Annotated in this window: 56 protein-coding genes, 1 pseudogene and 1 CRISPR repeat array (1 of these 58 only partly in view); of the genes and pseudogenes, 27 read left to right on the top strand and 30 right to left on the bottom strand. The window is 67.6% G+C overall.

Annotated elements, in window-relative coordinates; all coding sequences use genetic code 11:
- The 8 genes from cas7e to R2N01_RS02185 form a co-directional block, all read left to right on the top strand.
- On the top strand, positions 1–358 hold the final stretch of the coding sequence (gene cas7e / locus R2N01_RS02220) for a type I-E CRISPR-associated protein Cas7/Cse4/CasC (protein WP_316668011.1). 773 nt of this gene lie to the left of the window's left edge; only the last 358 of its 1,131 coding nucleotides appear in the window; its start codon lies beyond the left edge, outside the window; its stop codon occupies positions 356–358.
- Positions 358–1,074: a type I-E CRISPR-associated protein Cas5/CasD gene (cas5e, locus tag R2N01_RS02215; protein ID WP_316668009.1), complete on the top strand. Its 717-nt coding sequence runs from the start codon at positions 358–360 to the stop codon at positions 1,072–1,074. Before cas7e ends, cas5e begins: the two co-directional genes overlap by 1 nt.
- The gene (gene cas6e, locus R2N01_RS02210; RefSeq protein WP_316668007.1) at positions 1,065–1,802 is read left to right on the top strand and encodes a type I-E CRISPR-associated protein Cas6/Cse3/CasE; all 738 of its coding nucleotides are present in this window, start codon (positions 1,065–1,067) and stop codon (positions 1,800–1,802) included. The genes cas5e and cas6e overlap by 10 nt, the downstream gene beginning before the upstream one ends.
- Position 1,803: 1 nt before the next feature.
- Positions 1,804–2,760 (top strand): type I-E CRISPR-associated endonuclease Cas1e, encoded by a 957-nt coding sequence (gene cas1e / locus R2N01_RS02205; RefSeq protein ID WP_316668005.1) that lies wholly within the window; start codon positions 1,804–1,806, stop codon positions 2,758–2,760.
- A complete protein-coding gene (gene cas2e, locus R2N01_RS02200; protein WP_316668003.1) occupies positions 2,754–3,149 on the top strand; it encodes a type I-E CRISPR-associated endoribonuclease Cas2e in 396 nt (131 codons plus the stop codon). The genes cas1e and cas2e overlap by 7 nt, the downstream gene beginning before the upstream one ends.
- A gap of 44 nt (positions 3,150–3,193) precedes the next feature.
- Positions 3,194–8,596: a CRISPR direct-repeat array (repeat unit 28 nt; unit sequence GTAAACCCCGCGCAAGCGGGGATGATCC).
- Positions 8,597–8,659: 63 nt separating this feature from the next.
- Entirely contained in the window at positions 8,660–9,028 is a 369-nt protein-coding gene (locus tag R2N01_RS02195) for a hypothetical protein (RefSeq protein WP_316668001.1), read from the top strand.
- A gap of 118 nt (positions 9,029–9,146) precedes the next feature.
- Positions 9,147–10,259: a hypothetical protein gene (locus R2N01_RS02190; RefSeq protein ID WP_316667999.1), complete on the top strand. Its 1,113-nt coding sequence runs from the start codon at positions 9,147–9,149 to the stop codon at positions 10,257–10,259.
- Between the two features lie 181 nt (positions 10,260–10,440).
- Entirely contained in the window at positions 10,441–10,995 is a 555-nt protein-coding gene (locus R2N01_RS02185; RefSeq protein ID WP_316667997.1) for a hypothetical protein, read from the top strand.
- Between the two features lie 157 nt (positions 10,996–11,152).
- On the opposite strand, the gene R2N01_RS02180 is transcribed toward R2N01_RS02185, so the two are convergent.
- The 12 genes and pseudogenes from R2N01_RS02180 to R2N01_RS02125 form a co-directional block, all read right to left on the bottom strand.
- Entirely contained in the window at positions 11,153–11,410 is a 258-nt protein-coding gene (locus R2N01_RS02180) for a hypothetical protein (RefSeq protein ID WP_316667995.1), read from the bottom strand.
- A 506-nt stretch (positions 11,411–11,916) separates the two neighbouring features.
- On the bottom strand, positions 11,917–13,293 hold the full coding sequence (gene brnQ / locus R2N01_RS02175) for a branched-chain amino acid transport system II carrier protein (protein WP_316667993.1): 1,377 nt from the start codon (positions 13,291–13,293) through the stop codon (positions 11,917–11,919).
- A gap of 118 nt (positions 13,294–13,411) precedes the next feature.
- Positions 13,412–13,978, bottom strand: coding sequence for an isochorismatase family protein (locus tag R2N01_RS02170; RefSeq protein ID WP_316667991.1), 567 nt, complete (start codon positions 13,976–13,978; stop codon positions 13,412–13,414).
- Positions 13,979–14,060: 82 nt separating this feature from the next.
- On the bottom strand, positions 14,061–14,708 hold the full coding sequence (locus R2N01_RS02165; RefSeq protein WP_316667989.1) for a class I SAM-dependent methyltransferase: 648 nt from the start codon (positions 14,706–14,708) through the stop codon (positions 14,061–14,063).
- A gap of 48 nt (positions 14,709–14,756) precedes the next feature.
- Positions 14,757–16,841: an acyltransferase family protein gene (locus R2N01_RS02160; protein ID WP_316667987.1), complete on the bottom strand. Its 2,085-nt coding sequence runs from the start codon at positions 16,839–16,841 to the stop codon at positions 14,757–14,759.
- A 190-nt stretch (positions 16,842–17,031) separates the two neighbouring features.
- The gene (locus tag R2N01_RS02155; protein WP_316667985.1) at positions 17,032–17,433 is read right to left on the bottom strand and encodes a hypothetical protein; all 402 of its coding nucleotides are present in this window, start codon (positions 17,431–17,433) and stop codon (positions 17,032–17,034) included.
- Between the two features lie 107 nt (positions 17,434–17,540).
- Positions 17,541–18,023, bottom strand: coding sequence for a DUF2726 domain-containing protein (locus R2N01_RS02150; RefSeq protein WP_399553217.1), 483 nt, complete (start codon positions 18,021–18,023; stop codon positions 17,541–17,543).
- Positions 18,024–18,107: 84 nt separating this feature from the next.
- Positions 18,108–18,824, bottom strand: a pseudogene (locus R2N01_RS02145) (DEAD/DEAH box helicase); the annotation flags it as partial.
- Complete coding sequence (locus R2N01_RS02140) at positions 18,821–20,458, bottom strand: AAA domain-containing protein (protein ID WP_316667979.1); 1,638 nt, start codon at positions 20,456–20,458, stop codon at positions 18,821–18,823. The pseudogene R2N01_RS02145 and the gene R2N01_RS02140, both read right to left, overlap by 4 nt.
- Positions 20,459–20,699: 241 nt before the next feature.
- The gene (locus R2N01_RS02135; RefSeq protein WP_316667977.1) at positions 20,700–20,936 is read right to left on the bottom strand and encodes a hypothetical protein; all 237 of its coding nucleotides are present in this window, start codon (positions 20,934–20,936) and stop codon (positions 20,700–20,702) included.
- A 52-nt stretch (positions 20,937–20,988) separates the two neighbouring features.
- Positions 20,989–21,423, bottom strand: coding sequence for a TetR/AcrR family transcriptional regulator (locus R2N01_RS02130; RefSeq protein WP_316667975.1), 435 nt, complete (start codon positions 21,421–21,423; stop codon positions 20,989–20,991).
- Positions 21,424–21,512: 89 nt separating this feature from the next.
- On the bottom strand, positions 21,513–22,931 hold the full coding sequence (locus R2N01_RS02125; RefSeq protein WP_316667973.1) for a DHA2 family efflux MFS transporter permease subunit: 1,419 nt from the start codon (positions 22,929–22,931) through the stop codon (positions 21,513–21,515).
- Between the two features lie 486 nt (positions 22,932–23,417).
- On the opposite strand from R2N01_RS02125, the gene R2N01_RS02120 reads away from it, so the two are divergent.
- On the top strand, positions 23,418–24,296 hold the full coding sequence (locus R2N01_RS02120) for a DUF2510 domain-containing protein (RefSeq protein WP_316667971.1): 879 nt from the start codon (positions 23,418–23,420) through the stop codon (positions 24,294–24,296).
- A 266-nt stretch (positions 24,297–24,562) separates the two neighbouring features.
- Here R2N01_RS02120 and R2N01_RS02115 read toward each other — a convergent pair whose 3' ends face one another.
- Entirely contained in the window at positions 24,563–26,182 is a 1,620-nt protein-coding gene (locus R2N01_RS02115; protein WP_316667969.1) for a hypothetical protein, read from the bottom strand.
- 470 nt (positions 26,183–26,652) lie between these two features.
- On the opposite strand from R2N01_RS02115, the gene R2N01_RS02110 reads away from it, so the two are divergent.
- Positions 26,653–27,279: an NAD(P)H-binding protein gene (locus tag R2N01_RS02110; protein ID WP_316667967.1), complete on the top strand. Its 627-nt coding sequence runs from the start codon at positions 26,653–26,655 to the stop codon at positions 27,277–27,279.
- Between the two features lie 180 nt (positions 27,280–27,459).
- On the opposite strand, the gene R2N01_RS02105 is transcribed toward R2N01_RS02110, so the two are convergent.
- The gene (locus R2N01_RS02105) at positions 27,460–29,238 is read right to left on the bottom strand and encodes a DUF726 domain-containing protein (protein WP_316667965.1); all 1,779 of its coding nucleotides are present in this window, start codon (positions 29,236–29,238) and stop codon (positions 27,460–27,462) included.
- Positions 29,239–29,983: 745 nt separating this feature from the next.
- On the opposite strand from R2N01_RS02105, the gene R2N01_RS02100 reads away from it, so the two are divergent.
- The gene (locus R2N01_RS02100; protein WP_316667963.1) at positions 29,984–30,607 is read left to right on the top strand and encodes a DUF4230 domain-containing protein; all 624 of its coding nucleotides are present in this window, start codon (positions 29,984–29,986) and stop codon (positions 30,605–30,607) included.
- Between the two features lie 466 nt (positions 30,608–31,073).
- On the opposite strand, the gene R2N01_RS02095 is transcribed toward R2N01_RS02100, so the two are convergent.
- Complete coding sequence (locus R2N01_RS02095) at positions 31,074–31,370, bottom strand: hypothetical protein (protein ID WP_316668030.1); 297 nt, start codon at positions 31,368–31,370, stop codon at positions 31,074–31,076.
- On the opposite strand from R2N01_RS02095, the gene R2N01_RS02090 reads away from it, so the two are divergent.
- The 3 genes from R2N01_RS02090 (at position 31,255) to R2N01_RS02080 (ending at position 32,493) form a co-directional block, all read left to right on the top strand.
- Positions 31,255–31,563 carry a lipoprotein LpqH gene (locus tag R2N01_RS02090; RefSeq protein WP_316668026.1) on the top strand — a complete coding sequence of 103 codons (309 nt, stop codon included), beginning with the start codon at positions 31,255–31,257 and terminating at the stop codon, positions 31,561–31,563. The genes R2N01_RS02095 and R2N01_RS02090 overlap by 116 nt on opposite strands.
- Positions 31,564–31,687: 124 nt before the next feature.
- Positions 31,688–32,131 (top strand): DUF6508 domain-containing protein, encoded by a 444-nt coding sequence (locus tag R2N01_RS02085; protein WP_316667961.1) that lies wholly within the window; start codon positions 31,688–31,690, stop codon positions 32,129–32,131.
- A 230-nt stretch (positions 32,132–32,361) separates the two neighbouring features.
- On the top strand, positions 32,362–32,493 hold the full coding sequence (locus tag R2N01_RS02080; protein ID WP_316667959.1) for a hypothetical protein: 132 nt from the start codon (positions 32,362–32,364) through the stop codon (positions 32,491–32,493).
- A 24-nt stretch (positions 32,494–32,517) separates the two neighbouring features.
- Here R2N01_RS02080 and R2N01_RS02075 read toward each other — a convergent pair whose 3' ends face one another.
- On the bottom strand, positions 32,518–32,820 hold the full coding sequence (locus R2N01_RS02075; protein ID WP_316667957.1) for a metalloregulator ArsR/SmtB family transcription factor: 303 nt from the start codon (positions 32,818–32,820) through the stop codon (positions 32,518–32,520).
- A 413-nt stretch (positions 32,821–33,233) separates the two neighbouring features.
- Between R2N01_RS02075 and R2N01_RS02070 the strand changes: the two genes are divergently transcribed.
- The 4 genes from R2N01_RS02070 to R2N01_RS02055 all read left to right on the top strand — a co-directional run bounded on the left by R2N01_RS02070 (position 33,234) and on the right by R2N01_RS02055 (position 34,679).
- Entirely contained in the window at positions 33,234–33,485 is a 252-nt protein-coding gene (locus R2N01_RS02070; protein ID WP_316667955.1) for a type II toxin-antitoxin system RelE/ParE family toxin, read from the top strand.
- 19 nt (positions 33,486–33,504) lie between these two features.
- Entirely contained in the window at positions 33,505–33,633 is a 129-nt protein-coding gene (locus R2N01_RS02065) for a hypothetical protein (protein WP_316667953.1), read from the top strand.
- An 11-nt stretch (positions 33,634–33,644) separates the two neighbouring features.
- A complete protein-coding gene (locus R2N01_RS02060) occupies positions 33,645–33,788 on the top strand; it encodes a hypothetical protein (protein WP_316667951.1) in 144 nt (47 codons plus the stop codon).
- Between the two features lie 705 nt (positions 33,789–34,493).
- Positions 34,494–34,679, top strand: coding sequence for a hypothetical protein (locus tag R2N01_RS02055; RefSeq protein ID WP_316667949.1), 186 nt, complete (start codon positions 34,494–34,496; stop codon positions 34,677–34,679).
- Between the two features lie 105 nt (positions 34,680–34,784).
- On the opposite strand, the gene R2N01_RS02050 is transcribed toward R2N01_RS02055, so the two are convergent.
- From R2N01_RS02050 to R2N01_RS02035, 4 genes are all read right to left on the bottom strand, one after another.
- Positions 34,785–35,396 carry a cation transporter gene (locus R2N01_RS02050; RefSeq protein WP_316667947.1) on the bottom strand — a complete coding sequence of 204 codons (612 nt, stop codon included), beginning with the start codon at positions 35,394–35,396 and terminating at the stop codon, positions 34,785–34,787.
- Positions 35,397–35,434: 38 nt separating this feature from the next.
- Entirely contained in the window at positions 35,435–36,157 is a 723-nt protein-coding gene (locus R2N01_RS02045; protein WP_316667945.1) for a hypothetical protein, read from the bottom strand.
- Positions 36,158–37,001: 844 nt separating this feature from the next.
- Entirely contained in the window at positions 37,002–38,093 is a 1,092-nt protein-coding gene (gene ychF / locus R2N01_RS02040; protein WP_316667943.1) for a redox-regulated ATPase YchF, read from the bottom strand.
- Between the two features lie 43 nt (positions 38,094–38,136).
- Complete coding sequence (locus R2N01_RS02035; protein WP_316667941.1) at positions 38,137–39,399, bottom strand: M18 family aminopeptidase; 1,263 nt, start codon at positions 39,397–39,399, stop codon at positions 38,137–38,139.
- Positions 39,400–39,553: 154 nt separating this feature from the next.
- Between R2N01_RS02035 and R2N01_RS02030 the strand changes: the two genes are divergently transcribed.
- The gene (locus tag R2N01_RS02030; protein ID WP_316667940.1) at positions 39,554–40,840 is read left to right on the top strand and encodes a DNA recombination protein RmuC; all 1,287 of its coding nucleotides are present in this window, start codon (positions 39,554–39,556) and stop codon (positions 40,838–40,840) included.
- Between the two features lies 1 nt (position 40,841).
- Here the strand turns inward: R2N01_RS02030 and R2N01_RS02025 are convergent, their stop codons facing one another.
- Positions 40,842–41,903 carry a 4-hydroxy-3-methylbut-2-enyl diphosphate reductase gene (locus R2N01_RS02025; protein ID WP_316667939.1) on the bottom strand — a complete coding sequence of 354 codons (1,062 nt, stop codon included), beginning with the start codon at positions 41,901–41,903 and terminating at the stop codon, positions 40,842–40,844.
- Between the two features lie 443 nt (positions 41,904–42,346).
- Between R2N01_RS02025 and xseA the strand changes: the two genes are divergently transcribed.
- Both xseA and R2N01_RS02015 read left to right on the top strand, forming a co-directional pair.
- A complete protein-coding gene (gene xseA / locus R2N01_RS02020) occupies positions 42,347–43,603 on the top strand; it encodes an exodeoxyribonuclease VII large subunit (protein ID WP_399553214.1) in 1,257 nt (418 codons plus the stop codon).
- A 94-nt stretch (positions 43,604–43,697) separates the two neighbouring features.
- Positions 43,698–43,934 carry an exodeoxyribonuclease VII small subunit gene (locus R2N01_RS02015; RefSeq protein ID WP_316667937.1) on the top strand — a complete coding sequence of 79 codons (237 nt, stop codon included), beginning with the start codon at positions 43,698–43,700 and terminating at the stop codon, positions 43,932–43,934.
- 29 nt (positions 43,935–43,963) lie between these two features.
- On the opposite strand, the gene R2N01_RS02010 is transcribed toward R2N01_RS02015, so the two are convergent.
- Complete coding sequence (locus tag R2N01_RS02010) at positions 43,964–44,305, bottom strand: hypothetical protein (protein ID WP_316667935.1); 342 nt, start codon at positions 44,303–44,305, stop codon at positions 43,964–43,966.
- A 126-nt stretch (positions 44,306–44,431) separates the two neighbouring features.
- The gene (locus tag R2N01_RS02005) at positions 44,432–45,139 is read right to left on the bottom strand and encodes a hemolysin III family protein (protein WP_316667933.1); all 708 of its coding nucleotides are present in this window, start codon (positions 45,137–45,139) and stop codon (positions 44,432–44,434) included.
- A 162-nt stretch (positions 45,140–45,301) separates the two neighbouring features.
- On the opposite strand from R2N01_RS02005, the gene uppS reads away from it, so the two are divergent.
- The gene (uppS, locus tag R2N01_RS02000; protein WP_316667931.1) at positions 45,302–46,111 is read left to right on the top strand and encodes a polyprenyl diphosphate synthase; all 810 of its coding nucleotides are present in this window, start codon (positions 45,302–45,304) and stop codon (positions 46,109–46,111) included.
- A gap of 138 nt (positions 46,112–46,249) precedes the next feature.
- Here uppS and mca read toward each other — a convergent pair whose 3' ends face one another.
- Entirely contained in the window at positions 46,250–47,176 is a 927-nt protein-coding gene (gene mca, locus R2N01_RS01995) for a mycothiol conjugate amidase Mca (RefSeq protein ID WP_316667929.1), read from the bottom strand.
- A gap of 81 nt (positions 47,177–47,257) precedes the next feature.
- Between mca and greA the strand changes: the two genes are divergently transcribed.
- Both greA and R2N01_RS01985 read left to right on the top strand, forming a co-directional pair.
- The gene (gene greA, locus R2N01_RS01990; RefSeq protein WP_316667927.1) at positions 47,258–47,758 is read left to right on the top strand and encodes a transcription elongation factor GreA; all 501 of its coding nucleotides are present in this window, start codon (positions 47,258–47,260) and stop codon (positions 47,756–47,758) included.
- A gap of 59 nt (positions 47,759–47,817) precedes the next feature.
- Positions 47,818–48,246 carry a DoxX family protein gene (locus R2N01_RS01985; RefSeq protein ID WP_316667925.1) on the top strand — a complete coding sequence of 143 codons (429 nt, stop codon included), beginning with the start codon at positions 47,818–47,820 and terminating at the stop codon, positions 48,244–48,246.
- Between the two features lie 183 nt (positions 48,247–48,429).
- On the opposite strand, the gene R2N01_RS01980 is transcribed toward R2N01_RS01985, so the two are convergent.
- Complete coding sequence (locus R2N01_RS01980) at positions 48,430–49,377, bottom strand: hypothetical protein (protein ID WP_316667923.1); 948 nt, start codon at positions 49,375–49,377, stop codon at positions 48,430–48,432.
- A 62-nt stretch (positions 49,378–49,439) separates the two neighbouring features.
- The gene (locus tag R2N01_RS01975) at positions 49,440–50,885 is read right to left on the bottom strand and encodes an AI-2E family transporter (protein ID WP_316667921.1); all 1,446 of its coding nucleotides are present in this window, start codon (positions 50,883–50,885) and stop codon (positions 49,440–49,442) included.
- 151 nt (positions 50,886–51,036) lie between these two features.
- Between R2N01_RS01975 and R2N01_RS01970 the strand changes: the two genes are divergently transcribed.
- Together R2N01_RS01970 and msrA are read left to right on the top strand one after the other, a co-directional pair.
- Positions 51,037–51,729, top strand: a complete 693-nt coding sequence (locus R2N01_RS01970) for a uracil-DNA glycosylase (RefSeq protein ID WP_316667919.1) — start codon at positions 51,037–51,039, stop codon at positions 51,727–51,729.
- A 54-nt stretch (positions 51,730–51,783) separates the two neighbouring features.
- Positions 51,784–52,431 carry a peptide-methionine (S)-S-oxide reductase MsrA gene (msrA, locus tag R2N01_RS01965; protein ID WP_316667917.1) on the top strand — a complete coding sequence of 216 codons (648 nt, stop codon included), beginning with the start codon at positions 51,784–51,786 and terminating at the stop codon, positions 52,429–52,431.
- A 24-nt stretch (positions 52,432–52,455) separates the two neighbouring features.
- Here msrA and R2N01_RS01960 read toward each other — a convergent pair whose 3' ends face one another.
- Positions 52,456–52,992 (bottom strand): NAD(P)H-dependent oxidoreductase, encoded by a 537-nt coding sequence (locus tag R2N01_RS01960; protein WP_316667915.1) that lies wholly within the window; start codon positions 52,990–52,992, stop codon positions 52,456–52,458.
- A 202-nt stretch (positions 52,993–53,194) separates the two neighbouring features.
- Between R2N01_RS01960 and R2N01_RS01955 the strand changes: the two genes are divergently transcribed.
- Complete coding sequence (locus R2N01_RS01955; protein WP_316667913.1) at positions 53,195–53,686, top strand: hypothetical protein; 492 nt, start codon at positions 53,195–53,197, stop codon at positions 53,684–53,686.
- Between the two features lie 219 nt (positions 53,687–53,905).
- Here the strand turns inward: R2N01_RS01955 and R2N01_RS01950 are convergent, their stop codons facing one another.
- From R2N01_RS01950 to R2N01_RS01940, 3 genes are all read right to left on the bottom strand, one after another.
- Positions 53,906–54,700, bottom strand: a complete 795-nt coding sequence (locus tag R2N01_RS01950; RefSeq protein WP_316667911.1) for an ABC transporter ATP-binding protein — start codon at positions 54,698–54,700, stop codon at positions 53,906–53,908.
- Positions 54,694–55,788, bottom strand: a complete 1,095-nt coding sequence (locus R2N01_RS01945; protein WP_316667909.1) for an ABC transporter permease subunit — start codon at positions 55,786–55,788, stop codon at positions 54,694–54,696. Before R2N01_RS01945 ends, R2N01_RS01950 begins: the two co-directional genes overlap by 7 nt.
- Positions 55,789–55,802: 14 nt before the next feature.
- A partial coding sequence (locus tag R2N01_RS01940) for an ABC transporter substrate-binding protein (protein ID WP_316667906.1) occupies positions 55,803–56,775 on the bottom strand: 973 nt, incomplete at its 5' end.

Genomic DNA, 56,775 nt, shown 5'->3' with positions numbered 1-56,775 from the left:
CGGATTCAGTCTGTCCATGCCCACCGGCAAGCAGAACACCTTCGCCAACCGCACCCTTCCGGACACTGTCGTCGTGTGCGTGCGCGAGGACCAGCCGGTCTCCCTCGTCGGGGCCTTCGAGAACCCGGTCGCCGCGGATGCCGCCCGCGGTTATGTGGCCCGTTCGGTGGAAGCTCTCGCGGCGTATGCGACCACCGTCGAGAAGAACTATGGGACTCGCCCCCTGAGGAGTCTCGCTGTGAGTCTGGAGGACTCTGCCGCCGTCGACTCCCTCGGTGAGCGGGTCTCTTTCAACGACCTCGCCGCACAGGTGCGCCAGATAGTTGCGCCGCGCATCTCCGGACAGGAGCAGGCCTGATGACCGCTCTGCTCCTACGGCTCGCGGGGCCGTTGCAGGCATGGGGGGTCAAGTCTCGATTCACCGTCAGAGCCACTGAGCTGGCGCCCACCAAGAGCGGGGTGATCGGCATGCTCGCAGCCGCGGTCGGACGACGCCGCACCGATCCGATCGAAGACCTCCTCACGCTGCGTTTCGGCGTGCGCAAGGATCAACCCGGCACGGTGATCCGCGACTTTCACACCGCGCGCACGCTGGACGGCAGGACTTCGATGCCGCTGTCGGAACGGTACTACCTCGCTGATGCCGTCTTCCTCGCTGGGATCGAAGGCGACCGAGCGCTTCTGGAAGGCATCAACGAGGCAGTCCGGAACCCAGCATTCCCGTTGTATCTGGGACGGCGCTCCTGCCCTCCGGGGCAGCCGATGTCATTGGGATTACGCAAGGCTCCGCTCCTTGATGCTCTACGCAATGAGCCATGGCTGGCCTCGGATTGGTTCCGTCGCGGCCACCCGGAAGCCTTCGACGCAGAGCTCCTCATCGACCAAGAGGTGAGCCCGGAGAAGGAACGCAACAAGGACGTGCATGGCAGTCGTGACGTACCCATCACCTTCGATCCGCGGCGTCGTGACTACGGCTTCCGTGACATCGAGCGACTGATGGTCCCACTAGGGACCCCTGTTTCTGACCATCACGATCCGATGTCGGAGTTGGAGGAGGCGGGCGCATGTTCCTGACGAAGATCGAGCTGGATCCCGGCAGACGACTTGCTCGGAAATATTTGGGCTCTCCCCAAGTGATGCATGCCGTCGTCATGAAAGCAGCCGCCAAAAGCTTGCCCGACGGCCCGCCGAATGAGCAGTCGTCGAACGAAGAAACTGGGCGCATCCTGTGGCGCGTCGATGAGGGGGCTTTCGGCACTACGCTGTACCTACTGTCGTCGGAGACACCAGATGTCAGTCAACTGGTGCTAGAGGCAGCAGCCAGTGGCACTGAAGCTCGCAGCCTCGACTACCGGCCCTTCCTCAACCGTCTTGCAGATGATCAAGTCTGGGCGTTTCGCCTGGCCGCCAATCCGGCCTATGCAGCATCGCGAGGTCCCGGAGCACGGGGGAAGCGGTACGGTCATGTCACAGCCGAGCAGCAAAGAGAATGGCTTCTGTGCAGAAGCGCGAAGAACGGTTTCTCGATACTGGATTCGGACGGGCAGGGCGAGGTTGATCGACCAGGAAAAAGAACAGACACGGCATCAGTCCTTGTGGTCCGCCGGGAACGCCCGCTCTTCACCCGAAGCCGCTCGGATGGAGATGGAAGGGATCGGGTCACGATCAATCGCACCGTCTATGAAGGACTACTGCGCGTCACTGATGCACCAGCTCTTCGACGGATTCTCACCAGCGGCCTCGGGCCTTCCAAAGCCTATGGCTGCGGACTCATGACGCTCGCTCGAACTCGGCGGCCCTGACATGAGCAGGTTTCCCCCCGTACCAGTAACAGTCCTCCCCCGGGTTCAGGACCGGATGACCTTTCTCTATTTGGAGCACTGCGTCGTCCACCGTGAAGACGGTGCATTGACAGCTCGGGACGAAAAAGGCATTGTCCGAGTACCTGCAGCCTCTCTCCTCGCAGTTCTCCTAGGGCCCGGAACATCCATCAGTCACCAAGCAATGAGCCTTCTAGGAGAGTGCGGAACCACGGCGATCTGGGTGGGAGAACACGGCGTGCGCTATTATGCGCACGGGCGCTCCCTCGCATCATCAACGCGTCTTTTGGTTGAACAAGCAGCACGTGTTTCTTCACCGCAGAAACGCCTCCGAGTAGCTAGACAAATGTACTGCATGCGTTTCAAGAACGAGGACGTCAGCGGGCTGACCATGCAGCAGCTACGCGGCCGGGAGGGAGCGCGGATTCGAACTGTTTATCGGGAAAATTCCAAACGGACAGGGGTCTCATGGGGACGACGAGATTATCGTCCTGATGATTTTGAGGCTTCCGATTCCATTAATAAGACGCTATCTGCTGCTCATGCAGCCCTGTACGGAGTCATCCACGCTGTCATCGTCGCGCTGGGATGCTCTCCGGGTCTTGGGTTCGTCCATACTGGACATGAGCGCTCCTTCGTCTATGATATTGCTGATCTATACAAAGCCGAGACCACTATACCTATTGCCTTTGATGTCGTCACAGAAGAAATGGAGGATCTAACAGGAACCACACGCCGCCGTGTTCGCGACAAAGTTTTTGAGCTCAAAATAATCGAGCATGCGGTACACGACATCCACACGCTCCTTGGAGCGGACGAAACAGAGGACTTGGACATCAACGTTGTTTCCCTCTGGGACTACCAGCATCAACAGGTCGCGGGCGGATCGAACTATGAATTTTCCATTGAAGGATTTGAGGATGGCGATCCACCATGGTAATCATCCTTCTTTCAGCCACACCAGCCGCACTACGCGGAGCTTTGACACGCTGGCTACTCGAAATAGACCCCGGTGTGTATGTTGGTCATTTGTCAGCGAGGGTCCGAGAACACCTATGGGAGTTAATACAGAAGCACATCGAAAACGGCAGGGCTTTACTCATCTATTCAACTCGATCGGAACAGCATTTCGCAATTAAATCTTTAGGACATGATCGAATACCGGTTGACCTTGAAGGGTGTCTAGTTATGAGAACACCTTACGACAAAAGAACCGAAGGATCCGCACCTCTTCCTGGTTCGGTCAAGCCCGCAAAAGAAGCTTGGTCCATCGCCGCACGCCGACGACGCTTCCGCAATTCTACGGAACGGGCACTAGGTCAGCAGTGAAGACGTACGCCCTCCTTCAAAGGTATCCCGCCTAGTGAGGAAGGGTAAACCCCGCGCAAGCGGGGATGATCCTTGACCTGGAATGACATTGTTCTTCCTCTCCTTGTAAACCCCGCGCAAGCGGGGATGATCCGAAGCAGGAGTGGGCGCCGGCCGGCTATTTCGTGTAAACCCCGCGCAAGCGGGGATGATCCCCTCCGGCTGGCGCCGAGCCACAGCGACGTGTAGTAAACCCCGCGCAAGCGGGGATGATCCTGGGCAGCATCATAACCTGGGCCACGGCGAAGAGTAAACCCCGCGCAAGCGGGGATGATCCTACGTGCTGAAACATTTTCTGGAGCGGGGCGAGGTAAACCCCGCGCAAGCGGGGATGATCCTTTCCTGCGGATACCGGATCTGGATATCATCAAGTAAACCCCGCGCAAGCGGGGATGATCCGACCCGGGTGTGGGACGAGTGCATGAACCTGCTGTAAACCCCGCGCAAGCGGGGATGATCCGTGCAGGACGCCCGCGTCGGACAGGCGCTCGATGTAAACCCCGCGCAAGCGGGGATGATCCAATTCAGGAATCTCCATAGGATTCTCAGGCGGAGTAAACCCCGCGCAAGCGGGGATGATCCGGAGAGAACGCCGTGCCCCCCCCGGCGGCAGTGTAAACCCCGCGCAAGCGGGGATGATCCCCAGCACAGCCGCTGCCGTCTCCTGACTGCAGAGTAAACCCCGCGCAAGCGGGGATGATCCGAGCGTGTCGCTCAGGAGCTCGGAGATGTACTCGTAAACCCCGCGCAAGCGGGGATGATCCGCAGGAGACCGACAAGCTCGTCTCCGACAAGATGTAAACCCCGCGCAAGCGGGGATGATCCCGTGTCCAGATCGCGCGAGACCGCAGCCTCCACGTAAACCCCGCGCAAGCGGGGATGATCCGTACTCGATGTGGATTTCAGCCTCACGCGGCTCGTAAACCCCGCGCAAGCGGGGATGATCCGGCCCGCGCCGACATCAATACCAGGACGGACGAGTAAACCCCGCGCAAGCGGGGATGATCCCACGTGATAATCCGCCTGAGAATCCTATGGAGAGTAAACCCCGCGCAAGCGGGGATGATCCGCCCACGTGGAGGGGCGATGTGAACGACGCCCACGTAAACCCCGCGCAAGCGGGGATGATCCCAGAATACCAGCGGCACCGGCCGTGACCGCTCGTGTAAACCCCGCGCAAGCGGGGATGATCCTACACCGAGAAGCTTCATCTCCCGATTTTCTCGGTAAACCCCGCGCAAGCGGGGATGATCCCGAATGCATGAACCTGCTCGGAATCAATGCGGCGTAAACCCCGCGCAAGCGGGGATGATCCTTGTGGGAAATTGGTCATGCCAGTGGCGACATCGTAAACCCCGCGCAAGCGGGGATGATCCCGAGGTGAGGCGCTATGTCTGACACGCCGGAGTAGTAAACCCCGCGCAAGCGGGGATGATCCCACTACAGGGCCCCTGAGCGGATGTCAAGCCGGGTAAACCCCGCGCAAGCGGGGATGATCCCCGAACCAGCTCCGGGCCGTCCTCGCCGACCCAGTAAACCCCGCGCAAGCGGGGATGATCCCTCGGTTTCCCCCCGCACCCCCCTTCCGACTCGGGTAAACCCCGCGCAAGCGGGGATGATCCGGCACGTGGGCCGACCGTGGATGCGGCAGGCGGGTAAACCCCGCGCAAGCGGGGATGATCCCTGGGCGTCCAACCACGCCATGATCACGCCGACGTAAACCCCGCGCAAGCGGGGATGATCCGACGCTGTGGCGGAAGGCCCACCCGCGCATCGTGTAAACCCCGCGCAAGCGGGGATGATCCCACACCCCGTCGGTCCACACCCGGGTGTCGACGGTAAACCCCGCGCAAGCGGGGATGATCCGGAGACTGATATGAGGAACGATCGCAAGAACAGGGTAAACCCCGCGCAAGCGGGGATGATCCCACTGTGGTGAAAGCCCCGGAGCTCGACGAGCTGTAAACCCCGCGCAAGCGGGGATGATCCCTTCGACAAACCGCCCTCCTCGAGGAAGGCGCGGTAAACCCCGCGCAAGCGGGGATGATCCCGACGACATCGTCAGCATGTGCCGCGGCTCCGCGTAAACCCCGCGCAAGCGGGGATGATCCTGCGTCGCATCTCCCGGACCTCCTCGGGCGGGAGTAAACCCCGCGCAAGCGGGGATGATCCGCAGAATGAAAGAAGTACCCACAGACTTCGTAAGTAAACCCCGCGCAAGCGGGGATGATCCCAACGCGGCCGAGAACGAAGGGAAGATGCAGCCGTAAACCCCGCGCAAGCGGGGATGATCCCTACCGCCGGTTCCGCGACTGGCTCGCGGCCCGGTAAACCCCGCGCAAGCGGGGATGATCCCGCGTTCATTGGCCGTCGTACTGGGCGACGATAGTAAACCCCGCGCAAGCGGGGATGATCCTTCTTCCCACTGATCAGTAGTGGAAACTGCTCCGTAAACCCCGCGCAAGCGGGGATGATCCCCGGAACGCGGCCATCAACGCCGTCCTGAAAGTGTAAACCCCGCGCAAGCGGGGATGATCCGGCGCACCACCCCTGCGTGGCCATCAGGAAAGCGTAAACCCCGCGCAAGCGGGGATGATCCGGAGTATTTTTCAATGAGCGGGAGAAAGCCGGTGTAAACCCCGCGCAAGCGGGGATGATCCGGCGTGCATTTCGATGAGAGCAGCCACGAATGGGTAAACCCCGCGCAAGCGGGGATGATCCCTTCGACAGGCCGCCCTCCTCGAGGAAAGCACGGTAAACCCCGCGCAAGCGGGGATGATCCTAAACTTCTTCATCACCTGAAGCGGGTATCCGCGTAAACCCCGCGCAAGCGGGGATGATCCCGGCGATTCGGGCCGCGGTTGACTCGCAGGGGGGTAAACCCCGCGCAAGCGGGGATGATCCCCCGGACCTCCTGCTCGAGACGGCGAATGCGGCGTAAACCCCGCGCAAGCGGGGATGATCCCTACGCCGGCTTCGGGGATTGGTGGGGGATAGAGTAAACCCCGCGCAAGCGGGGATGATCCTACAGGCCGGGGGCGTCCGGGTCAAGCGTCATAGTAAACCCCGCGCAAGCGGGGATGATCCTACAGGCCGGGGGCGTCCGGGTCAAGCGTCATAGTAAACCCCGCGCAAGCGGGGATGATCCGATTCACACCGGCATGATCGGATGCCTCTCCAAGTAAACCCCGCGCAAGCGGGGATGATCCGTTAGGCTTCCAAGGAAGCCGGGACCCCACCAAGTAAACCCCGCGCAAGCGGGGATGATCCGGGGGGCACGTCGCTGGTTTTCCGCTGCGCCGGGTAAACCCCGCGCAAGCGGGGATGATCCGGCCCACTCGCCGACCCCCGAAGGGCGGTCGAGGTAAACCCCGCGCAAGCGGGGATGATCCCGCGCACTTCTCCTTCAGTGCGGGTGGCGTACACGTAAACCCCGCGCAAGCGGGGATGATCCTGCGGGCACCGTCGGGGACGCCTACTGCCGGGGGTAAACCCCGCGCAAGCGGGGATGATCCCAGCTCGCCGGTGTAGTTGGGAAGGTCGTAGGTGTAAACCCCGCGCAAGCGGGGATGATCCCGCGGCCTCGCTGAAGTGGGTGTTCAGCCTCGAGTAAACCCCGCGCAAGCGGGGATGATCCGCCTAGTCAGACGCCCCATAACTTAGGGTTGCCGTAAACCCCGCGCAAGCGGGGATGATCCCCAGTCCGTCTCCTGTGCGCACTCGCCGATCAGGTAAACCCCGCGCAAGCGGGGATGATCCACCGAGATCGGAGACGGCGTTGGTGACGGTCGCGTAAACCCCGCGCAAGCGGGGATGATCCTGAAAAAATGAGACTGAGCATCAGCAATCCCCGGTAAACCCCGCGCAAGCGGGGATGATCCGCCGCCCTCGGGCGGCTCGCCCTCACCCCGCACGTAAACCCCGCGCAAGCGGGGATGATCCTCGGTGTCCCCCCCAGGTCGGGCGCGTAGTCGGTAAACCCCGCGCAAGCGGGGATGATCCTGGTGGGCAGGACCCAGCTCATATCCCATGCCTGTAAACCCCGCGCAAGCGGGGATGATCCTTCACGGCAACGACTTTGTTGACGTCCCAGCCGGTAAACCCCGCGCAAGCGGGGATGATCCGGAAAAATCGACGAGACCATTAAGGATGAAGAAGTAAACCCCGCGCAAGCGGGGATGATCCCTGGCAATCCCTCACCACGGAGCCGTAGCCGCCGTAAACCCCGCGCAAGCGGGGATGATCCCGGGCTCGCGGCGTATTGCTGCGATAACGTGCAGTAAACCCCGCGCAAGCGGGGATGATCCCCCCGAAGAGATAACACGAGATCTGAACGACGAGTAAACCCCGCGCAAGCGGGGATGATCCTAGCCAAGTTGAGGGTGGCGTTGCGGGATATCAGGTAAACCCCGCGCAAGCGGGGATGATCCCGTTTTTATGCGTTTCCCCTAGTCACGGGCGCGGTAAACCCCGCGCAAGCGGGGATGATCCTCATCGTTGTCCTCCCTCGCGTATCCGGCGTCTGTAAACCCCGCGCAAGCGGGGATGATCCCGCCATTGTCCCACGAGTAGCCCGTGCGGTAGCGTAAACCCCGCGCAAGCGGGGATGATCCTGGGACTCGCCATCCGTCCACTCGCCATCCGCGGTAAACCCCGCGCAAGCGGGGATGATCCCTCGCACGCATCGATTCCTCGCCCACCATGATGGTAAACCCCGCGCAAGCGGGGATGATCCCGAAACTTCTCCCGGTGTCCAAGAAGCTGGACAGTAAACCCCGCGCAAGCGGGGATGATCCCGGGCTGTACCACAGCCTGAAAATGCAGTACGAGTAAACCCCGCGCAAGCGGGGATGATCCGAGTCTTCTCGAAGAAGCGGACGTCGATGCTCGGTAAACCCCGCGCAAGCGGGGATGATCCTTGGGAGATGCAGTTTTTCAGTGTATTCGCTCGCGTAAACCCCGCGCAAGCGGGGATGATCCCTTCTCCCGATTTCCAGAAAGCTCGACAGGATCGTAAACCCCGCGCAAGCGGGGATGATCCCCCTTCCGGGAACATCCCCGGCATGAATATCAAGTAAACCCCGCGCAAGCGGGGATGATCCCGACATGCTCATCGAGCACTATCTCATGCGCGAGTAAACCCCGCGCAAGCGGGGATGATCCGACGCCGGCGCGGTAGGCCTCATGCAGCCACTGGTAAACCCCGCGCAAGCGGGGATGATCCCCCGCGCATCGACACCGTGTACATCGTCGCCCAGTAAACCCCGCGCAAGCGGGGATGATCCTGCGGGTCGTCGCCAGCCCGAACCTGGCGGACAAGTAAACCCCGCGCAAGCGGGGATGATCCGGCCGCCGCGTCGGGATTCGTCACCGCGTGGAAGTAAACCCCGCGCAAGCGGGATGATTCCCCGTCCTCCGCCGAGGCCATCGCCGCCAGCCGCGAGGACCTCTGCATCAAGGCCGAGCGCACCATGCGCACTCGGTCCGGCCCGCTCGCCCGCGTCTACCAGGACGCTGTCATGCTCCACTACGGCCTCACCGGGCCGCCGGAGGAGCTCCGGCGGACCCGCACCCACTGGGGCGACCCGTCCCGTCCGTCCATCGTGAGCAGGTCCGACGCGGTCATCAAGCAGATCTTTGCGATTGGCTGGCTCTCCGAGAGCCCCATCGTCCTCGAGAAACTCGGCTACACGCAGACCGAGATCACCCGGCTCATGGCCGACAAGAAGCGCGCCGAAGCCGGCGCCACCCTCGACAAGCTGGCCGCCCTCACCCAGCCGCAGCAGCCCCGGTCGGGCGCCGAGGAGACCGGGCCGCAGGAGAGCGGCCAAGGGGGCTGACGACATGAAGGCCCGCTTCGACGCCCTCGGCGCCGCCGGGGTGAGGACGACCGGTGCCGTGCCGGTGATCCTGCGGCTGCCCGAGCGGAAGGCCGCCGGGCTGGAAGAGTCCTGACCCGTGCTCGGCCGACGAGACATCGACCGGTACACGGACGCCATCGACGCGGCCGTCAAGGCCGCCGAACGACAGCTCGCCGGATTCCTCGCCGGCCTCGATCCGTCCCAGCCTGGCGCCATCGAGGCCCTGGCCGCCTACGTCGAGGCCCTGGCACAGCAGTACGGCACGGTCGCCGCCGCCGCGGCCGCCGACTGGTACGAAGAACTACGCGCCGCCGACGGCCTCACCGCCCTCGCCGACGACACCATCGACGGCGCCCGGGTCCAGTCCTCGGCCCGCTACCTGGACACCAGCGGCGACCCCCAGGCGCTCGCGGGCAGGCTCGGCGGCCTGCTCCAGCAGCACATCTTCGGCGCCGGCCGCCAGACCATCGGCGCCAGCATGGACGCCGACCCCGCCGACGTCCGCTACGCCAGGATCCCCCGCGGCCCGAAAACCTGCGCCTTCTGCTCCATGCTCGCCAGCCGCGGCTGGGTGTACCGGTCCAAGGAGACGGCCGCCCAGCGCAAGAAGGGCGGGCGCTACCACGACCGGTGCGACTGCGCCATCGTGCCGTGCTGGGGGCCGCGCACGCCCAGCATCGACGGCTACGACCCGGACGCGCTGTACGAGCAGTACCAGCAGGCCCGCGCCGCCGCGAAGACCACGGACGAGTCCGCGATCCTCGCCGAGATGCGCCGCCAGCACCCCGACCGGTACACCGACGGCGTCCGCCCCAGACGCGGCAGCATCACCGTCCCCGACGGCCTCACCGTCGCACCGCACGAGATGAGCACCGCCGAGCGCCTCGCGAACGCCGGGATGAACATCAGGTTCAGGCCGGTCTCCTACACGCCCGGCGCCAAGAACCCGAACGTCGAGATCGACGGCCCCGACGGCAGCGGCGTGTGGGAGATGAAGAGCCCGACGGGCAGCTCCGAGAAGAGCACCATCGCGAGCCAGTTCAGCCGGGCGAAGAAACAGTCGGACCGCATGGTCATCGACCTGGCCAGATGCGGCCTGGCCGATGACCTCGCCATCGCGCAGATCGAGTGGCGCCTCAAGGGCCAGCACAAGATCCGCAAGATCATCATCATCGACCACAGCAACGCGCTCATACGGCTGCCCAGGTGATACTCTGGCCGCGGAAGGCGGCAGCCAGCCCACTTCGGCGCGCAACGCGTCGCGGGCAGGCCAGCCGTCTTCGTCACGCCCAGGCCAACTCTCCGGCCTCGCGCCACCCATCCATGGCGCGGGTTCCTCTCATGCCCGGCCGCACGGCCGGCACCCAACCATCCGCACGGAAGGACCCGTCATGTCCGATGACACCACCACGCCCGCCGAGCAGCCCGAGCAGCAGGCCCCCGCACCCGAGCCCGACTGGAAGGCCGAGTACGACAAGCTCAAGGCCCACGCCCGCAAGTGGGAGGACCGGGCCAAGGAGAACTACAAGGCCCGCCAACGCCTCGACGAGATCGAGGAGGCCTCCAAGACCGAGACCCAGAAGCAGGCCAACGCGCTCGCCCGGGCCGAGGCCCGCGCGAAGGCCGCCGAGGCCCGCGCCGCCACCCTCGAGGTCGCCGCCGCCAAGGGCATCCCCGCCGACCTCCTCGCTGGCCCCGGAGACGACATCAGCGCCTACGCCGACCGGCTCGCCGCCTGGGCCGCCGAGAAGACGCCCGCCACGGGCGCTCCCGCGGCGAACCGCCGCATTCAGTCGGCCGCGACACCCGAACGCCCGGCGACCCTCACCATCGACGAGCAGATAGCCGCCGCCGAGAAGGCCGACGGCAAGGTCAGAGTAAACTCCGCGCAAGCGGGGATGATCCGGAGCCCCGGTCTCTACCCAGGAGGTCGGCAATCGGTTTAGGTGAGTGTGTAGTTCAGCGGGTTGAAGGCTCGGCGCGGGTGTCTGCCCGAGGCTCTGGTGATAACTAGCGATGGGTTGGAGTGCTCTACGTTTCCGGACACTGATGAAAAGCAGATGTGAAATCCGCACAAACGAGGACGACTCCAGACCACGACTGTCAGGACCAGCGGCGTCGCCGTAGACCCGTCTTTTGGCAGGCGAAGTCCAGCAACATGCCCGAGGCACTCTTCAAATAGCGCACGGTGCGGTCCACGCCGAGCCCGTTGGTGAAGTCATCGACTCGCGAGATCCCGGTGAGTACCTGCGCGGACGGTTCGAGGCCCACCAGTGACCAAGGGCCGCTGGAGATGAAGGTGAAGGCCTCGCCGCAGCCAGGTACACCTGCCACGACCGAAACGGTGTCATGGAAGCCCATCCATTTGCACCTTTACACCGGGGTGGATCCACCGCCCGGACCCGCCATGCGATGCCGACCGCTTCAACCGACCCCTTCTGCGCCGCCGCGACCAGCGGTCAGGCCGGCGCGCACTTGGGCGAACAGTCCGAGAACGTTTCCAGCACAGGCGCACACCACCGGCACCGGGCAGCTGTACCAAGTCATTGGGGAAAGAGGTCATTGGGGAAAGGCGCACCTCGTGGGCCTCGCAGCGCCCGTCAACGATCTCGCCAATGATCACCCGCCCGGAACCGGCTCCAGATCGACGGCGACGAAACGACTTATGACTCAGACCCCCTATCCGGTCGAGGCCGAACTCGACGGAACATGCCATCACGAACACCGCAGGATTCCGTTCCAGCCGGTTCTCGTAGCCAGAGTGTCGACGCTGGGTGGCTGATCCTCATCGCCCGAGCACACGAGCGACCTGGCCGAGAGAAACCGGCAGCCGCAGAGCATTCAATGCGATCCGGCCCCACCGCGATTCAGGGCCGCGCAGCCGTGGCGGGGTCGGCAGCGGCCCCCTCCCCTACCGCCGGGGCAGGACCGCTCCAGCGCCCCGCGATGATGTCGATGAGCAGGCCGACCACCGCGCAGACCAGCGTCGGGACGATCCAGCCGGTCTGGTCGTTCCAGAGGCCGGTCCGGGCGAGCAGATCGCCCGGCGCGCTCCAGCCGACGTCGGCCAGCGCCGAGACCAGTCCGAGGAGACCCGAGCAGACCGCGCCCAGCAGATAGGCGGCGTGCAGATGCCCCGGGGCCGCCACGTCGACGAGCGTCACTGCAACGAGGGTGATGGCGATCGGGTAGAGGAGCAGAGTGACGGGCGAGATGATCATGACGATCGTACTGAGCCCCAGATTCGCCAGCAGGAAGGACACCGCCGTGCTCGCCGCGAGTTCCTTGCCGAAGCCCACCTGGGGCCACTCCATGGAAGAGTAACTCGACCACGCGCTGAGCAGGCCCGTCGAAGTGGTGAGACAGGCCAGTACGACGACCGCCGCGAAGACCACGACACCGACACCGCCCAGCGACAGGTCGGCGGCGCCCCGCAGCAGGGCTGTGCCGTCGCTCGGATCCCCATCGACGCGGGTGCCGAGCATGGCCAGGCCGAGGTAGACGAGGACGAGCAGCGCGGCGGCGATGACGCCAGCTGCCGAGGCGGCCCCGACGATCCTGCGCCGCTCAGCGAATCCCCGGGAGCGCAGCGCATTGAGTACGACGATGCCGAACACCGAGGCGGACAGCACGTCCATCGTGAGATAGCCCTGGGTCAGGCCCGTTGCGAAGGGCCTGACCGCGTATGCGGCGGCGGGCCCGCGCTGCACCGCCGGGATCCTCACGATGACGACGACGCACAGCAGCGCGATGAGCACGAGCAGCGCCGGGGTGAGCCAGTGCCCGATGCGATCGGCCATGCGCGACGGCCTGAGGGCCAGCAGCATGGTGAGGGCGAAGAAGACGGCCGCATGCACGGGCAGCGCCCAGCGGCCCGGATCAACGCCGGCCAGCTCCAGCACGGGGCGGGTGGCCAGCTCGTACGACACCGTGGCCACCCGCGGTACCGCGTAGCAGGGCCCGATGGACAGGTAGACGGCCAGGGGCATCACCGTCCCGAAGCGCGGTCCCACGCGGCGGGCTATGCCGCTGATCCCCTCGCCCGAGGTGGACACGGCGATGATCGTGGTGAGCGGCAGGAGGACGCCGGTGATGAGGAAGCCTACGAGCACGGCGGGCAGGTGCGGCCCGGCCGAAGCCCCGAGCACCGGCGGGAAGATGAGGTTGCCCGCACCGAAGAACAGGGCGAACAGCATGAGCCCGACCGTGAGGATGCGGCTGGTGGATCTGGGCTTGTCTGACAAGACGTTCCCCTCTGACATGTCGATGCGGGCCCGTCAAGGGTAGACGAAACGCACCGCCGAGGGGAAAGCAGCGTCTGAGACGGGTCCGCCCGCCCTCACGAGCCCATCGCCACCGCTCTCAGGAGGCGAACAGCTCCGCGGCCGGAGCCAGGCGAGAACCGATCCCCGGGAGAACGGTGTAGGCGGCCATGAGATTGACCAGTTCGACGGCGTGCTCCGGGCCGAAACCGGCACCCATGGCCCGGCGGTCGACGGTCGTATGGGCGTCTGCGGCAAGGGTCACGGGGATCCCCCGGTAGAGGGCGCCATTGAGCGTCGAACGGATGCAGGCGTCCGACTGGGCGCCGCACAGGACGATCCCGCCCGCCCCGGACCGCGCGAGCAGCTGCTCCAACCCGGTGCCGGCGAAGGCGTCGCCGTAGTTCTTCGCGATGACGGGCTCGTCGGGCATCGGGGCGAGCTCCGGGACGATTTGCCACTGACCGCTGCCAGCGGGCAGCCACTCGTCGTCGTGCCGCACCCAGATGACGGGCGAACCGGTGGCCCTGGCCCGCCCGATCAGGGCGGAGACCGCGGCGATGGTCTCATCGCGCCGCCAGGCCCCGGCCAGCACCCCGACCTGGGGGTCGACCACCAAGAGCGCCGGCCGGTTCCCGGCCCGGCCCGTGCTCCCCGTCCGACTCATGGTGCGCTCCCCGTCTCCCCTCGGCCCCGGGACCGGGCGGCCCGGCCCCCGATGCGCAACCGCCCGCGACATACGGTCCTGCTCAGCGGCTCCTCCTGGCGCGCACGACGATATCACGCACGTGATGGCTGCCGGCTCCCCCGGCGACGCGCCGCTCGCGCGTCCCGTTCCTCTCGACCGTCCAGTCCCCGTCGAGCGCCGCGAGCACCTGCTCGGGCCGGATGAGGCCGTCGGAATGCTCGGGGCGGGCGTGCCGGGGCACTGCGCTGAGGTCGTGGTAGACGAACAGCAGTGTCCCGCCGGGCGCGACGAGGCCCGCGAGGAGGCGCTCCTGGTCCTGACCCGGTGTGCGTTTGAGCGCCGGGTACTGGGCCGAGACGAGCTCGAACGAGCCGGGTTCGAGGCCCGCGTCGAGCAGGCCGGCGTGCAGCCACTCGATGTCCAGCCCGGCCTGTGCCGCCCTGGTCCGCGCCCGCCCCAGGGCGACGGCGGAGACGTCCAGGGCCGTCACCCGCCAGCCGTGCGAGGCCAGCCAGATCGCGTCGGCGCCCTCGCCGCAGCCGACGTCAAGGGCCCGCCCCCGCTCACGATCTGCGACCTCGTCGACGAGCGCGCCGTTGGGGTCCCCGCTCCAGACCCGGTCGGACCGGCTGTAGCGCTCGTCCCACTCCTCGGCGTCGGCAGCATCGGACGGACCCGCGCCGCAGCGGGCGGAATGATCGGGAACCACGGACAGGAGTCTAGCGGGGCGCTGCCCCGCCGAGCCGGATCACCGGGTTCAGCTGTGCTCCCCGCCGGATTCGGACCGGCTCTGCAGGGCCAGATCGACGCGGTCGGCGAGCTCGGGGGCCATGGCGCGCGAGTAGGCGCCGGTGATGTGGTTGTTGTCCATGTAGACGAAGACGTTGCCGACGATCGTGTAGCACTCGCCCTCGATGCAGTACAGGTCGGACGGGTCGATCTCGATGAAACCCGGGATCGAGGTGAACTCCGCAGCCGGATCGAACTCAGCCAGATACTGGCGCTGGCTGAAGGAGCAGCCGCCGGCGACGGCGCCGGACGGGCGCCGGTTGGAGCACTCGTACAGGTCGCTGGCCGAGCGAGGATTGTCCCGGACGCCGATGACGGTGGTGCCCATGGCGGTGAGGTACTCGATGGCGGCCTGGACGCCGGGGCGCTGGATCTCGTCGGAGTTGTCCTGCATCGTCTCGGTGGACTCCAGCATGACGATGTCCGGCGGGTCGTCGGTGAGCAGGTCCAGGACGATCTCGTTGCGCTGTACGCAGGCGGCGCGGTAGGCGTCCCAGATGCCGAAGGCGCACGAGCCGGTGAGGTACTCGGTGACCTGCCAGCCGTGGCGGGAGGCGAGCTCGGCGGCCAGCGGGACGATCGTCTGCTGGGCGTGCGAGTCGCCGACGACGACGACGCGCGGGGAGTCCCCCTCTGCACCGGGCAGCACGGCACAGCTGGTCTTGGTGCCCGAGAGGAGCACGTCCTGACCGGCCGGGCAGGCCTCGGGGAAGGGCGGCACCCAGTCATCGTGCAGGGTGAGCGGGCCGGGGATCGGGGCCGCCGTGTACTCCACGGGGTCCGCGGTGTTCAGCACCAGCGGACCGGGGAAACGCGGATCATCGGAGGCGGAGACGACCGTGGCCCGCTCACCGGCCCGCCGGCTGTTGAGCACCGCCTGCGCGCCGCACAGCGAGGCGAGGCCGAGGGCCAGGCTGGTCGCGACGATGAGGCCCTTCTTGGCGAGGACCCTGCCACCGCGCGGACGGTCCTGGGCCGGACGGTCGACGAACCGGCGCATGAGCCAGGCCAGGGCCAGCGACACCGCGATCGCGCCGAACGCCCGCGGGGTGCTGAGTCTGGTGCGGCCGAGGGCGGCCATCGTCAGGACGAAGACCGGCCAGTGGACGAGGTAGACGCAGTACGACATGTCGCCCAGGGCCACCAGCGGGCGCCACGACAGCAGGTGCTGGGCGGTGCCCGGCACCGGACTCTCCTCGGCCAGCAGGATCGTGCTGGCCGCGAGCATCGGCACGGCCGCCATCGGGCCCGGGTAGCGGCCTATGGGTTCGACGCAGTAGATGACGAGGATGATGAGACCGGCCGTCGACAGGATGCGCGCGAAGTCGCCGCGTGGACGGATCCACTTCGAGGCGGCGGCGATGGCCGAGCCGAGGGCGAACTCCCAGATGCGCGCGCGAGTGTCGAAGTAGACGGAGCGGCCGGCAGGCGCGTCGTTGGTCAGCCAGTGCAGCGATACGGCCGTGATGAGGGCGAATGCCGTAAGGACGGCCGGGCGCGGTTTGACGCGCACGAGTCTGGCCAGTAGGACGCAGAGCGTCATGAGCAGGGGCCAGGCCAGGAATATCTGGCCCTGCATCGACATCGACCACAGGTGCTGCAGCGGCGAGGCGGCGCCGCGGTTGGCGGCGAAGTAGTCGGCGCTGACGACGGCCAGGCGCCAGTTCTGCCAGTAGGTGACCGAGGCGATGCCCTGGGTGATGAGCTCGTTCCACCGGGTGCGCGGCAGAATCACCATGGACACCGCGGTGGCCGCCAGGACGGTGGCCACCAGCGGAGGCAGGAGCCGCTTGAAGGTGTGGGCCCAGCGCTCGACGAAGAACGGCATGCGTCCGGACTCGGTGCGGCGGATGAACGACCCGGTCATGAGATAGGCCGAGATCATGATGAAGGCGTCCACGCCGATCGGCGACCCGATCGTCCAGGCATGGAAGGCGAGCACCTGCATCATGCAGATGGCGCGCAGGCCCTGGATGTCGCGGCGCTGGAATCGACGGCTCGCGCCCTGCACAGGCATCGGCCGCCCACCGAGGACGACGGGACTGCTCACCACCAAAGTGCACCTCTCGATCAGGGCCGGTCCGGCGGCCCGTACGGGCGCACCGTGCAGCGCGTCATGGTGGCGCCGCCTCCGAGTGCCCGATCAACTCTAGCGGACGTTATGTCGCGAATGCGGTCTCCGTGAGAATCCGGACGCACCGCCCGGCGGGCGGTGCCGCCGAGCACCACCGTTCGCGGTGGACTCAGCCCAGGTGCCTGAAGGGACCCTCGCCGGGGCGCCAGCACATCCACCGGCTGTCGGCGACGCGGAGGGTGGCGATCTCGACCGCGATCTCCTCGTATGCCGGATCGATGTGGATCTGGCCCGTCCCGAAGGTGATGCGCAGGCCGTCGCCCATGCGCTCGGATGCGGCGATGACGTCCTGCCCGCCGAGGCGGCGGAAGACATCCGCGTAACCGAGCTCGGACTCGGACCAGGTGCGTTCCGAGGTGACGATCCGCGGGAAGACCTCGATGTTCATGGAGGCCTCATCGAACTGGAGCTGCACGTAGTCGTTGAGGACGAACGAGACCGAGACGAGCCGGTCGCCGATGAGGCTCTCGAGGAGTTCGTCGGGAGTGCGGGGCTTGCGCGGGATGCTCACGGACTTCTGTCTACCAGCGGAGCGCCCCGATCGGCCAGAGGATCCGACATGAGTTCCGGCGGCGGACCCCGGGACGGATGCGCCGTGCGGCGGCCCCTGCATCGTGATCAGCCGTCGGACAGGGCGTGATCGAGTGCTTCGCGGATGCGCCGCTCCTCGCCGCTGCCATTGGTGGGCAGGGACAGCATGCGGACCCCGTACGCCTCCAGGATCTGCTTCTTTGTCCTGTCCCGCTCCTCCTGAACGGCTCTGGCCTCGTGGAAGACGGTACCGTTGACCTCGATGGCGAGCAGCAGCCTCCGGGTCACCTTGTGGAACACGACGAAGTCGACGGCGGAGACTGAACGGACGAATATCCTCTGCCGGGGGTCCAATCGATCCGTGTTCGGCAACAGATCCCTGAGCCGAACCTCCGGCATCGCCTCGAGGAGGGCGTAAGAGGGATCGGTGAGAATGTCGCCCAGAAGCGTCCAGATGATGTTCTCCGACAGGTACCTGCTTTCGCCGTGGATGCGCGCGGCGAAGTCCTCGAGGCGCTCTGAGTACTCCCGGTAGAGCAGGTCGAAGACGGAGACGATGCCGCTGTCCACCACCTGATTCGGGTCCTGGTAGCGGATATAACCGATGAGGGCCTTGATCACGGTGCTCCTGGGCACTTCGTCGTGGTTCGTGACCAGGATGAACCGCTCCTTGGCCCGGGAGACTGCGACGTTGATCAGCCGGGGATCGTCGACGAACCTCAATCCCAGATGCCCGATCCGGGACTCGTCGACCACGGTGCTGAGCACCATCGTCCGCGCGCCCCGCCCCTGGAACTTGTGAACCGTCTCTATCAACCATCGATTTTACTGCGAGTCGGGCCGCGCGCAGAGCGCGTCGCTGAGCCGGTCCGCCTGGATCCGGTACGGCGTCGTAACGCCCAGTTCGAAGTCGCCGTCGGGCCCGCAGCGGCTCGTGTCCCCAACGATCCCGGCACCGACGAGGGCTCCGCCGAGAAGTTCATCGACGACGTCGATCTCCCGCTGGTTGTACGTGCCACGGGCCGATCCCCGCGCCAGAGTGCGCGCGTGGTTGCCGGGTGCGGTCCTGCAGACGGCGAGGGGAGGCGGCCCATCGGCCGGCCCGGCCGTCTTGCAGGCGATGAGCTCGCCGTCGTAGAACATCCGGTTGCAGAATTCGATGATCGGTGCAGCACAGCGGAAATGTTCACGCAGCATGGTCCGCGGCAGCGCCGAACCGTAGAGCTCAGCGACGGAGGACAGGATCGAATGCTTGACGAAGTCGTAGCCGGGGGCAGGAGGATGCGGGCAGGCCCTGGCCAGTGCCGGATCCACGATGTGCCCGAGCTGCTTGAGATCCCCCACGATGACGACGTTGCAGGCCCTGCTCATGGGCCAACGAGGCCGCCAGCAAGTCCGTCTGGGTGGCCTCGTCGATGATGGACCCAGTCCAGGAGGGTGCCCTCCGCCAGGTTCCTCCGGATCGAGTGACAGGTGGTCAGCACGACCGGATACTCGGTCAGGAACTCTCGGGTGCACCTGCTGACCGACCCTTCCTGATCATCGAACAGGAAAGACGCCCCGCCCAGATAGCGCCGACGAAGAGCCCGGTCCAGCACACCGCCGGAGAGTCGCCTGTGATATTCCTCGGCCGCATCCGCGTCTGCGTCGTCCAGCATCCTCTGCAGGCGCCGTTCCTCGCGGCGAAGCTCCTCGATCCTCTGGGAGTAAAACGCGCGCTCGACACGCAGGATCGTCGAGGCGTCACGGGGGTCGAGGTTCCTCAGACGCCCGTACCGGAAGTACCGGCGGGCCCGAGAGACGAGGCCCCTCGCTCCTCCCGGCGGATCGGGGCGGACCGTGGTTTCCGCCAAGTAGTCGAGGATGCGTCCGGAGCCCTTGCGCGGCAGGGGCAGATCGTCCAGGTCGGGAAGATCCTCGCCATCAACCCTGCGCTCGAAGTGGGCTGCCTCCAAAACGTAGGCATCGATGCGATTGCGTACCCGGGCCAGCCCCCGAGTCGTCTCCCAGACCTCGCGCAGGCGCTGCTCGGACTGCTCAATCCGATCGGCCATGTCCGCGGCGGGGTGATGCGGCACGGTTCCGGCGCTCTCCTCGCCCGCGGGCCCGAGGGATGGAGCCGATCGCCGTGCGAGCCACTCCTCGAGCCGCAGGGCCCGGTTGCCCTGGTTCTCGAGGAAATCGGACACGACGTTCCTCTTGCCCACGCGCGCAGCGACGAAACCGTACCCGGCCTCGTCGAGCTTGTCCTTGACGTTCTCGACAGCCGCATTCCCGAAGGAGACGACACCGACCGTCCTGCCGGGGACCAGGAGGATGTTGGCGATGAGATTGAGGATGGTCTCGGTCTTACCGGTCCCGGGCGGCCCGTCGATGACGCTGACCTGGTTGTGCAGGGCTTTCTCCACAGCCTCGCGCTGGTCCTCGTTGCTGCGGAAGGGAAGGATGACGGGGCCGTGGGGGAAGGAGGTGGCGCGGTTGCGCCCCTCCAAGTAGGCGGCCAAGGCGCTGTCCGGATGAATGAAATCCATCCGCTCATGTGCCTTGCGGAGGGGATTCTCCGCGTCCAGTTCCCGGGTGATCCGTCTCCAGTACCGGAGCACGTCGGCGGCGGTCCCTTCGCAGGCAGCCGACTGCACCCATCTCACCTCGCCGGCACGGAGCAAATGGTCCTTGCCCGGGCTCCCCGGGCTGCGGTTGACCCTGACCCGCATGAAGGAGGGATCGCGAACATCGGTGAAGACGGTGAGTCTCCGGGGCAGGTTCCACCGTTCGTCACGAACGACCAGAAGGTCGTCCGATTCAATCCAGCGGGTGCACGATGCCCGCAGGATGCGCGCCTTGGGGTACCGGTACGTATAGGACTTCGCGCTGCCGCTGTAGGTGATCTCTATCCTGTCGCCCTTGAGAACGAAACGGTCAACCCTGTCCGTGTCCGTGCGCTCGGAGAACCGATCGCTTCTGGCGGATTGGACGAGCACCGCGTACTGGTCCGGATCGATCACGGCCCCTCCTCGGGGTTGAAGAGCATGGCACGGAATGATCATCACGCTATCCGTGGAACCGGCCCCCGATCGTCCTTGTCATTCCGCGGACAGGAGTTCACCGACGCTGCGCCGTCCTGCATGACCGAAGCCACGGGGCATCATCGCGCAACCCCGTTTCCTGCGACCGGAACCGGAGAAACAGCAGACCCCCTCGCCGCTGCCGCCGCCCACGTCGAACACCGAGGGCGCCAACCGTGGACTAGAAACCGACCGGCTGCGCGCCGATCTCACGCCTCTCCGACGATCTCGGCGAGACCGCGGCGAGGACCGGGCCTCGGGGCGCGTCCTGCCAGCTCCGCCACAACTCGTACGGTTCGCCCTGCCCGCTGTCCCATGCCCCATTCGTCACTCCCCGGATGCCGGTACCGGCCGCCCCGACGGCCAGGACCGCGCCTCCGCCGACGCCTACGGTCTTGAGCAGCCTGCGCCTGGACATCCGGCGCCGTCCCCGGGTGCTCTCGTCCGCACCGGTCCTCTGAATCCGCTGGTCACGATGCCCCTCCTGGTGGGTCGGGCAGTCCGAGCAGGCGCCGTCCGGCGTCGGTAAGCCGCGGCTGCATCACGGTGCGGCCGTAGCGGCGCGGGTCAATCAGCTCGCCGGCGACGACGTCGGCGAGGGGCTGGGCGGTCTCGGCGACCAGCCAGAGCAGGCTGACCAGGTCCCTGACCGTTGCCGGGCGCTCCGGAGGACGCAGCAGGCCCGCGTCGATGACCCGCTCCACGACGCGAACGAACTCGTCACGCCGCGCCGCGTATCTCTGCCGGTAGATGTCGACGAGAACGGGGTCGGCGTGCAGGAGCGGGAACAGGTCGCGTAGGAAGAACGCGTACTGCGGATCAGGCTGCGGCATCTGGGTCACCCGTCGCCACAGCATCCGCAGCGCGTCCGACGGGTCAGCGACCTGCGCAGCGGGGATGCGCATCCGGTCGCTCCAGTCCGCGAACAGGGCGCGTCCGATCCGGGCGGCCCGGCGCCCACCCGATCATCCGGCGTCCGGCTCGCCAGCGGCCGCTACGAGTCCGCCTCGCGTCCACGAGAACGTGCCGGCGGGACGAAAACACCCGCAGCCGCGACGAGTGCGATGACACCGGCCCCCAGCAGGACGTGGAACGCGCTCTGGACGCCCGCCGTCGTGCCCGTCACCAGGTCGCCGGGGCGGTCCGCCTGGGCCGCGTTGACGATCGAGGCCGCCACGGCGGTGCCGATGGCCCCGCCGAGTTGCTGGATGGTGTTGAACGCGGCGTTGCCGTCCGCCTGGAGCTCGTCGGGCAGACAGCGCAGGCCGTTCGTCATGGAGTTCGAGACGGACAGCCCCTGGCAGATCGGGATGAGCATGTAGATGAGCGCCAGGCGCACGCCGGAACCATGGACGCCGAGAGCCGCGAAGAGCACAAGGGCCACGACCTCGATGACGGCGCCGGTGAGAATGGGGCGCACGGCCCCGAGGCGGTCGAGGATCCTGCCGCCGAACGGAGTGAGGATCGCGCCGATGACGCAGCCGGGCAGCAGCAGGCAACCGGCGGCGAAGGACCCCATCGACCTGGCGACCTGGGCGAAGTACGGGATGAGATAACCCAGCGCCAGCACGATGGCCTGGATGAGCACAACGTAGAGGACGCTCAGCGTGAAGGTGCGGTTGGCGAAGACCCGGACGTGCAGCAGAGGCCTGTCGGAGTGCTGGGACAGCCAGAAGAATCCGGCGAGGAGTGCCAGGGCCAGGAGGAACAGCACGAGCACCCGTGGGCTCGCCCACCCGCTCGTCGACGCGGCGTTGGTGGCGACGACGAGCGCGACGAAACCGGCCGCCATGAGCAGGAATTGGGCAGGGCTGAAGGAAACCCTCTTGACGTCGCGGGCCTGGCGGATGGTCAGGACGCCGAGGACCAGGGCGAGTACGAGAAAGGGCAGCAGCACCAGGAAGACCGAACGCCAACCGAAGGCACCGATGAGGAACCCGCCGAGCGAGGGGCCGACGGCCGGGGCGATGGCGGTGATGAGGGTGGCTACGCCCATCATGGTGCCCAGCAGTTCCAGTGGCACCTCCTGCAGCACGATGTTGAACATGAGGGGCAGGGCGATGCCCGTCCCGACGCCCTGCAGGACGCGCCCGACGATGAGGAGAGCGAACTGCGGAGCCGCCGCGCACACGAGCGTCCCGGCGAGGAAGGCGGCCATGGCCGCGATGAAGAGCGCCCGAGCGCGGAATCTGCGGTTGAGGAACGAGGAGATCGGCATGATCGCGGAGAGCACCAGCAGATAGCCGGTGGTGACCCACTGCACGGTGGCCGTGGTCACGCCGAATTCGCCCATGAGGGCGGGGAAGGCGATGTTCATGGCGGTCTCGACGACGACACCGGCGAACGACATGATGCCGACGGCGATGATGGAGATGACCAAGCGCCGGTCGAGGCGCCTCTCGAACTCTGGCACGTTCCCTCTCACTCCCCGGCGCCCTCCCCCGGCCGCGGCGGCGGGCAGCACCGGTCGCCGTCGGCGGATTCGCCAAGGAAATGAGTATCACGAGGGCGTGAGGCGGGACGAGGGCGCCCATCATGGGAAACCCGGGCCGATGCCGATCCGGCGCGGGGCCGGCAGCGATCCGGTGACTGCCCCGGGCCCGTCGCGCCGCCGGCCGTCACCGGGCCATCACCCCTTGCCGAACCGAGCTTCCAGGCGGGACCCGGTCCGCGGGAGGCCGGGGCCATGGCATGCGCACGGACGCGGTACTGGAGGAGGCTTGCGCGTGGATGGCCTCGGACAGGGTCAGGACCATCTCGAACAGCCGCGGCTGGGCTCCAGCTCACCGACGCGGAGAAGCGGGGATACGCCCTCGGCCCCTTGCCGACGGGGCCGTACGACCAGAAATCGTCCGGCTCCCCAACGGCTATCATGGATCATCATTGATGATCTGTGGAGGTGTTCGACGTGTCTGCTCCCGCTGGCTGGTATGACGACGGAAATGGACAACAACGCTGGTGGGACGGCCAAACCTGGACAGAACACGTCTGGGGAGAAGACAGATCCCACCAGGAACCAGGATTTTTTAACAAATTGAGTGCATCAGTAAAGAAAGCAGCGAGCAACAGGGCCGCGGCACGTCAGGCGCTCAAGCAAGAGCAGATCAACCGCAAGCAAAGCGCAGGCGCCCTAGTCACACGAGGGGTTTTCGGAAAATCCATGGTGGAGATCTATGAGGCCGGCTTCGTCCGGGTGCACACCGGTTCGACCAGCATTCCGAAAAACTGCCCCTACGAGAAGCTGATCTCGATCATCTTCTCGTGCCCCAACTCCAAATCTTCCAGCTCGGCCGCTAGCCCCATGGAGACCGCTGCGGCCAAAACCGTCTCATCTTTCATCAAGGGTGGTAAACATCTGATGAGAACGACGGCTGCCGGCTTGGCAGTTTCAGGCGTTGCCCACGTCGTAAAATCAATGTCAGGCAAGTCAACATTGACGATCGCCACTGACAAGGAGATCCATACGCTGACCAACCAAGACGAATCGGAGCTTGGCATCACCATCGTGAGAAGAGAGCACGAGGACATCGGCCGCTCTCTCGAACAGGCAGGTCAATCCGTTCTCAGCGCCAACAGTTCCGGCCTCGCGTCCGGCTCAGCTGAGCCCGTCCTCGCCCTCCCCGGCTCCGAGTCAGCCCAGCCGCTGCCAAAACGAGCGGCACTTGAACCCTCGCCCATAACAGAGCGGATGCACGAACTCGCGAACCTCCATGATGAGGGCATCCTCGATGACGCGGAGTTCGCAGTGGCCAAGGCAAAATTACTGGGAAACCTCTGAAGTCCCGATCAACGACACGGCGCAGGGCCGGTCCCGGTGGACCAGGGGCGCATCCGTACGAGACAAGCGCACGGGGACGGCCTCCGACCGAGCTGATCATGGATGAGAGCTCGGCCAGCGGATCCTGTCATGCCGCTTCCGCTGGTCGGCCTCATGCGCCAGATCCTCGACCAGACATCCGGAAAATCGCACGAGGTCGTTTCCATGGTCGGCAGAACGTCTGTCGCGCCCCCTTTTCCGGGTGGGGCGAGGCGCCCCCACCCGGATCATGCGGAGCGGCGCGGCGAGGAGGGCTCTGAGGAATCGCCGGGCGGTTCCCTCCGGACTGGCGCCATCGGGGAAGGAAGCAATGGATCCGAACACAACTCTTCATCCGGAATGTTCATGGCGGACGCAAGCAAGGTGCCGAGCCGACGGGCGTCCTTCAAACGCTCTCCCTCTTGGGCCCACGCATCGAAGGAGATCCGGATGTTCTCATCCTTGGTGATGACGTCCAGCACCGGTCCCGCAGTCCTGTCGGTGCCGGTGCGCACATAGCGGATGTCGGCAAGAGGGGTCTGCCGCTCGATGACGCCCTGACTGTTGACGGCGCTCTGGGGCGAGAGGAAGAAGCACTCGGGCGTGACGCCGAGATACGCATTGCCGCGGATGAGATGCCCGGTGTCATTCACGTCGGCAAGCGCCAGCAGCCTCGTCCCCTCCGGCAGGACGCACTGCAGGATCCGCAGCAATTCCCTCGGGGCAGTCCCCTCCTTGAACACGGCCAGGGCCGGTTGCGACGGCTCGCCGATCCGGTGAGGACGGTTGCGGAGAACCGCCACCTGCTCGGCCAGTGCCTCGGCCAGTGGTGCGATGTCGCGGCGGCCGGCACCACGGCCGGCACCGAGCTTGAACGACCGCTTGCCGGACAGTGCGGCCACCAGGCGGGCCTGCCGCTCGAGGGCCGCGAGCAGCTCCGCGATGCGCCCCATCGCCTCGTCGTGCTCCTGCTGGGTCGTCTCCACGAGAGAGGCCAGCAACTGCTGATTCTCCGCGGCATGGTCCTCGTCGTGGGCGATGGAGGCGGCCCGCAGCACCTGCGAGCGGACCCAGGAGCCCTCGGCCATGAGAAGCCCATGGGTGTCGGCGACGATCTCCTCACCATGCTCCTGGAGATACTCATTGCGGCTCCTGGCACTCGAGGTCAGGGCCTTGACGTGACCCTTCACATGGTCGTCGAAAACGTGGCGCTCCTTGCGCAGGTCGGCCTCCCTCGTCTTCACGGCATCGTAGATGTGCTGGTTGACGAAGCCCACCAGCTGGGCCTCCTCAACCGCACGGACCGTGGTTTCGTACAGGCCGAGCAGGGTGTCCCAATGATCCCGACGCAGCTCCTTCAGAACCTCCTGGGTGAGTTCGATGTTCTCATCGACTCGGCGGGAGATGGAGGCCAACTGCATTTGCAGGCTCAGGAGAACGGCTGCGGGCCCGAGCGAGGACAGCAGGGCGGCGGCCTGCGTACTGGTCGCCGGGGCCCAGCGTATGACGTGCGAGAAGCCGTGGCCCTCGGTGAGGACGCCCAGGTTCCAGCCCCCTGACTGCACCGGGACCGCGGTCTTGAGCGCCTCCAGCGTCTGGGGCGCGAGCCGGACCAGTCCCTGCACCGGCAGCGCGCCCTGGACGCCTTGGGCCCCGGCACTCACCAGGCCGGCCCCGATCGCGAGCCGGTCGGTCAGTCTCCTCGTCGTCTCGGCGCCCATCATGCTGAAGGGGATCAGTTCCATCCCGGACGGAGGCCTGTCCGCGAAGAGGACGGCCGTGCCGGCTCCGACCTCGACCAGCGCGATTGCCGGATCATCACGGGATGCGGGGTCGGATTGAGCAGATGCGTCGTTCGGCAGGGGCATGCGGATCCTCCTTGATCAGCCAGGGCAGCACACGACAGGGCTCCGACGCCGGCACGACGGCGATCAACAGATCAATGACAGATGTCCTCGGACTCGGCTGAGCCCATCAATCAATCCGGCCCGGAGCCCTGACCGGTCGGGCAGCCACCCCGATGCCCTTGCCGGGACCGGGGAGCTGCTCAGGGTGCAGCGAGGATATCATGCGCGTGCCCGATCCGGCCGGGAAGCCCCGTCCGAGTGCTCGGCCGGATGCGGTTCCGCTGGGCTCGTCCTCGATGTCTTGCAGCCGCGTTCCCGAAGGCGACGTCCGGGGCGGCACGACCACCGTGCGCGTCCGGACCGGCCATGGCTCCTTCCCGGGGTGAGGCGCACCGTGATGATCGGCGCTCATGGTCCTGCAGGGCTCCCCCGCGTAGTCTCCAACTGAGGCTGTCGACAACCCATCCGCCCGCTCTCGAAAGGGGAACCCCGTGAAACTCCTCATCCTCGGCTCGACCGGCCCGACCGGCACTCATGTCCTGCGCCGCGCGCTCGCGGACGGTGACGAGGTGACCGTCCTCGTCCGCAGCCCCGGCAGGCTGGGAGAGCTCGCCGATCGCCTCACCGTCGTCACCGGCGATGCCCGCAGCGCTGACGACCTGACCAGGGCCATGGCGGGCGCCGAGGCCGTCGTCTCCGCACTCGGACGCAACTCGTCGAGGCGTGCCGAGGGCCTGTTCACCGACGCCGCTGCCGCGATCGTCGAATCGTCCGTCAGCACCGGCACGAGACGCCTCGTGTGGCTGTCGTCCTACGGGGTCGGCGAGACGATCGGCACCGCCTCGCTGCTCCAGAAGCTCATGTACCGCACGATTCTGCGCGATCTCTACGCCGACAAGAAGGAGGCCGAGAAGATCCTGCGCGCCGCGGGCCTCGATCTCACGATCGTCTACCCGACCGCTCTCACCAACGACGAGGCGACCGAATCCTACCGCATCGGCGAGAACCTGCCCATGAGGGGGATGGCCAGGATCAGCCGCGCCGATGTCGGGCACTTCCTGCACAAGGCGGCCCACAGCCCCGAGTGGATCGGCAGGGACGCCGTCATCTCCAGCTGATCCGGTCCGGCCGCCCCGACCGGACCGCGATGCCGACCGGTGGCGCGGCCCTGCAGGCCCCGGCGGCAGTGGGCCGGAGGGCCGACGAGCGGGGTCGGGCGGCATGAGCGGCCCAAGGCCAGCGGGCCGAATACTCAGGAGCCGGGGCGGGGGCGATAACCCGGGACCGGCCGAGGGCCATCAATGCACGAGGTGCACCACGCTCACGTAGTCGCTGTGCCCGGTGACCTGTTCGGACACGTCGACGTTGACCACCTTGTCCTCGGGCTTGGGGTCCAGACCGGCAGAACCAGCCGCTCTCACACCGAAGCTCGCCGCGCGGTACAGCTTCGAGAGCACCGGATCATTCGTCGAGTAGTAGTTGTAGACGCGCTGCCGCACGCCCCTCGAGAGCTCTGCGCAATCGCTCGAGGCCGGGAATGCCCCACCGAGCAGATGAGCCACGACGACGGGGCTCGGCTCGCCGGACGCACCGAGCTCCTGCACCGCCGAGGCCATGGCGGCCGCCCCCAAACTGTGTCCGAGCAGGATGAAGCCCGATTCATTGTTGGTTCTCGAGAGGATCTCCGCCAGGGTGACTCCTGCCAGCTTCGCGCGGTTAACCGCGGTATGCCACGGGTTCGTGAGCACACCGGTCGCCCCGGCCATCACGTTCAGGGGCAGCAGCCCGGGAGCAGCCTTGGCCGCATGGGAGGCCAGACGGCGCACGCCCTGGCCGGCGAGTGTCTTCACGCCGGCGCCCGTGACCAGGGCCCCGAAGTTCTTGAGCTCCTTGGCGCCCCAGCGCACGCGGTAAACCGGGTTGCCCGGATATGCCGTGTCGATCAGGCGCCCCCAGGACTCCCAGGACTCGTCGCTCTCGGTCAGGAACCCGGTCGAGTAGACGACGGCGGGGCCATCGCCGTCGCGCACGCACTCGATGCCGAAGGACTTGTCCCCGCCCAGGTACGCCGTTCCAGCCCGGAGCCCGAAGGTGCTCCCGACGCCCCCGCCCGCGATCGCGATGACGAGCTGCCCACCGGCCATGCCGAGGCCGCCCGCTGCGAGCGGGCCACCGCCCAGCAGGGCGAGCCCGTAGCTCGTGGCCGCCGCACCGGAATAACCTCCGACCACGGCACCAACAGCGCCACCGATCGCCGGCGCCGCGGCGTAGGTCAGAGGAAAGGCCGCAGCGGCTGCGGCCAGGACGAGCGAGCTCCTGCGCGTGGCCTTGATCGCGTCGAAGCGCTCGTACTCGAAGAGATCCTCCCAGTACTCGAGATCGTCGATCCTCATGTCCCTCGACTCGAAGGACGGGATCTCGTGACTGTGCTCCGCGCAGACCGGGAAATTGCCATCCAGAACACCACTGGGACCGAACCCGCGGATGGCCATGTTCGGGCATCTGGGAACCGTGCAGCGAGCAGTGATCACTCCGCATTCGGCGCAGACCCAGGCGTCGCGCCATGGGCCGGGCACGGCCATCGCGCGGTGATGGGTGCGGGCCAGGCAGGCGGAGCACCAGCCGTCCCGATCGTGTTCACCATCCTCCTGAAGTCCGTAGCCATGGATGTTCGCCAGCCGGATCAGGGCCTTCTCGGCCTCCTCGGTTTCTCTGCGAAGCCGTTTGAGCTTCTCGTCGAGGGTCTCCGGTTTCGGCTGGAGCAGCTCCCACAGGTTCTCGTCGAAGCCCTCGGGAGCCGGCTCCGCATCAACCGGCTCGGCCTCGTCACCGGCTCCCCCTGCCGCCGCAAGGCGCTGCATCTTCGTGCAGATGACGCAGTCGAGCAGCCTGGCCCGGAAGGAAGGATTCTGAACGAGCCGCTCCGTTCCAGAGAAGATGCTCTCATCGGCGTCGTGCCCAGCGCCAGGCCACCTGACGACGAGCCGTTCACCATTGCGAAGACTGATCGTCCCCTCGGCCCCATCGGCACCATTCGGCGCATACCGAAAACGAGGGGAGGAATCGCCACTTGACATGATTTCACCTGCTTCTCGTCCGATCGCATCAGAGAAGACGCGATTTCGCGAGCATCATATCCGAAAAAAGCGAGAAGCCTCGGAGAACACCGAGGATCCCCTCTTATCAGGATCAGCGGGGCCTCACCGCAGGAGTGCCGCTGGGCCACCGGCCGTGACGTGCACCAGGCCGCCGCAACGCGACAGCTGCGGCGGGCGGCACCAGCACGACGGCCCGAGAAGGCCTTGCCCCTAGGGATACGAGCCCGAAGTGCCTTCCCTTGAGGATCACCCTGAGAACCCTGATCCGCAACATCCACGAGCCGGCCCTCGGCCGGAGGACGGCGATCGGTGCTCCCATCGACCCGCCGCTCCGCGATGACGGGGAATCGGCGTCAGTTCCGCTGGCCTCGAGCACAGCGGGAGGAGCAGCCGTTCCGGTCCCCCGGGTCCCGGTGGACCGGCCGGATGCCCCCTCTCGCCCCTCCCGGGCCCGATCGAGCAGAAACAGCATCCGGCGCGACCATGAGCACCCCTCGGACCACGACCAGCCCGCCCTCACGATCCCCTCAGGAGTCAGAGCTTACGGATCAGGGATGAGTAGGGGTAGCATGATCGCGTCACCACCTCGCAGAAGAGGACACGTCGAACGCCCCCGCAGCCGAGGGACAGCACAGCAGCCGCTCAACGGCGACCGGCACCCCGAACGAACGCCCCCGCAGCCGAGGGACAGCAGCAACGAGCGATCAGCGCCCCAGGAGAGACCATGAAGAAGTTCAAGCGCGTAGCCATCGTCCTTATCGCCTTTGTCCTCGTCGTCGTCCTCAGTGCTATCGGGCTGTCCATCGCCGGACTGCTGCCGGGCAGTGCCGGGAAGATCGACTCGACGACCATCACCAATTCGTTCGAGGACATCGCCGAGCTGGCCACGGAGGAATACAACTTCACCAATGTCGGCAAGTACACGAAGGACCAGCTCAAGATCGGCGGGGTGAGCATCCCCTTCACCGACAGCTCCTTCCTCATCACCTATTCGGGAACCGTGAAGGCCGGTATCGCGGACATCAGCCAGGTCAGCGCCAGCATCAACGACGCCACCAAGACGGTCACCGTCAAGGCGCCGGCCGTGCGCGCGCTCGATTCGTCGATCGACCCGGCGAGCATCAAGACCTACGATCAGTCGTTCGACATCGTCAACAGGATCAAGGTCGACGACGTGGCGTCCTTCCTCGCCTCCGAGGAGTCGAACGCCGAGCAGATCGCCGAGGACCAGGGCCTCCTGGACAAGGCGCGGACCCAGGCCGAGACCCTGCTGAAGACCCACGTGAAGACGGTGACCGACGGCACGCGGGACGAGAGCTACTCGGTCAACGTCAGCTGGGACGACTGACCTGTCGAGTCCGACGGCCCGGTACGGATCGGGCCGGATCCGTACCGGGCCCGTGGCGGGGACCGGGGCCGGTTGCGGTGATCACCGCGCAGCGGACTCCGATGAGGGCGCACCGTCGCGGCCCGCGGGGTCCTCGGAGCTCCCGACGTCCCGGCCTCCCCGGGTGAGAGCGGCCCCACCGGTTGCCCCGGTTCCGCGCAGCGGCTCGAGCAGGCCTGGAGACGAACTCCTCGGCGGTCGCCCGCGACGGGCCAGCACGATGGCGGCGACGAGCAGGCCCGGGACGGGGGCGGCGAGCGTCCCGGAGAGATCAGCACGTCCACGGGGCCGAGCGGGCCCTCGGACGATTCTGATCCCCCCGCGCGACTAGCTCCTATACTGATTCTCTGACGAAGATTCGGCGCCGTTCACCGACCCGGGCCGCGCCTCCACCAACGACGATCGAGGATGCACAGTTCATGAGGATTCACAGCACCAGGACCATCTCAGCCACGGCCCTGGCCACCGCCCTCGCTCTGGGGCTGAGCGCCTGCGGCGGCAGCTCCTCGGGCCCGTCCACGAGCAGCTCATCGGCGGCTTCGTCCGCCGGCTCCGCATCCGCGGCCTCGGGATCCTTCTCGGCGACGATCGACAGCCAGCCCTTCACGATCGAGAAGGCGACCGTGGCCTGCAGCGCCGAGAACGGCTCCAAGACCGTCCACGCCGCGTCGACGACCACCGGCCAGACGTCCACCTTCACCGCGACCCTCGACGATGCAGACAAGGTGAGCATGGTGATGGCTGCCGAATCCGGCACGCAGGTGCTCAACTTCATGGACGCCGCGGGGATCGGCCACGCCGAGGCCACGGTCGACGGATCGACCTACACCATCAAGGGCGAGGCGCCGGCAGAGACCGCGACGGACGCATCGGCCCCGCTCAAGAGCTTCGAGGCCACGATCACCTGCTCGTCCTGAGCGCACGCCCAGCGTGTCCGGCCCGACTCATGACGACGGGCGGCCCGCCGGGTCCGATGAGGCGCACTGGAACGGATGAGTCGGCCTGGGGAGGGCCGGGGAATCCGGGGAATGGAGCAGGACGATGACTGATGCGGCGCCCCGAGACGCGGTCGAGGAGCTTCTCGCGCTGCTCCGCTCGGGCTACGAGGTGGAGTGGAGAGGCGGAGAAGTCGTCAACGGCTGTGCGAACGCACCGTGGCCGGACTACCACCCGGCAGTCCGGGACGGTCTCGCAGCGGCGGGACGGCTCCTGACCTCGCTCGACGCCCCGGCGCCCACCGCACGGGCCGGTGCGGGCGACTACCGGGAGGGCTTCAGGCGATTCGGGCACAAGCCGATGACGGAACTCGATCGGGAGGAGGCGGCCACGGCCCTCACCTTCGTCGTGCGCACCGAGCGTTTCGTCGACGGCACGATCGCCTCCTGGATCGAGGACGGACGCCTCGAACGACTCCTGGCCAGGGCCCTGCGCCTTGCCGACGGGGCCCGGGCGCCCGGCGCCCCCCCGGTCGACGCGGCGCAGTAGCGATCCCGACGCGTGAGACGGGATCGGGCACCGGTCGCCGAATGGTGGGAGGAGCATCCCGGCACCCCTGGGCCCGCGCCTCAGGCCGCGTGCCGGCAGGTCGGGCAGGTGCAGTCGTCACAGGTGCAGTGGACGCAGGAGTCGTCGCAGTGCTCGCACGTGCAGGTGTTGTGATTGCAGTCCGGGCAGGTGCAGTCGGGGCACTCGCAGATGGCGCAGGTGTCCTGGCAGTGTTCGCACGTGCATGTCATGCACTCGTCGTAGTGGCCGTCGTGCTCGTGGTGGGCGTGCCCGTTGTGGATGTAGTCGACGTGCCCGTTGTGGATGACGGCCTCGTGGCCGCACCGGGGCCATGGGTGTGAGCGTGCTTCTCGGCCTGGACGTGTTCAGCGGTGACAGTCATGATCGTGCTCCTCCATGTGTTCGTAGGCATCGATGAAAATGTGGGCGACATGGTCATCGACGAGCGAATAGATGTTGCTGCGTCCGTCCCGTGCCGCTCGGACGAGGTGCGCATCGCGCAGGAGCCGCAGATGGTGCGGCACCAGGGGCTGCGGCGAGCCCAGCCATGCCACGAGTTCGCTGACATCGCAAGGGCCCGTCGTCAACCGATGCACGATACTGGCCCTGATCGGATCCGCCAGCGCCGCGAACAATGTGACGACGGGTTCGCCAGCGGTGAGCGGCACTGGGTGATCCGTGTACAAAACTATATATAAAAAATATTGCATGAGAAGAGAGGCGAGACTGCCCACGGGCGGACGGGACGCGGGAGCCCTCGCACGGTCCACCGGCGGCGCCGGGCATCCGACCCCACCCCCAGTCGCCACCGGCCGAGCCGCTCTTCAACACCACCGAGTCTAGCCAACCGGCTGCTCGCCCGGGCGTGCTCGGCGCCAGCGACCGCGTCAAAACGCATGAGCAGGCCTCCAGCTTTCGAAGCACGGGAGGAGCTACCACGAGCAGCAGGAATCGCCCTTACCATGCAGAACCTTGCAGGATCTACGCTGTCGCGTGTGTGGGGGTAGATGTCACCTTGATCGCCGACTGACCCAAATCACTGGATCAAGCCTCCTATGAACAAGTCATCGCTGCGATAGATGTGCTCCGCTATCGTGGATCTCCACGACGCCCGCCCGTCGGCACCATCACTGCCGCACGACGCCACAACATGAAGGAACTTCGCTCCGGATCGGCGGGCCGATCCGGGATCCGCATCCTTTTCGCCTTTGATCTTGCGCGCATGGAGATTCTGCTGACCGCAGGCGATAAGGCCGGCAGCTGGACTCAGCGAGACAAGAAGAATATTCTTCACTTATCGATGATTCATTCGACGAACACATCCGCACATTGAGGAGGAGGTGGCCAACAGGATGATGATTGATGATGACAGCCTCACCGAACTCTCTGCGAACCGCGAACGCATTAAGGCGCACAAAACCAGGATGCTCGTAGGGGTTCGCGCCCATCGGCTTCAGGAGGTTGCGAAGATTCCGGACTGACGCAGGAACAGGTGGCTGAACGCATCGGCTTCGGGCAGCGTCAAGTCTCCAAGATCGAGCACGACGATACCGCAGACCGGAAACCGGCGAACAGGCCTAACCTGAACAAAACCGCAGAGCGCGCGGGAAGACAGGCAAATACCGCAGGGTTATGACTGACATGAAATGAAACCGTATCTTTCACGAATTCAGCCCGTCGTCTCGGATGTATGGCTGGCATGAGGTAAAATCGTGTTTTAATGGGTTTGGTGTGTCCTTTTTGGACATGGTCGGGGTATGCGGATCGGGGTCGCCCTGGAAGAGACCGCCGTCCTGCCCCGGTGGAAGAAGCGTTCTGCTGTCTCTGTGTGCTCGTGCGGATGAGGGCCGGAGCCGTTCTGCGCGCTTCTCGTGGTGTCGGTGCGGGCGTCATCGCTGACGTGGTCGAGCGCAGTGAGAAGACCGTTCGGGAGCGGCCGGCCGACTGGCGGGCCACCAGGATGTGCCAGGTGCCGGCCGGTCATGCGGGGGTCAGAACGCGGGCGGAGCCCCGCCCGTGCTCGGAAGGAAGAACTCAGGAGTGTTCTCGCCCGGCCGCCTTCCCCGGGCCGGTGCCGACGCCGGGCCCCGAGCCGCCGGGCCCGTTCGGCGAACGCCGTGACGAGGCGGGCGTCGCCAGGCGCATGGCCGAGGCGGAGAACCCGGGTCGAGGACCCGGTGGAGGCCGGCCGGGGGGTGTACGCCATCGACGGGGCCCGTCTCGGGCACGGGCCGGGATCCGAAGGATGCGGCTCCCCGGAGGACAGCGCACCAGACTGCACGCGGACCGGCGGAAGGCGTCCCGGTCGTTCCTCGGCGCCCTCCCGCTGACCGGCAGAACGATGAGGCCTCACCCGATCGAGGGGAGCCGGAACACCGAGCAGAAAATCCTCGCACTGGACCGGCCCCACCGCGGAACCCACACCGAGAAGATCGCTGTCGTGCTGGACAATGCCCGGTCCCACCGCGCGAAAGCGTTGACCGGCCTCTACCAGCCGGGCCAGCTGCTGGAGCGCATCACGTCCTAAATATCTGAAGAACAGGAAACGACGGAAAAGTTCTCTGATTACATAAGCATCACACAACCCCTCGTCTCTTTCATACCAAACATGGAAGGAACCATCGGCGCTGCTTCAGAAACGTTGTTCAAGAATCGTCTTGATCCCTCCTCGGAGCATGTACAGCGACACCAGCACAGAGCCGATGGTGTCGAGATAGGATGAAGTTTTGGAATTGGGGAACATCAGTATCGCGGCAAGCGTGACGGTCACGCACACATCAACGCCTGATTTTGCCTCGTACAGCCTGGCCTGCACACCCAATATGGAATTGCCCTGCTTCTTGTGAAGAAAAGTGTATCGACGCCAGAAGAAGATATTGGTGGCAGCACCGAGGAACGCGATCACGAGTGCAGGGACGACATTCCCCTTGTCCGCCCTGTCTGACAAGAGGGTCAGGAGGATCATGCTCAGCCCACTCACGCACATGATCACGCCGACGAATCCGTTTCCTTTTCGTTCCAGCGCACGTTTCTGACTCTCGTCCATCTTCCGTTTGTTCGTCACCGTGTACACGGCAAAGGCGACGATGAGCGCCAAGAATTCTGCCGTTCTTCTGGTGAAGTCGGAAAGCTGTGTGGAGCTGTGCCCAACTGTGAGGCCCAGTCCCAGAACCAGTGGTCCGGGAGAGCTCAGCAGCATTGAGGTCAAGAGCGTTCGATATCCACTTTTCTTGTCTTTATCCATAAGTTTATCCGAATCAGTATGCAAGATCAATATAAAAACTACTGGATCAACGAGCATGCCGTACACAAAATTGTCATGGCTGCCGCCGGACAGAAAAGAGTGTCCAAGCCATTGTGAGTCATCAATTCAACTACCGTGGTGACCACCGCTGTCAAAATGGATATCAAAAGAGCCTGCCATGGAGAAAAGGTGTCGTTCCATGAGAGGATCACGAAAACGCTTGCCCAGGATAGGCCGAGCATAGCGAATGTACCTTCCAAGGACTTGTTTTGTGCTTTCCCGATCTTTATTTTCCCGTATCGTTTCCCGATCAGTGCGGCAGCCGCGTCTCCTGGCCCCCAGGCAAAAATGCTGGCAAGGGCGAGGTTTCTGTCCCCAAACCAGCCCCAGCAAACGCCTGCTATCAGCATGAACATGAGGCAAGAAGCACCCAGGCTTTTATGCAGCTCTCCAGCACTTCTTTCGGAAGATACCTCTGAAAGAGAAGAGGTGGCAGGCCACTTTCTCATCAGGAGAAGGACTGGATGTGCCACGACGGCAAACAACGCCATCGTGATCTCTGCGATCCTCCAATCGGCGAAAGCATAAAGCCAAACCGTCAAAACGATAATTGTGGAGAAATGTAGAAATTTCCTGGACAATTCTGGAGATATTGGAACTGCCTTGCGGATGATAAGTATAGACAAGAAGCACAGAGAATATGCGCCAATGATGCAGAACAGACCCTGCAGTCCTGTTTTCATGGAAGCTGTGGTTGCCATATTCACGACTTCTTGTTTAAGGCGGTCGGGTTGATTGTTTTTGGTAATTGGGTTCAGTCTTCTCTGTTCGATTGGAGTGATATGGGTTTTCCGGGTGGCGGTGAACGTCTGGTCCGGGCTGCCTGGTCGTGTTGCCTCCGGTCGGTGCGGGTTCCGTCCGGTGCGGGGTGGCCGGTCGCCCGGCGGGGGTCGTTCCGTGGGGCGTTTCCCGGTTCGGCCCCAGGGGTGTCACGCCCCCAGGGTTCGGGTGGGCCCTGGCCGGGTGGACCCTTGCGGTTCACGGGCATCCATCCCCGGGGTGCCGGCCGGCAGGGGCCGGCCGCGGGCCTCCGCGTACCCCGGACCGGGAGGCACCGGGGCCCGCGGCCGGGGCGGGGACACCCGTGACACCCCGGACCGGCGGACGACCCCTGCCGGCCATGAGCGGGGCCCGCCCGACAGCCCCCGCGGCCCGGGGCCGCGGTACGGGCCCTCCTCCGGGGCCGGCCGGACAGTCACGCCGTCCACGGCCATGATCTTCCGGACGATCTGCGCGCTGGCCCTTGATCCCGTGGCGGTACGGGCCCGGCCCGGATACGGCCGATGGCCGCAGAATCCGGCCCGGACCACCGAACAGCCCCCGAGAACAACCCACCCGGCGAACCCGACACCGCACCCCGGCACCGACACGACCAGACCTTCTGCCCCGCACCGGGAACACCACTTCCTACCGGTGTCCGAAAAACCTAGAGCACTCCAACCGCCCCACCTCACATCTCACTTTCTCACCCGATGTTCTCGCCAAGACATCAGAAACGACAACTCACCGCCGATGAGAACACCAACGGGCGAAGAGATGACTCCATCATTTCATACCTCCGGACGCGATCCCCGTCCTGAACTCCACCACGTCCCCGTCCCGCATGACGTAGTCCTTGCCCTCCAGCCGCACCTTCCCGGCCGCCTGGCACGCCTTCTTCGAGCCGTACTCGACGAGGTCGTCGTAGCCGACCACCTCGGCCTTGATGAAACCCCTCTCGAAGTCGGTGTGGATCACGCCGGCCGCCTGCGGGGCGGTCCAGCCCCTGCGGATCGTCCAGGCGCGGGACTCCTTCTCCCCCGCCGTGAGGAAGCTCTGCAACCCGAGCGTGTCGTAGCCGACGCGGGCCAGCTTGTCGAGGCCCGGCTCGTCGACGCCCATCTCGGCGAGGAACTCGCGGGCCTCGTCCTGATCCATCTCGACGAGCTCGGCCTCGAACTTGGCGTCGAGGAAGATCGCCTCGGCGGGGGCCACGAGTTCGCGGGTGCGGGCCATCAGCTCCTCGTCGGCCAGCTCGTCCTGGTCGCAGTTGAAGACGTAGATGTACGGCTTGGCAGTCAGCAGCCACAGATCGCGCAGCGGCTCGGGGTCGAGGCCCGCCTGGGAGATGCCCTTGCCGGCGCTCAGGGTCTCGTAGGCCTCGCGGTAGGCGGCCGCGCGGGGGCGCGACTCCTTCTTGATCGCAGCCTCCTTCTCGACCCTCGGCAGCGCCCTCTCCATCGTCTGCAGATCGGCGAGCACCAGCTCGGTGGTGATCGTCTCCAGGTCGGAGGCCGGACTGATCGAACCAGCGACATGCGTGACATCGGCGTCCTCGAACATGCGGGTGACCTGGCAGATCGCATCGGCCTCGCGGATACTGGCGAGGAAGGCGTTGCCCATGCCCTCGCCCTGGCTGGCGCCCTTCACGATGCCTGCGATGTCGACGAAACTCACCGTGGCGGGCACGAGGCGCGCCGAGCCGAACATCCTGCCCAGCACCTCGAGACGGGGCTCCGGCACCCCGACCACCCCCACGTTGGACTCGATCGTCGCGAACGGGTAGTTCGCCGCGAGCACGTCGTTGCGGGTCAGCGCGTTGAACAGGGTCGATTTCCCGGCGTTGGGCAGGCCAACGATTCCAATGGTGAGTGCCACGTCCGCCCAGGTTACCCTTCTGCGGTTCTCCGCTCGTGCCGCCTCAGGCACCGGCCCAGTAGGCGCCCAGGGCCTGCGACAGGTACCAGGGATCGCTGGTGCCGCACATCTCGCGGGTGGAGTGCATCGACAGGATCGGCACGCCGACGTCGACGGTGGCAATGCCGAGACGCTGGGCGGTGATGGGGCCGATCGTCGTGCCGCAGGCCACGTCGTTGTTCGAGACGAACGACTGGTGCGGCACGCCGACGGCGCGGCAGGCCCGCTCCCACAGCACGCTCGAGGCGGCGTCGGTGGCGTAGCGCTGCTGGGCGTTCACCTTGAGCGCGGGGCCCCGGTTCATCGCGGGCTGGACGACGGGATCGTACTTGCCCGCATGATTGGGGTTCACCGCGTGCGCCGCATCGGCCGAGACGCACGAGCTGCGGGCCAGCAGCGCCTGGTAGGCGTCACGGCCCAAGCCGTAGCCGTCGGCGATGCGCACCAGGGCGTCGGACAGGATCGGGCCGGCCGCCCCGCAGGCGGTGCCCGAACCGACCTCCTCGTGGTCGAAGGCGGCGAACAGCGCGATGTCGCGGCCGGGCCGCACGGTCCGGATCGCCTGGTAGGCCGGGTAGGTGGACGAGAGGTTGTCGAGCCTGCTCGAGGCGAAGAACTCGCTGCCGATGCCGAAGACGGCCGGGGCCTGCACCGGGTAGACGTGGATGTCACCGAAGGCGGTCTCGCCGGCGGGGACGCCCGCTTGGGCGCACACCCATTCGAAGACGTCGGGCCCATCGCCGAGGCCGTAGCTGGGCATGAGCTCGTACTGGCGGTCGATGGACAGGCGCTCATTGACGCTGCGGTCGAGATGGGGCGCGATCTGGCTGATGCGCAGCACCGGACCCGTAGCGACCAGGTGCTCGGCGCCGTCGAGCGTGACGATACGACCGGCCAGGCCGAGCTCGCGGTCGAGCCAGGAGTCGAGCAGCGGACCGCCGTAGACCTCGACGTTGGCCTGCTGCCAGCCGGCCCGGGTGAAGGACGGTTCGGGCTTCAACTTGAGAGCCGGCGAGTCGGTGTGGGTGCCGACGATGCGCACCCCAGCGTCGGGCGCCAGCTGCTCGGGCGCGGCCCAGGCGACCAGTGCGCCGCCGCGGGTGAAGAAGCGCCTGCCGCTGACGCCCGCCCAGTCCTGACGCTCGTCCAGGCGGGTGAATCCCGCCGCGACGAGGCCGTCTGCCATGGTGGCAACGGCATGGTAACTGGTCGGACCGGCCGAGACGAACTCCGCGAGGCCCGACATGAACTGCATGGGATCCGGCATGGGTCCATTCAAGCAGTCCCATCGGCAGAACCGCCGGGCACGAGCCCCATCAGGCCGCCGCAAGACGCCGCCATGGGCGGCTCCGTCCGAGGGAACCCGTGGGCGGCGGCCCGTGCAGCACGGAAATGTCGGTGCCCGCTGCAAGAGTATGGGCATGGACGCCATTACCCTCATCTGGGCCCTCGTCCTGGTCGCCGTCGGCCTGGCGATCGGCTTCCTGCTGGGCCGCTCCCAGGCGCGTTCGCAGGAGGGCGACCGGCGGTTCGAACTCGTCCGCACGAGAGCCGAGCGCGACGCCTCGGTCGCGCAGCTGGAGGCGCTCACGTCCGACCGCACCTCGATGGCGCGCGAGTTCCAGCGCCTGTCGGCCGCCACCGCCGAACAGCAGGCGGCCAGCGTCGACCGCACGGCCAAGGACAGGTTCGACCAGACGCGGATCCTTCTCGAGCCGATCAGCCGGAGCCTGCAGGCGATGAACGACCGCCTGCTCCAGGTCGAGCGCGACCGGGCCCAGGGCGCCGCCGATCTGCGGCGCCAGGTGGACACCGTCGCCTCCAGCAGCGAGTCGCTGCGCAGGCAGACCGCGGCCCTCGTCACGGCCCTGCGCCGGCCGCAGGTGCGCGGCGCCTGGGGCGAGACCCAGCTCAAGCGCGTCGTCGAGATCGCCGGCCTGGTGGAGCGGTGCGACTTCGACACCCAGGTGGCCGTCACCACCGACGACGGCGGCCTGCGCCCCGACATGCGGGTGAACATGGCCGACGGCAAGGTGATCTTCGTCGATGCCAAGACACCGCTGGGCAACTTCATCGACGCGTTCGCCACCGACGACCCCGACCAGCGCACCGCGCTGCTCGGCCAGTACGTCAAGAACGTCACGGCCCACATCAACCAGCTGGGCGCCAAGAACTACTGGCGGCTCGACACCGGCAGCCCCGAGATGGTGATTCTCTTCCTGCCCTCGGACGCGCTGCTGCAGGTGGCCCTCGACCAGCGTCCGGACCTGCACGAGTACGCGGCGGACCATTCCATCTTCCTGGCCAGCCCGTCCATCCTCATCCCGATGCTGCGCGCCGTGCAGCACGGGTGGAAGCAGGCGGCGTTCACCCAGTCGGCGCGCCAGATCGCGGCCTTGGGCAACGAGCTGTACGAGCGGCTGGCGACGATGAGCAGTCACCTCGACAAGCTGGGCAGGTCGTTGTCGAATTCCGTCGAGGCCTACAACAAGACGATCGGTTCGCTGGAGCAGCGCGTACTGGTCAGCGCACGCAGGATCAACGAGCTGCGGCTGGCCGACGGGGTGATCGACAGCCCGCGCGCGGTGCAGGCGAGCCCGCGCGTCATGACGGCCCCGGAACTGGTCGGCGACCGGGCAGCGGCGGGCCCGGGCACCGCGGACGAGTACGGGGCCAAGGGCTCCCCGTCGGCCACCGGGGAGCCGTGAGTCAGGCCTCGGCGGCGGCCGCAGCCGGCGACGTCTTCGCCCCGGCCCCCGCAGCGGCCTCGGCCCCCAGCGGGGAGCCCGGCCTGCGAATGGGTTTGCCGGCCCGACGCGAGCGCAACTCGGGCGGCAGGGCGAAACTCAAGGACTCCTCGACCAGACGCTCCTCGGCCGCCCTCGGGTAGCCGAGCTCGGCCAAGCGGTCGAGCACGCCGTCCACCAGGCGCTCGGGCACCGAGGCGCCCGAGGTGATGCCGACCGTCGTCGCGTCCTCGAGCCATGTCGGATCGATCTCGCCGGCGTTGTCGACACGTTCAGCGCGCTTCGCGCCATTCTCCAGGGCCACCTCGACGAGCCGCACCGAGTTCGACGAGTTGCGCGAACCCACCACGATCACCAGGTCGGAGTGCTGGGCGACCTGTTTGACCGCGCCCTGACGGTTCTGGGTGGCGTAGCAGATGTCATCGCTCGGCGGGTCGATGAGATTCGGGAAGCGGCTGTGCAGGCGCTCCACCGTCTCACGGGTCTCATCCACGCTCAGCGTCGTCTGGGTGAGCCAGGCCAGCGGGGCGTCGGGGGAGATGTCGAGCTCGTCGACGTCATCGGGGGTCTGCACGAGCGTGATGTTGTCGGGGGCCTCGCCGGTGGTGCCCTCGACCTCCTCGTGGCCGGCATGGCCGATGAGCACGATCGGCACGCCCTGTCTGGCGAAGCGCCTGGCCTCGTGGTGCACCTTGGTGACCAGGGGGCAGGTGGCGTCGATGGTGCGCAGCCCGCGCTCCTTCGCCTCGGCGCGGACCGCGGGCGAGACGCCGTGCGCTGAGAAGATCACCAGGGAGCCGGAGGGCACTTCGGCGAGTTCGTCGACGAAGACCGCGCCCTCCTGCTCGAGGGTCTCCACGACATGCCTGTTGTGCACGATCTGCTTGCGCACGTAGACCGGCGCGCCATAGGCGGCCAGGGCCTTCTGCACGGTGACGACGGCACGGTCCACGCCCGCGCAGTAGCCCCGGGGCGCGGCCACGACAACGCGCCTGGCGGGCCGGGAGGCCGACACATCACTCATGCCGCACAGTCTATGAGTCGGATCCGCATCCCCGCTCTCCCCGGCGGCTCGAGGTTTGCCGGCAGGCGCCGGGCGAGTACCGCGAACGCGCCCCGGACGACGAGAGGACCCCATGGGGCTCAGGCGTGCTCGAGCAGCTGCCGCTCCACCGGGGCCGCACCGGGACGGCGCCCTTCATGACGCTGCCCGCGTGCGCACCTTCGCCGATTCGCACTCCTGCGATGGGATCACGCTCATCGCCCACCTGCCCGACGTGGTGGAGAAGGCTCGACATGCACGCCGGGGTGGCCGGGCGCCTGGCCTGATCCGCCCCTGCGCCGCCCCCGGGCAGGAGCCGGGGGCGTGGAAGGTACCGGACGCGGGAGAGGGCAAAGGAGGAACGGTCGGGACGCCCGGCGGCCCGGTGCGCCGGAATCGTCGGCGGGCCCCGATACCGTGGGAGCATGGCTGGAGCACCGAACGCGCAGGGCCCGCGCAACAGCCCCGAGACCGCTCAGCCGCTGGGCGCCGTCGTCGGCATGCTCAAGGGCTGGGTAGAGCGCTGCGGCTGGGTGTGGGTCGAGGCCCAGGTCATCGAGCTGCGCCGCCGGGCGAACTACAGCATGCAGTTCCTGACCCTGCGCGACACGGCCCGGGAGATCTCCGCCCAGATCACCGCCACGAACGCCGTGCTCGACGCGGCAGGGCCTCTCACCGAGGGCACCACCGTGCTGGCCTGCCTGCGCCCGCGCGTGTGGAACAAGACCGCGCGCCTGTCCTTCGAGTGCTCGGTGATCCGGATCGCCGGCGAGGGCCGTCTGCTGGCCGAGTTGGAGCAGCGCAGGCGCGCCCTGCAGGCCGAGGGCCTGTTCGACCCGTCCCGCAAGAGGCCACTGCCCCTCGTCCCGGGCCGCATCGGCCTGATCACCGGCGCCGATTCGGCGGCCGAGCGCGACGTGCTCACCAACACGCTGCGGCGCTGGCCGGCGGCGCGCTTCGAGGTCCGCCACGCGCTCATGCAGGGCCCGCACAGCGCTGCCGAGGTCGCCGCAGCGCTGGCCGGGCTGGACGCCGACCCGCTGATCGACCTCATCGTCATCGCCCGTGGCGGTGGTTCGCTCGAGGACCTCCTGCCCTTCAGCGACGAGGACCTCGTCCGCGCCGTGGCCGCCGCAGGCACCCCGGTGGTCAGCGCCATCGGCCACGAACCCGACACCCCGATCCTCGACCTGGTCGCCGACCTGCGCGCCTCCACGCCCACCGACGCCGCCAAGCGCATCGTCCCGGACGCGGCCGACGAGCAGCAGTACGTCGCCGAACTGGTGGGCCGGGCGCGCACGGCGATCGTCTCCCGCGTGAAGTCCGAGTACTACGAGCTGGGCCGGCTCACCTCGCGCCCGGTACTGCGCGACCCGGGCTCTGCGCTCGAGGGCCACGTGCAGCGACTCGAGATGGCGCGCTTCCGGCTGCGCAGCACGATCGACCGCATCGTCTCGGACGAGTCGCAGGCGGTGAACCATGCGCTGGCCAGGATCCGGGCCATGTCGCCGAAGGCCACCCTGGAACGCGGCTACGCGATCGTGGCAGACTCCGACAACTCCTCGGTCACCTCGATCGGCGACACGGAGCCCGGAGAGCAGCTGGTGGTCTTCCTCTCCGACGGCCGGCTGATCGTCGAGGTGGACGACGCGGTCCCCGGGCCCGGAGCCCCTACCGGCTAGGCGGGTGCACACAGAAGAAGGCAGCACGACCGGCAGCAGATGCCCAGGACGGGTCCCGCGAGCCGCGGCGAACGGGGCCAGGAAGGACAGACCCATGACAGACGAGAAGCCCAGTTACGAGCAGGCCCGCGCCGAGCTCGCCGAGGTCGTCGCGAAACTCGAGTCCGGCGGCGTGCCGCTGGCCGAGTCGATGCAGCTCTGGAAGCGCGGCGAGGAACTGGCGGCCTACTGCCAGGCCGAGCTCGACGGGGCGCGCAGACTCATCGACGAGGCGCGCCAGAAGGCCCAGTCCGGCACCCCCGGGCAGCCCGGCGAAGAGCCGCTCGGCTGAGGAGCCACCGACTGATCGAGGATCCCGCCCTAGCCCAGGATCTCGTCGTCGGGCTCGACGGTGCCGGCCGGGCGGGCCCCTGCGGGCCCGTCCAGGGGGTCCTGCTCGGGAGCCTGATCCCCCGAGGCCGCGGTGGCGGAATCGGCGTCGACGTGGCGTTCCAGGTCCTCATCGGGCCTGCTCGTGGGCACTGGGCGCCGGACCTGCGGGACGAATCCCGGATTGTGCCAGACGAGCCCGCTCGGCACCTTCTCCGCACCCTGCCGGGGCGCCGGGTGGCGCCAGTCGGTGTCCTCGCTCATGGCATCGGTGGTGGTCTCGCGTGGCTCGTCGCCGCTGATGGCCATTGTCCCCTCACAGGTCCTGCCCACGGGGAGTCCCCCTTCGGCTCGGGATGATTCACCGGGCGGAATCCACAGTAGTGGAGCGGCCGGGCCGCAGCCGGACCCGGCCCGGTCATCCCGAGCCCGCAACCGCGCCCGGGGAGGAGGATCCGCTCACAGGCTGGCGGCCAGCCAGATCGCGATGAGATGGCACACGGCCCCCAGCACGGTGCCGGTGTGGAAGAGCTCGTGGAAGCCGAACCACTCGGGCCAGGGGTTCGGTTTCCTGAGGGCGTAGCAGACGGCGCCCGCCGTGTAGCACAGGCCCCCGGCCAGGATGAGCCAGACGATCGCCGGTCCGCCGGTCCTCCAGAACTGGGTCAACCAGAACAGGGCCGTCCAGCCCATGACGACGTAGAGCACCGTGTAGAGCGTGCGGGGAGCGCCCATCCACAGGTTGCGGCAGGCCACCTCGACGGCAGCGCAGCCCCAGATGATCGACAGCAGTGCCGCCCGCGAGCCGCCGTGCAGCAGCATGACGGCCAGGGGCGTGTAGGTGCCGGCGATGAAGATCGCGATGTTCGAGTGGTCGAAGCGCCGCAGCACGGCGTCGGCCTTCTCCGACCAGCGTCCCCGGTGATAGACGGCGGAATTGCCGAACAGCATGAGGCCGGTGAGCAGGTAGACCGCCTCGCCCACGCGCCCGGCCATCGAATGCGTCAGGACGATGAGCGCGAGTCCGGCCACCAGCAGCACCGGAGCCGTGATGGCGTGGAGCCAGCCGCGCAGACGGGGTCTGGCCCGGGCACGGTCCGGCTCCGGACGCGCAGCGGTGTCGCCTGAGCGGTTCTGCACGGCCATCTGCTCGTCATCGGAGATCACCTAACCTACGGTACCGTAGGTTAGGTGGCGTGGGAACTCCCCGCCCCGGCGATCCACAACCCCCGCGGCGACCGGATCGCCTCCGCCGCAGGAACTCCCGCTCCCCGGCGGCCCACTCCTCAGCCCTGCCAGCAGGGGCCCTCCGGCTTGTAATCTTGGCCCATGGCGCACCAAGACATGCTGAGCAGGGCAATGGATCGCCTCAGCCCCGACGGCCTCATCTACACGGTCTACCAGAACCGGCTGCGCGGCGACCTCGATCCTCGTTCACTGCCCCGCCATGTCGCGGTGCTGGCCGATGGCAACCGCCGGTGGGCCCGCCTCAATGCACCCGGGCGGCCTCTCGAAGTCGGCTACCGGGCCGGCGCCGACAAGCTGCGCGACTTCGTCGGCTGGTGCGACGAGATAGGCATCGGCACCGTCACGCTGTGGGTGCTGTCCACCGAGAATCTCCAGCGCTCCGCCGACGACGAGCTGATCCCCCTCATGAGGGTCATCACCCGGCTCACGGACGACCTGGCCGGTGATCCGAGCCACCATGTGATGATCGTGGGCGATCTCGCCCTGCTGCCGGACCCGATCACCGAGCGCCTGCACGCCGCCGAGAGGGCCAGCGCCGGCCATACCGGCACCCAGGTGAACATGGCTGTCGCCTACGGCGGCCGTCATGAGCTGCGCGACGCCGTCCGCTCGCTGCTGGTCGCCGAGGCCGAGCGCGGCACGACGCTCGGGGAGCTGGCCCGCACCCTCGAGGTCGACCAGATCTCGGAGCATCTCTACACGCGCGGCCAGCCCGATCCCGACCTGCTCATCCGCACCTCGGGCGAGCAGCGTCTCAGCGGCTTCCTGCCCTGGCAGAGCACCCATTCGGAACTGTACTTCTGCGAGGCGCTGTGGCCCGACTTCCGCAAGATCGACTTCTTCCGCGCGCTGCGCTCCTATCAGCAGCGCGAGCGCCGCTTCGGCAAGTGACCGGGCACCGGCTTCCGGTCCCGGCGAGCGGACCGGCAGAACCGCGGGGCCGGAGGGGCACGATCACCCGCTGGTCCGGGACACGGCACAGGGCGGGCAGTTCGACGAGCGGAGACGGTCCTGCCTCCCGCAGGGGGCTCAGATGACCCACGTATCGGCCGGGTCCGGAGCCTCAGCGCCCCCGCGCAGGCCGGCGAACAGGTCGTTCTCGGGCATGCGGGTCGGCACCGCCGAGTAGACCAGCTGGTAGTCCTCGGTGGGCCATACGCGCTGTCGGATCGCCACCGGCACCTGGAACCAGAAGCCGTCCGGGTCGACCTGCGAGGCATGGGCGCGAAGGGCGTCGTCGCTGCGTTCGAAGAACTCCCCGCAGGGCACACGCGTGGTGACGCGCTGCTCGTAGTCGTGGTCGCTCCACTGCGCCAGGCGCTCCGCGTACGGATGGCCGAGGCCGGCCTCCGCCATCGCCTCGTCGAGCGCCGCGTAGCGGGCCCTGTGGAAACCTACCTGGTAGTAGAGCTTGCTGACCTGCCAGGCGGGACCGGTCTCGGGCAGCGCGTCCGGATCGGCGGCCATGCGGAAGGCGGCGATGGAGACACGATGGCACTGGATGTGGTCGGGGTGCGGATAGCCGCCGTTCTCGTCGTAGGTGGTCATCACCTGGGGGCGGAACTCGCGGATGATCCGCACGAGCGGACCGGCGGCCTCGACCGGGTCGGTCAGCCCGAAGCAGCCCCTCGGCAGCTGCTCGGCGGGGTCCTCGGGCAGGCCGGAGTCGACGTAGCCCAGCGAGCGGTGCTCGACGCCCAGGATCTCGCGAGCAGTCCGCATCTCGCGGCGGCGCACCTCGGTGATGTTCTCCCAGATCTCCGAACGGTCCATCTTGGGATTGAGCACGCTGCCGCGTTCGCCGCCGGTGCAGGTCGCGACCATCACCCGCGCCCCCTCCGCGACGTACCTCAGCGTCGTCGCGGCGCCCTTGCTCGACTCGTCGTCGGGGTGGGCGTGCACGTTCAGCAGACGCAGCCCCTCGTCCGTCCCTGGTCGACCTACCGGCACTGACATGACTCTCATTCTGCCCCTCTCGCGCAAAGCTCATCGAATCGTGTCCATGCCCCACCGGCACGTACTCGGTAGGATGGAACAATGACCGACAAGCAGACGATCTGGATGACGCAGGACGCGTACGACAAGCTCGTTCAGGAACTCGACAACCTGAGGGACGAGGGTCGCGCGGAGATCGCGAAGAAGATCGGCGCTGCGAAGGCGGAAGGCGATCTGTCCGAGAACGGCGGCTACCACGCCGCCCGCGAGGAGCAGGGCCAGATGGAGGCCCGCATCCACCGGCTCGAGCAGATGCTGCGCAGCGCCGAGGTCGGCGCCGCGCAGGCGGCTCCCGAGGAGGTCGGCGCCGGCACCACCGTGACGATCGCCTATGACGGCGATCCCGACGACACGGACGTCTTCCTGCTGGGCAGCCGCGAGATGCTCGGCCTCGACGATTCGCTGAAGACCCAGGTCTACAGCCCGCAATCCCCGCTCGGTGCCGCAGTGCTCGGGCACCGGGCCGGCGACGAGGTCTCCTACGAGGCCCCCAACGGCAAGAGGATCAACGTGCAGATCATGAAGGTCGAGTCGCGCTCCTGACGCGCTCCGCCAGCCACCGATTCTCCGAGCGCCGCCCCGTGCGGCGGAAGGACACCGACATGTCACTCGCCCGCTTCGCATCGCGTTCGATGCTCGCCTCGGTGTTCATCACCCGGGGCCTCAACGCGGCCAGGAACTCCGAGGCCCTGACCTCGGCAGTCGACGACTTCGTCGAGGCGCTGCCCCACCGGATCACCGATCTCCTGCCCGCCGCGAGGGCCGCCGACCTGGTCCGCGTCAACGGCTGGATGATGGTCGGCGCCGGCTCCGCGCTCGCGCTGGGCGTCTTCCCCCGGCTCGCCTCGGCGCTGCTGGCCGCTCAACTCGTGCCCACGACCCTGACCGGTCACCCGTTCTGGTCGGCACCGGAGGAGAGGACATCCACGCACGGCGCCCTCATCTCGAACGTGGCGCTGGCGGGCGGCCTGCTGACCGTCGCACTGGGCCCGAAGAGGGCTGGAAGAGCCCGCGGAGCCGGGAACGGCTGAGGCCCCGCCGGCGGGGAGGAAGTGGCGTTCACCCACCCGCACCGGCGGGCCGTCGACCCGCCACCTCGGCCTTGGCGCTGCGCCCCGCCCCGGCAGTGCAGACATCCGCGGCGCCCGCGTCGGAGGAAGGGGCCGGAAGAACCGAGGACAGGGCCGGGGAAGGAGGGAGGAGGCCCGACCGGACTACTCCTCGCCGGCTCCCTCGGCGCCGCCGCGCGCCGCTTGCGCCTCACGGATCTTCCCGACGACGACGCGGGCGCCGTCGCGGAGGCGCTCTCCGCCCACGCGAAGGCGATCACCGGTAGTGGGACGGTCGGCCTCCCCGGGGAAGGCGACCAGATCGCGCACGACGATGTGGCCCATGACCCCCGACAGCTCCAGGCGGGCCAGTCCGTGGCCGACGATGTACTCGTCGAAACGGTCGCCCTTCTGCCCGGGCCACCGCACCGTGCCGAGTTGATTCTTGGCGCTGAGCGCGACGTCCGCGCGCCCGGTCAGCTCGACGGCGAGACTGCCCGACTCGACACGGATGGCGTTCGACCCCAGGCTGATCGGGCCGTTGATGGTGGCCGAGCCGGCCTGGAAGAGGCCGTCGGCCAGCTGGGCGACTCCACGCAGATGAGTGGTGCCGGCGCTGACCCGCACGCGATCCCAGTGCGGGAGGTCCTGACTCGACAGCGAACCGCCCGAGAGCTGGGCGCTCACCCGGATGCGCGGGTTGACCCCGATCTCGAGAACCGGGCCGAGTCCGAGCCGCTTGAGGTCCTCGGCGCTCCTGGGCGGGTGCACGGGCGAGAACCCCTTGACGCTCGGCCCGAGGCGTCCGGCAGCCGTGATCTCGAGGCCGTCGCCATGGCGACGCAGGGTGTGCGGGCCGCTGATGGTGACGGTGGGGACCGTCTCGTCCCCGACGATTCGAACGCGCCGGCCGGTCGCGCGGACGATGACCGATCTGATGCCGCCGCTGCCGGTCGGCTCCGGGATGGCCTCGAAGTCCTCGGCTCCGGGCAGCGCCTCGGGTCCGCCCCCGGTCTGGTTCAGCGCGGCGATGCGCCGCGAGGCCTCGGCGGTATCAATGGCCCCGCTGGCCAGCTCGGACAGGATCGCGTCAAGTTTCGGGGATTCGCTCATGGCGTCAATATATGGGTTGGCCCGAGGTGCTCCAACCGTTCCGGCCCGCAGGCCAACATCGCTCAGGGCGCGGCAGGGGACGGCTCATCCCCCGAGCCTGCCCCGTCGGGGCCCGCGGGGCCGGCCGCCGGAGCCCCGGGCGGCACTGCCGCCCCGTCATCGTCGGGGACCACGGGCGCCGGCCCCCCGTCCTGTCCCCCGATGCTCTCCGCGGCGAACTCCTCCTCGGCATCGAGCACTTCGTCGTCCGCGCGGGCCACGTCCCCGGCCTCCTCATCGGAATGCGCGGCGCGCAGCACGCCGGTCGTGAAGGCGACGACCGGAATGGCGAAGACGCCGCCGACGATGCCGGCCACCGAGATGCCCACCGCGATGCCGACCAGCACGGCCAGCGGGTGGATCGAGACGGCCCGGCCCAGCAGCAGCGGCTGCAGCAGATGGGCCTCGAGCTCCATGACGGCCACGAAGATGGCCAGCATGATGACGGCCTTCCAGAAGCCCAGGGTGACGAGCGTGACGGCGACGGCCACGACGCCTGAGGCGATGGCGCCGACGATCGGCACGAAGGCGCAGACGAAGGTGAGGGCCGTAATGGCCAGCCACAGGTTCGAGCCGAGGATGGCCGCACCGATGCCGGCGCCGACGCCGTCGACGGCGGCCACCGCGATGGCGGCGCGCACATAGCTGGACAAGGAGGCCCAGCCCGAGACAACGGCGGGCATGACCGTCAGGCGACTGGTGCGCGGCATGAGCCTGACGCCCCCGTCGACGAAGCGCCGGCCGTCCTTGAGGAAGAAGAAGGTCGCGAACAGAGCCATCGCGGCGCCGGTGAAGAACTTGCCGACGCTCGAACCGGCCGAGGCAGCGGCCGAGGCGATGGTCTCGTGCGAGTTCTGCACCCACTCGGCGGCCTGCGAGACGAGCGAGTTGATCTGATCGGCGTTGATGTGCAGGGGGCTGGTGTCCAGCCAGTTCACGAAGCCGTGCGCGCCGGCGATGGCCTGATCGACCAGCTGCGACCACTGGGTCGCGATCTGGGCCCCGACAAGGCTGAGCAGGCCGAGGACGATCACCACGACGAGCAGCAGGCAGCTCAGCGAGGCGAGCCACGCCGGCCAGCGGTGACGGGCCAGGCGCGCGCTGAGAGGGTGCAGGGCCGCGGCGAGGAGCAGGGCGACGGCCAGCGGGATGACGACCTCGGACAGCTGGCTGCCGAGCCACCACAGCAGGGCGACGCAGGCGGCCACGATGAGGATCCGCCAGCTCCAGGCCGCGAAGACGCGCAGCGCGCGCGGCACGAAGCTCTCGACACTGGCGCCGCGCAGTGCGGTGAGCTGCTCGGCGGTGAGCGTGATCGAGTCGGGCGCCTGGGTCCCGGCCCGGTCCTGACGCCCATGGGGGTGCTCGCGCGCGGGCCCGTTGAAGCGCGGGATGCGCCGGCCGATGCCGAGGCCCGAGAGCGTGCTTCCACGGCGCCGCGGGCCGCCGTCGCTGGTCGAGTATGCCATGTCGGCCAGTGTGCCATGGCCCCCGGACCGAACGGGGATCCCGGGCGCCGAGTCGGATGATCCCCCGCGGCGCCGGACGCCCTGGCCGCCCGGCGCATTGCCGCTAATCTGTGAGGTGCGCAAGCACCGGGACCGTGCACGAGGAGGCATCATGGCAGTCCGACCGATCAGCGAACTCATGGCATCGGACTGGGCGCAGGCCCTGGCCGATCAGGAACAACAGATCCACGCCATGGGCGAGTTCCTGCGCGCCGAGATCGCCGCCGGTCGCGGCTATCTCCCGGCTGGTGACAAGGTGCTGCGCGCCTTCAGCCGCCCGCTCGCCGACGTGCGGGTGCTCATCGTCGGCCAGGACCCCTATCCGACCCCCGGCCATCCGATCGGCCTGAGCTTCGCCGTCGAGCGCAGCGTGCGCCCGCTGCCCAAGAGCCTGGTCAACATCTACCAGGAGCTCCAGGACGATCTGGGCATCGCCCCGGCCCCGCACGGGGACCTGACCGGATGGTTCGAGCAGGGCGTCCTGCTGCTCAACAGGTGCCTGACCGTTCAGCCGGGCAGGCCCGCCGCGCACCGGGGCAAGGGCTGGGAGCAGGTCACCGGCGCAGCCATCGATGCCCTCGCCGCCCGCGGCGGCCCGCTCGTGGCGATTCTGTGGGGACGCGATGCCCGTTCGCTGGCCCCGATGCTCACCGCGGGCGGCATCCCGGTGGTCGAGTCGGCCCATCCGAGCCCGCTGTCGGCTCGCTCGGGTTTCTTCGGCTCGCGGCCCTTCAGCCGGGCCAACGAGGCGCTCGCCGCGGCCGGCGCCGCGCCCATCGACTGGGACCTGAGCGGGCGTGCCTGAGGCCGACGAGGCCGCCGACTGGGCTGCCCTCGCGGGGCGAGTTAGGCTGATGCAATGCTGCGTTTCGAGAACACCGCCGACGCCGACGTTGACGTTGACGCCGAGCATGCCCTGCCCGGGCGCGGCGAGCCCGTCCTGAGCATGCCTTTCCTCCATCGCATCACGGCCAATCGGCTGGACCGCGAGTTCCCCGGCGCTGAGACCGCCTACCTCGCGGCCGGCTGCTTCTGGGGCGTCGAAAAGCTCTACTGGAATCTCCCCGGCGTCCTGAGCACCGCAGTGGGCTACATGGGCGGCTACACGCCGAACCCCACCTACGAGGAGGTCTGCACCGGCCAGACCGGCCACGCCGAGACCGTCCGCGTCGTCTTCGACCCCACGAGGACGAGCTACGCCCAGCTGGTCAGGCTCTTCTTCGAGAATCACGATCCCACCCAGCTCAACAGGCAGGGCGCCGACGTGGGCACCCAGTACCGCTCGGCGCTCTTCGCCACAAGTCCCGCGCAGGAGGCCACCGCGCGGCGCCTCTACGAGAGCTTCCAGGCCTCGATGACCGAGGCCGGTTACGGCAGACTCGTCACGCAGATCGCCCCGGCCGGCGATTGGTACTACGCCGAGGGCTACCACCAGCAGTACCTCGAGGCGAACCCGGACGGCTACTGCCCGGTGCACGCGACCGGGATCAGGTGCAGCGCCGTCTGAGCCGCCCGCGGGCGCAGGACGACCTCACCCGGCGTTGGCGATGAGCGAGTCCAGCAGACCGTCCAGTTCGCCGGCGCGGCGCTCGTTCGGGGTGAAGCCGTTCTCCCCCATCTCGGCGAAGATGTTGATCGACAGCTGGGCGCGGATGACCTTGGCGTCGAAGTTGCCGAAGATCTGGCGCCAGTGCTCGACGGCGCGCACGGCCCCGTCGGCGCCGTAGCCGACGAAGGCGACGGGCTTGCCGTTCCACTCGCCGCCGAGGTGGTCCACGGCGTTCTTCAGGGCGCCGGGCACCGAGTGGTTGTACTCGGGGGTCACGATGACGAAGGCGTCGCAGCCGTCGATGGCGTTGCTCCAGGCCTGGACGATCGCATTGGCGTACCGCTTGTTGGCCATGATCGGCAGGTAGGCACCGTCGAGGACCGGCAGGTTGAAGAACTTGAGGTCGATGAGTTCGAAGTCGGCACCACCGTGGGCCCTCGCACCGTCGAGCACCCATCTGGCGACGGACTCGCCCGCGCGGCCCTCGCGGACGCTTCCGAGCACGATACCGATCTTCATGTGATTCTCCTTGTCTCGTCGTCTTGCGACTTGCCGTTGCCGCTGGCCGAGGCCCGGCGACGTCCCGAACATAATTTGTTGAAAACTAAACACCAAATAGTGCGGAAGAGTTTCTCCACGGGCGGACGGCGGGGCGGGCGGACCGTGCCGCGAGATCACTCACGACCGCGGCGGTCGAGGGGCCGGTGCCATACTGGCCGTCATGAGACATCTGCCGATTCCGCGCCCGGGCACCGTCCGGGCGGCGGGAATCGCCGAGCTGGCCGCCGGCTCGCTGCTGAGTCTGATGGGGGCGCAGCAGCGCACCGCGGTGATCGCCGTACTGGCCGTCGCGCTGCTGGCGTGCGGCGCGGCCACCCTCGCCACGGCCCGGCGCTCCCCCGCCGAACCGGAAGGGGCCGGCGGGGCCCCCGTCCACCTCGACCGCTCGACCGGGCCGGACGAGGCGGAGGACGATCGGCGCTGCGAGATCGACGCCGGGCAGGTTCCCACGCTCGAAGCGCTGATGACTTGGATCGAGCAGAACCGCTACCTGCCCTGGACGCCCGAGGGGCACTGGATACTGCGCCATCGCGGGCAGCGGGCAGCGCGCATCGACTGCCCTCCCGGGAGTTTCAGCGTCCGCCTGCTGTTGCCGGCCGCGCACGGGATCGCACCGCGCAGCCACTGGTCGATCGCCTACGAGAGGCGTTGAGGGACCACCGGTTCCGAGCAGACCCCCTTCTCCGATCCGCCGAACACCGCGCTGTTCGCGGACCGGGGGCGGAAACGGGCACCCGGACTCGGCCGGGTGCCCGCCCCCTGTGAGCGGTCGCCGAGCCGAACGACCCCAGTCCGCCCGGCGGCCACCCCGTCGGCCCCATCACTGGCCGACGGCCTGCGCGCGCCGCTCGGCGGCGCGAATCCTGTTCGCCTACTGCCCGAGCATCCCGAGAATCCTCCGGCGCAGCTCGCGGAACTCCGGGGCGTCCTGCGCGCGGGGACGGTCCAGGGCGACGGGCAGATCGGCGATCACGCGCGCCGGGCGCGGCGAGAAGACGATGATCCTGTCGGACAGGAGCAGCGCCTCCTCGACGTCGTGGGTGACCATGATCCCGGTGAAGCCCCGGGCGCCCCACAGCCTGGCGATGTCGTCCTGCAGGGTCGAACGCGTGAGCGCGTCCAGCTTGCCGAGCGGCTCGTCCAGCAGCAGGATGCGCGGGCGGTTGACCAGGGCGCGGGCCAGCGAGGCGCGCTGGGCCATGCCACCGGACAGTTCCGCGGGGTAAGCCGTGCGGAAGCCCCCGAGGTCGACCATCTCGATCATCTCGGCGACCCGGGCCCGCTCGTCCTGGCGGTCGGCCACGCCGCGCACCTGCGGGCCCAAGCCGATGTTCTGCTCGACCGTCAGCCAGGGCAGTAGAGTCGGGTCTTGGAAGACGACGCCGCGCGACGGATCGGGTCCGTCGACCGAGTGGCCGTCGGCGTAGATCTCACCGCGGATCGGCCTGTCCAGGCCGGCGATCAGGCGCAGCAGCGTCGATTTGCCGCAGCCCGAGGGGCCCACGAGCGAGACGAACCGGCCGGGCCGGACCGACAGCGAGACGTCGTCGAGCACGGGCAGGGGCCTGCGATGCGAGACGAAGGCCTGAACGACGTCGAGCACGTCCACGGCACTGCCCCCGGTCGCGGCCCCGGTGCCATTGGTTCCTGTCACCGTGTTCACCATCGGGTCAGATCCTTCTGCCAGGACAGGACGCGATTGCGCACTGCCAGTTCGGCGGTCAGCAGCGAGCCGCAGATGATCACCATGAGGGCGATCGCCGCGTACATGGACGGATAGGCGCTCCAGCCCTTCTTCCAGTTGATGTACCAGCCCAGGCCGGAGTTCACACCGAGGGTCTCGGCGATCGTCAGCGTGACGAAGGCGGTCGGCAGGGCCATGAAGATGCCGGTGAAGATATTCGGCAGGGCGGCGGGCAGGGACACCTTGAAGATGAGGAAGCGGCCGGAGGCGCCGAGGGTCTGGCAGACGTCGAAGTACTCGCGGGAGACGCCGCGGATGCCGGCGCTGGTCGTCACGGCCATCGGGAACCAGACGGTCAGGGCGACCAGGAAGACGGCCGCGCTGAACGGGTTCGGGAAGGCGATGAAGACGATCGGGATCCATGCCAGGGTCGGTACGGGACCGATGTACTTGACGATCGGGTCGAGCCAGTAGCCGGCGCGCTTGGACCAGCCCATCCACATCCCGGTGGCGAGGCCGGTGACACCGCCGACCACGATGCCGACCGCGAGCAGCAGCAGCGAGTTGCCCACCGAGCGGGCCAGCAGGGTGCGGTCCGACCAGCCCTCCGCGATGATCTGGCCGGGGCCGGGCGCGTACGGCGGGGACAGGACTCCCGTCTTGGCGGTGAGCAGCTCCCAGACGAGGAGGACGATCGCCGTGGCGATCCACCACGGCGACCATGCGCCGAGCCAGCGCGAGGCCTTCACCCAGGTGCGGGAACCGAGCCACAGGACTCCCAGCAGCACCGCGAAGATCACCGACAGCCCGAGCGCCTGCGCCTCGCCCCTGACGAGATAGGCGTCGGTGACCGGTACGAGGGCCACGACGAGCGCCGTGACCGCCCACAGCGCGAAGGCGAGACCGGCCTGCAGGTGGTTGACGGAGCGCGGGCGGTGGCGACGGACGAGTTCGGCGACGACCTGCGGGTCCTCCGCCAGGGCCGCGCCACGGTCCGGCGCTGCCGGGCCGGACCGCCCGGGACCGCCGTCCCGGGATCCGCCCGCGGAGCGCTCCGACGGCTCAGACACAGCTGCGCTCATGCTCACCAGTCCAGACCGAGGGTGTCGAAGACCTTGTCGGCAAGGGCCTCGGTGTCGACGCCGGCGTCCAGGTAGCCGGTCTGCTTGAACTTCTCGATGCCCGGGGTGAGGGCATCGCGCAGTTTCGAGACCGACGGTTCCCACTTGTAGCTCTTGAGCAGGGTCTCGACCAGGTCGACGTCGCCGGCCACGTAGCCGTTGTCGACCTCGAGGTGCGCGACCTCGTTCTCATTGCCGACGACGTAGCGCGAACCCTCCGCCCACGCCTCGACGAGATCCCGGGCGATGTCGGGCTCGTTCTTGACCAGGTCGCCGTTGACGGCGGTGCAGCAGCAGTAGGCCTGGGCGTTCGCACCCGTCATGTTGCTGGCCAGCTCCCAGCCGTAGCCCTCCTGAATCGGGCGGTAGGCGATGGGATCGCTGGTGGCGATGGCGTCGACCTCGCTGTTCTTCAGGGCATCGGCGACCAGAGAGGTGTCGTAGACCCTCCAGTGCACCTCGTCGGCCTCGGCCGAGGGGTTGATGCCGGCGTCGACCAGGTCGAGGGAGAAGAACATGGTGGCCGAGCTGGACAGGCTGGGCACGCCGATGGTGCGCCCGCGCAGGTCGGAGACCTGCTTGATGTCGGAGTCGTTGCGTACGAGCAGGCGCAGGCAGCCGCTGTGCAGGCCGGCGACGAATTTGACGTTCTGGCCCTGCTCGACGGGTTTGAGCCAGCTGTAGAAGATGCCGCCGGACGCGTCGTAGGTCCCCGAGCCGACGGCCGCCTTGATGTCCTCGTCGCCGACGGTCTTGTGCAGGGTCACGTTCAGGCCGTGGTTGGCGAAGAAGCCCTTCTCAAGGGCGACGATGGCCGGCGCGTCGCACACGTCGGCGCCGTAGATGAGCGTCAGGTTGCGGGCCTCGGCGGAGGCGGCCGCGGCCGACCTGCCGCGGCTGTTGCCGATCAGGCCGCCGGCGGCGCCGCCGACGACG

Origin of the sequence: uncultured Propionibacterium sp. (assembly GCF_963539965.1) — a bacterium.
Lineage (GTDB): Bacteria > Actinomycetota > Actinomycetes > Propionibacteriales > Propionibacteriaceae > Propionibacterium.
Note: the sequence above shows the minus strand (reverse complement) of the source record. Positions and strands in the feature narration are given on the sequence as shown.

Coding starts and splice junctions, on each gene's coding strand:
- R2N01_RS02130 (WP_316667975.1), bottom strand. CDS start 21,423: ATGCGCATCCCCGCTGCGCAGGTCGCTGACCCGTCGGACGCGCTGCGG.
- R2N01_RS02195 (WP_316668001.1), top strand. CDS start 8,660: ATGCGCACTCGGTCCGGCCCGCTCGCCCGCGTCTACCAGGACGCTGTC.
- R2N01_RS01980 (WP_316667923.1), bottom strand. CDS start 49,377: ATGAGCGAATCCCCGAAACTTGACGCGATCCTGTCCGAGCTGGCCAGC.
- R2N01_RS02115 (WP_316667969.1), bottom strand. CDS start 26,182: ATGCCCCTGCCGAACGACGCATCTGCTCAATCCGACCCCGCATCCCGT.
- R2N01_RS02085 (WP_316667961.1), top strand. CDS start 31,688: ATGACTGATGCGGCGCCCCGAGACGCGGTCGAGGAGCTTCTCGCGCTG.
- xseA (WP_399553214.1), top strand. CDS start 42,347: ATGGCTGGAGCACCGAACGCGCAGGGCCCGCGCAACAGCCCCGAGACC.
- R2N01_RS02055 (WP_316667949.1), top strand. CDS start 34,494: ATGAGGCCTCACCCGATCGAGGGGAGCCGGAACACCGAGCAGAAAATC.
- cas1e (WP_316668005.1), top strand. CDS start 1,804: ATGAGCAGGTTTCCCCCCGTACCAGTAACAGTCCTCCCCCGGGTTCAG.
- cas6e (WP_316668007.1), top strand. CDS start 1,065: ATGTTCCTGACGAAGATCGAGCTGGATCCCGGCAGACGACTTGCTCGG.
- R2N01_RS02065 (WP_316667953.1), top strand. CDS start 33,505: ATGATGATTGATGATGACAGCCTCACCGAACTCTCTGCGAACCGCGAA.
- R2N01_RS02015 (WP_316667937.1), top strand. CDS start 43,698: ATGACAGACGAGAAGCCCAGTTACGAGCAGGCCCGCGCCGAGCTCGCC.
- R2N01_RS02105 (WP_316667965.1), bottom strand. CDS start 29,238: ATGTCAAGTGGCGATTCCTCCCCTCGTTTTCGGTATGCGCCGAATGGT.
- R2N01_RS01975 (WP_316667921.1), bottom strand. CDS start 50,885: ATGGCATACTCGACCAGCGACGGCGGCCCGCGGCGCCGTGGAAGCACG.
- R2N01_RS02050 (WP_316667947.1), bottom strand. CDS start 35,396: ATGGATAAAGACAAGAAAAGTGGATATCGAACGCTCTTGACCTCAATG.
- R2N01_RS02180 (WP_316667995.1), bottom strand. CDS start 11,410: ATGGGCTTCCATGACACCGTTTCGGTCGTGGCAGGTGTACCTGGCTGC.
- R2N01_RS02030 (WP_316667940.1), top strand. CDS start 39,554: ATGGACGCCATTACCCTCATCTGGGCCCTCGTCCTGGTCGCCGTCGGC.
- R2N01_RS01970 (WP_316667919.1), top strand. CDS start 51,037: ATGGCAGTCCGACCGATCAGCGAACTCATGGCATCGGACTGGGCGCAG.
- R2N01_RS01950 (WP_316667911.1), bottom strand. CDS start 54,700: ATGGTGAACACGGTGACAGGAACCAATGGCACCGGGGCCGCGACCGGG.
- R2N01_RS01985 (WP_316667925.1), top strand. CDS start 47,818: ATGTCACTCGCCCGCTTCGCATCGCGTTCGATGCTCGCCTCGGTGTTC.
- cas2e (WP_316668003.1), top strand. CDS start 2,754: ATGGTAATCATCCTTCTTTCAGCCACACCAGCCGCACTACGCGGAGCT.
- R2N01_RS02045 (WP_316667945.1), bottom strand. CDS start 36,157: ATGGCAACCACAGCTTCCATGAAAACAGGACTGCAGGGTCTGTTCTGC.
- uppS (WP_316667931.1), top strand. CDS start 45,302: ATGGCGCACCAAGACATGCTGAGCAGGGCAATGGATCGCCTCAGCCCC.
- R2N01_RS02170 (WP_316667991.1), bottom strand. CDS start 13,978: ATGAGTCGGACGGGGAGCACGGGCCGGGCCGGGAACCGGCCGGCGCTC.
- mca (WP_316667929.1), bottom strand. CDS start 47,176: ATGTCAGTGCCGGTAGGTCGACCAGGGACGGACGAGGGGCTGCGTCTG.
- R2N01_RS01960 (WP_316667915.1), bottom strand. CDS start 52,992: ATGAAGATCGGTATCGTGCTCGGAAGCGTCCGCGAGGGCCGCGCGGGC.
- R2N01_RS02025 (WP_316667939.1), bottom strand. CDS start 41,903: ATGAGTGATGTGTCGGCCTCCCGGCCCGCCAGGCGCGTTGTCGTGGCC.
- R2N01_RS02135 (WP_316667977.1), bottom strand. CDS start 20,936: ATGTCCAGGCGCAGGCTGCTCAAGACCGTAGGCGTCGGCGGAGGCGCG.
- R2N01_RS02185 (WP_316667997.1), top strand. CDS start 10,441: ATGTCCGATGACACCACCACGCCCGCCGAGCAGCCCGAGCAGCAGGCC.
- greA (WP_316667927.1), top strand. CDS start 47,258: ATGACCGACAAGCAGACGATCTGGATGACGCAGGACGCGTACGACAAG.
- R2N01_RS02100 (WP_316667963.1), top strand. CDS start 29,984: ATGAAGAAGTTCAAGCGCGTAGCCATCGTCCTTATCGCCTTTGTCCTC.
- cas5e (WP_316668009.1), top strand. CDS start 358: ATGACCGCTCTGCTCCTACGGCTCGCGGGGCCGTTGCAGGCATGGGGG.
- R2N01_RS02035 (WP_316667941.1), bottom strand. CDS start 39,399: ATGCCGGATCCCATGCAGTTCATGTCGGGCCTCGCGGAGTTCGTCTCG.
- R2N01_RS01955 (WP_316667913.1), top strand. CDS start 53,195: ATGAGACATCTGCCGATTCCGCGCCCGGGCACCGTCCGGGCGGCGGGA.
- msrA (WP_316667917.1), top strand. CDS start 51,784: ATGCTGCGTTTCGAGAACACCGCCGACGCCGACGTTGACGTTGACGCC.